At 38.9% G+C, this 57671-nt stretch carries 40 protein-coding genes and 1 pseudogene; 39 read left to right on the top strand and 2 right to left on the bottom strand.

Annotated features, from left to right (window positions below):
- Window positions 1–306: 306 nt before the first annotated feature.
- The 5 genes from DWB64_RS16410 (at window position 307) to DWB64_RS16390 (ending at window position 10046) form a co-directional block, all read left to right on the top strand.
- Window positions 307–2052: an ABC transporter substrate-binding protein gene (locus DWB64_RS16410; RefSeq protein ID WP_129489328.1), complete on the top strand. Its 1746-nt coding sequence runs from the start codon at window positions 307–309 to the stop codon at window positions 2050–2052.
- Between the two features lie 283 nt (window positions 2053–2335).
- On the top strand, window positions 2336–4069 hold the full coding sequence (locus tag DWB64_RS16405; RefSeq protein ID WP_129489327.1) for an ABC transporter substrate-binding protein: 1734 nt from the start codon (window positions 2336–2338) through the stop codon (window positions 4067–4069).
- A gap of 383 nt (window positions 4070–4452) precedes the next feature.
- Window positions 4453–6183 carry an ABC transporter substrate-binding protein gene (locus DWB64_RS16400; RefSeq protein WP_129489326.1) on the top strand — a complete coding sequence of 577 codons (1731 nt, stop codon included), beginning with the start codon at window positions 4453–4455 and terminating at the stop codon, window positions 6181–6183.
- A gap of 419 nt (window positions 6184–6602) precedes the next feature.
- The gene (locus tag DWB64_RS16395) at window positions 6603–8336 is read left to right on the top strand and encodes an ABC transporter substrate-binding protein (RefSeq protein WP_129489325.1); all 1734 of its coding nucleotides are present in this window, start codon (window positions 6603–6605) and stop codon (window positions 8334–8336) included.
- A 93-nt stretch (window positions 8337–8429) separates the two neighbouring features.
- Entirely contained in the window at window positions 8430–10046 is a 1617-nt protein-coding gene (locus DWB64_RS16390; protein WP_129489324.1) for a tetratricopeptide repeat-containing diguanylate cyclase, read from the top strand.
- 353 nt (window positions 10047–10399) lie between these two features.
- Here DWB64_RS16390 and DWB64_RS16385 read toward each other — a convergent pair whose 3' ends face one another.
- Window positions 10400–11641: an MFS transporter gene (locus tag DWB64_RS16385; protein WP_129489323.1), complete on the bottom strand. Its 1242-nt coding sequence runs from the start codon at window positions 11639–11641 to the stop codon at window positions 10400–10402.
- A 184-nt stretch (window positions 11642–11825) separates the two neighbouring features.
- On the opposite strand from DWB64_RS16385, the gene DWB64_RS16380 reads away from it, so the two are divergent.
- The 31 genes and pseudogenes from DWB64_RS16380 (at window position 11826) to DWB64_RS16235 (ending at window position 51050) form a co-directional block, all read left to right on the top strand.
- Entirely contained in the window at window positions 11826–12902 is a 1077-nt protein-coding gene (locus DWB64_RS16380; protein ID WP_129489322.1) for a 4Fe-4S binding protein, read from the top strand.
- A 155-nt stretch (window positions 12903–13057) separates the two neighbouring features.
- Entirely contained in the window at window positions 13058–13936 is an 879-nt protein-coding gene (locus DWB64_RS16375) for an ATP-binding protein (protein WP_129489321.1), read from the top strand.
- A 731-nt stretch (window positions 13937–14667) separates the two neighbouring features.
- The gene (locus DWB64_RS16370; RefSeq protein WP_164980461.1) at window positions 14668–16329 is read left to right on the top strand and encodes a 2-oxoacid:acceptor oxidoreductase subunit alpha; all 1662 of its coding nucleotides are present in this window, start codon (window positions 14668–14670) and stop codon (window positions 16327–16329) included.
- Window positions 16319–17173 (top strand): thiamine pyrophosphate-dependent enzyme, encoded by an 855-nt coding sequence (locus DWB64_RS16365; RefSeq protein ID WP_129489319.1) that lies wholly within the window; start codon window positions 16319–16321, stop codon window positions 17171–17173. The genes DWB64_RS16370 and DWB64_RS16365 overlap by 11 nt, the downstream gene beginning before the upstream one ends.
- Before the next feature lie 449 nt (window positions 17174–17622).
- On the top strand, window positions 17623–20334 hold the full coding sequence (locus DWB64_RS16360) for an S-layer homology domain-containing protein (protein WP_129489318.1): 2712 nt from the start codon (window positions 17623–17625) through the stop codon (window positions 20332–20334).
- A gap of 277 nt (window positions 20335–20611) precedes the next feature.
- Window positions 20612–21706: a TolC family protein gene (locus DWB64_RS16355; protein WP_129489317.1), complete on the top strand. Its 1095-nt coding sequence runs from the start codon at window positions 20612–20614 to the stop codon at window positions 21704–21706.
- 11 nt (window positions 21707–21717) lie between these two features.
- A complete protein-coding gene (locus DWB64_RS16350) occupies window positions 21718–22812 on the top strand; it encodes a TolC family protein (RefSeq protein ID WP_164980460.1) in 1095 nt (364 codons plus the stop codon).
- A 311-nt stretch (window positions 22813–23123) separates the two neighbouring features.
- Entirely contained in the window at window positions 23124–27713 is a 4590-nt protein-coding gene (locus DWB64_RS16345; protein ID WP_129489315.1) for a S8 family serine peptidase, read from the top strand.
- A 1407-nt stretch (window positions 27714–29120) separates the two neighbouring features.
- Window positions 29121–29915, top strand: a complete 795-nt coding sequence (locus DWB64_RS16340; RefSeq protein WP_129489314.1) for an S-layer homology domain-containing protein — start codon at window positions 29121–29123, stop codon at window positions 29913–29915.
- A gap of 91 nt (window positions 29916–30006) precedes the next feature.
- Window positions 30007–31761 carry an O-antigen ligase family protein gene (locus DWB64_RS16335; RefSeq protein WP_129489313.1) on the top strand — a complete coding sequence of 585 codons (1755 nt, stop codon included), beginning with the start codon at window positions 30007–30009 and terminating at the stop codon, window positions 31759–31761.
- A 204-nt stretch (window positions 31762–31965) separates the two neighbouring features.
- Entirely contained in the window at window positions 31966–32451 is a 486-nt protein-coding gene (locus DWB64_RS16330) for a winged helix-turn-helix transcriptional regulator (RefSeq protein ID WP_129489312.1), read from the top strand.
- A 20-nt stretch (window positions 32452–32471) separates the two neighbouring features.
- Window positions 32472–32819, top strand: a pseudogene (gene rhuM, locus DWB64_RS16325) (RhuM family protein); the annotation flags it as partial.
- Between the two features lie 458 nt (window positions 32820–33277).
- Window positions 33278–33736, top strand: a complete 459-nt coding sequence (locus DWB64_RS19550; RefSeq protein ID WP_256369622.1) for a DUF1016 N-terminal domain-containing protein — start codon at window positions 33278–33280, stop codon at window positions 33734–33736.
- A 42-nt stretch (window positions 33737–33778) separates the two neighbouring features.
- Complete coding sequence (locus DWB64_RS19545; RefSeq protein ID WP_256369621.1) at window positions 33779–34204, top strand: PDDEXK nuclease domain-containing protein; 426 nt, start codon at window positions 33779–33781, stop codon at window positions 34202–34204.
- Window positions 34205–34225: 21 nt separating this feature from the next.
- Window positions 34226–34585, top strand: a complete 360-nt coding sequence (locus DWB64_RS19585; protein ID WP_129489311.1) for a type II secretion system protein — start codon at window positions 34226–34228, stop codon at window positions 34583–34585.
- A 592-nt stretch (window positions 34586–35177) separates the two neighbouring features.
- Entirely contained in the window at window positions 35178–35828 is a 651-nt protein-coding gene (locus DWB64_RS16310) for a sugar transferase (RefSeq protein WP_129489310.1), read from the top strand.
- Between the two features lie 45 nt (window positions 35829–35873).
- A complete protein-coding gene (locus tag DWB64_RS16305) occupies window positions 35874–36752 on the top strand; it encodes an NAD-dependent epimerase/dehydratase family protein (RefSeq protein ID WP_207713475.1) in 879 nt (292 codons plus the stop codon).
- Window positions 36752–37885, top strand: a complete 1134-nt coding sequence (locus DWB64_RS16300; RefSeq protein WP_243118993.1) for a glycosyltransferase — start codon at window positions 36752–36754, stop codon at window positions 37883–37885. Before DWB64_RS16305 ends, DWB64_RS16300 begins: the two co-directional genes overlap by 1 nt.
- Window positions 37886–37934: 49 nt before the next feature.
- Window positions 37935–38969 carry a glycosyltransferase gene (locus DWB64_RS16295; protein ID WP_129489309.1) on the top strand — a complete coding sequence of 345 codons (1035 nt, stop codon included), beginning with the start codon at window positions 37935–37937 and terminating at the stop codon, window positions 38967–38969.
- A gap of 35 nt (window positions 38970–39004) precedes the next feature.
- Entirely contained in the window at window positions 39005–39913 is a 909-nt protein-coding gene (locus DWB64_RS16290; RefSeq protein ID WP_129489308.1) for a glycosyltransferase family 2 protein, read from the top strand.
- Complete coding sequence (locus tag DWB64_RS16285; RefSeq protein WP_164980459.1) at window positions 39913–41244, top strand: O-antigen ligase; 1332 nt, start codon at window positions 39913–39915, stop codon at window positions 41242–41244. The genes DWB64_RS16290 and DWB64_RS16285 overlap by 1 nt, the downstream gene beginning before the upstream one ends.
- 14 nt (window positions 41245–41258) lie before the next feature.
- Complete coding sequence (locus DWB64_RS16280) at window positions 41259–42485, top strand: nucleotide sugar dehydrogenase (RefSeq protein ID WP_129489306.1); 1227 nt, start codon at window positions 41259–41261, stop codon at window positions 42483–42485.
- Between the two features lie 17 nt (window positions 42486–42502).
- A complete protein-coding gene (gene wecB / locus DWB64_RS16275) occupies window positions 42503–43600 on the top strand; it encodes a non-hydrolyzing UDP-N-acetylglucosamine 2-epimerase (RefSeq protein WP_129489305.1) in 1098 nt (365 codons plus the stop codon).
- A 10-nt stretch (window positions 43601–43610) separates the two neighbouring features.
- Window positions 43611–44495, top strand: a complete 885-nt coding sequence (rfbA, locus tag DWB64_RS16270) for a glucose-1-phosphate thymidylyltransferase RfbA (RefSeq protein WP_129489304.1) — start codon at window positions 43611–43613, stop codon at window positions 44493–44495.
- A gap of 16 nt (window positions 44496–44511) precedes the next feature.
- Window positions 44512–45063, top strand: a complete 552-nt coding sequence (rfbC, locus tag DWB64_RS16265) for a dTDP-4-dehydrorhamnose 3,5-epimerase (protein WP_129489303.1) — start codon at window positions 44512–44514, stop codon at window positions 45061–45063.
- Window positions 45064–45082: 19 nt separating this feature from the next.
- Window positions 45083–46114 carry a dTDP-glucose 4,6-dehydratase gene (gene rfbB / locus DWB64_RS16260; protein ID WP_129489302.1) on the top strand — a complete coding sequence of 344 codons (1032 nt, stop codon included), beginning with the start codon at window positions 45083–45085 and terminating at the stop codon, window positions 46112–46114.
- Window positions 46114–46935 carry a dTDP-4-dehydrorhamnose reductase gene (gene rfbD / locus DWB64_RS16255; protein WP_129489301.1) on the top strand — a complete coding sequence of 274 codons (822 nt, stop codon included), beginning with the start codon at window positions 46114–46116 and terminating at the stop codon, window positions 46933–46935. The genes rfbB and rfbD overlap by 1 nt, the downstream gene beginning before the upstream one ends.
- A gap of 17 nt (window positions 46936–46952) precedes the next feature.
- Complete coding sequence (locus DWB64_RS16250) at window positions 46953–48401, top strand: flippase (RefSeq protein ID WP_129489300.1); 1449 nt, start codon at window positions 46953–46955, stop codon at window positions 48399–48401.
- 1 nt (window position 48402) lies between these two features.
- Window positions 48403–49665, top strand: coding sequence for a CDP-glycerol glycerophosphotransferase family protein (locus DWB64_RS16245; protein WP_129489299.1), 1263 nt, complete (start codon window positions 48403–48405; stop codon window positions 49663–49665).
- The gene (tagD, locus tag DWB64_RS16240) at window positions 49666–50070 is read left to right on the top strand and encodes a glycerol-3-phosphate cytidylyltransferase (RefSeq protein WP_129489298.1); all 405 of its coding nucleotides are present in this window, start codon (window positions 49666–49668) and stop codon (window positions 50068–50070) included.
- A gap of 209 nt (window positions 50071–50279) precedes the next feature.
- Entirely contained in the window at window positions 50280–51050 is a 771-nt protein-coding gene (locus DWB64_RS16235) for a transposase (protein ID WP_164980458.1), read from the top strand.
- Between the two features lie 424 nt (window positions 51051–51474).
- On the opposite strand, the gene DWB64_RS16230 is transcribed toward DWB64_RS16235, so the two are convergent.
- Entirely contained in the window at window positions 51475–51813 is a 339-nt protein-coding gene (locus DWB64_RS16230; protein WP_206736693.1) for a nucleotidyltransferase domain-containing protein, read from the bottom strand.
- Between the two features lie 375 nt (window positions 51814–52188).
- Here DWB64_RS16230 and DWB64_RS16225 point away from each other — a divergent pair, with 375 nt between their 5' ends.
- From DWB64_RS16225 to DWB64_RS16215, 3 genes are all read left to right on the top strand, one after another.
- A complete protein-coding gene (locus DWB64_RS16225) occupies window positions 52189–54036 on the top strand; it encodes a nucleoside-diphosphate sugar epimerase/dehydratase (protein ID WP_206736692.1) in 1848 nt (615 codons plus the stop codon).
- A gap of 2 nt (window positions 54037–54038) precedes the next feature.
- Window positions 54039–55070 carry a Wzz/FepE/Etk N-terminal domain-containing protein gene (locus tag DWB64_RS16220; protein ID WP_129489296.1) on the top strand — a complete coding sequence of 344 codons (1032 nt, stop codon included), beginning with the start codon at window positions 54039–54041 and terminating at the stop codon, window positions 55068–55070.
- A 114-nt stretch (window positions 55071–55184) separates the two neighbouring features.
- On the top strand, window positions 55185–55874 hold the full coding sequence (locus DWB64_RS16215; RefSeq protein ID WP_129489295.1) for a response regulator transcription factor: 690 nt from the start codon (window positions 55185–55187) through the stop codon (window positions 55872–55874).
- Window positions 55875–57671 lie beyond the last annotated feature (1797 nt).

The raw sequence follows: 57671 nt of genomic DNA, 5'->3' as shown, positions 1-57671 counted from the left end.
TTGTCAAAAACAGTTACAAGACTTGTAAACTTTTGTAAAAAGCCATTTACATAAGGTTGAGCCTTTAAAATAATTTTGACGTTGTTCTCTCAAAGACACTCTTAAAGCTGATAGGAGCCTAATTGTTACAATTATTCAATAAGGGTGACAAAGCTGAAACTGTATTTTCAGAAAATTCTGATAGTATGTAGTTACATTGAAGGAGGGCATACCAAAGCCTTTCTTCAATAGGCACAAACGATGCGTGATGGCGTCGTAGTGCCTCCCTATTGTTGCTACATAAGAGGATTTTAAGGAGGATGCGAAATGAAAAAATTGACGGCGGTTTTTCTAGCGGTAGTCATGCTGATGGCACTCACGCTGACGGCATGCCAAAACCCAAGTTCAGATGCAGGGAATGAAACACCTGTAGTGATCGGCGATGACGGTAAGGATGCCGGTGACGAGGATGATGTAAAACAGGTCAAAACGATCACAGCGAAGGAACTGATGAAAAACGTGAACGCGCGAAAAGCGATCGCCCTTGCTTTTGACAAGACCTATATCGCTGATGTGATTCTTAACAACGGTTCAACTGCGGCCGATTATTTTGTACCGAAAAGCCTAGCCACAGATGAGGACGGGGTCGATTTTAGGGCGAAGTATCCCGATGGGTTCCTAAAGCATGATCCGGATCTGGCGGCGGCTTATTGGCAGACCGCAAAAGACGAGCTTGGATTCGATCAGGTCGAAATTGAATTCCTCACCTATGATACCGAAATGTCAAAAAAAATATCTGAATTCATACAAGGACAACTCAATGAAAACCTTGAAGGTCTGTCTGTAGTTCTTAACCAGCAACCTTTTAAGAACAAGCTGGAGCTGTCCGATGCCGGTGAGTTTGAGTTCGAATACGCGGGTTGGGGACCCGACTATCCAGATCCCATGACATTTTTGGATCTTTTCCTGACAGGATCAGGCCACAATACAGCGGGCTATAGCAGTCAAGTATTTGACGACTACGTCCTCAGTAGCAAGGTCGGCGATCTTGCGGGCAAGCCTGCTGAACGTTGGGAAACGCTTCAAGAGGCCGAACGGATTTTAGTGGAAGAGGATGCGGTCGTCGTACCTATCTTCCAAAGAGGGACTTCAAGTCTTCAGGCTCCTCATGTGACTGGTGTGATCAGCCATGCCTTTGGTGGCGACTTCAGCTACAAATACGCCCAAACCACACTTGAGTCGGACGGTAAGAAGATTATCAGACTACTGGATACTTCGGACATACCAACGATGGATACGAACAAAGCGACGGATGCCGTGTCGTTTGAAGTCATGGCCAACGTACTTGAAGGCCTAGTGATGCTCGGTGAAAACGACGTTCCAGAGCTCGGTGTCGCTACAAGTTATGAAATATCGGAAGACGGACTGGTATACACCTTCAAGCTGCGCGAAGATTCACTATGGTCGAATGGCGATAAAGTCACTGCAAACGATTTTGTCTACTCGTGGAGAAGACTTGCAGATCCGGCTACCGCATCACAATACCAGTCGATGATAGAAACCGCTCAACTTAAGAACTACGCGGCTGTGATGAAGGGTGAGCTTCCTGTAACAGAGCTTGGCGTAGTCGCGCTTGATGACTATACGCTCCAGGCCACGCTTGAAATTCCAGTACCTTTCTTTATCAAGCTGATGACTTTCCCTAACTTTTACCCTGTCAGCGAAGCATTTGTGACAGAAGTGGGAGACGCTTTTGGAACATCGGTGGAAACCACCTTATACAACGGTCCCTTCCAATTGAACGATTGGGAAATCGGATACGGTTACGGATTTGTGAAGAATGACAGCTACCACAGCGCGCAAGATGTAAATATCGATGGTGTGACTTACAGAATCATCAAGGATACCGCGGCCGGAGTCAATCTTTATGATACCGGCGAAGTCGATAGGGCCGGGCTCTCGGGAGAGTTTGTCGAGCAGTATATCGACCATCCCCACTTTGTTGTCGACAGCGATGTAAGCCTGTTTTACCTGATTTTCAACATCAACAATGATGGAATGGATGAGGAATAGGCAAAAGAAGAGGATGCACTCAGTGCATCCTTTTATAAAACAAATGTTTACAATTTTGTAAGGTAACATAAGAATAAACCGTTATTTATGCTGGACGAGCTGTTCCAGTGCCTAGCTAAGTCAAATGCAGATAATCGCTTTTGAAAACCAGAGTGCTGGCGGTAGTGATCATGCGGTGTTTTTTACAAAAAGTAACAATAATGATACTAAATCCTAAAAAGCTTTCGCTATAATACGAGAGTGGTCAAGAGGTCCACAAGAAAATTTAGGGAGGATTTTAACAATGAAAAAACTAATGGCACTACTGTTAGTATTTGTGATGGTGTTCGCGTTAGCGGCATGTGGTAAAACTACCACAGAAGAAAACACGGATGTCGCAGGTACAGACGATCAAGAGCAAGTAGCTACTGACGATCAGAAGAAGGCAGATCCTGTAGAGATTACTGCAAAAGAGCTTATGAAAAACGTAAATGCTCGTAAAGCACTTGCTACTTCATTCGACAAAACGTATATCACAGAAAGTATCCTAGGTAACGGTTCGCAACCAGTTAACTTCTTCGTACCAAAAGGTCTTGCTACAGATGAGAACGGTGAAGACTTTAGAGAAGTATATCCAGATGGATGGTTGGCTTTTGATAAGGAAGCTTCTAAGGCATACTGGGCAGCGGCTAAAGAAGAACTTGGATTTGACAAAGTTACAATCGAGTTCTTGACTTATGACGGAGACAGCTCTAAAAAGATCTCTGAATTCATTCAAGGTCAAATGCAAGAAACACTTGAAGGCTTGACAGTTACTCTTAACCAACAGCCTTTCAAAAATAAGCTGGAACTTGCCGACCAAGGTCAATTCGAATTTGAATATGCCGGTTGGGGTCCTGACTATCCAGACCCGATGACTTTCCTTGACATGTTTGTTTCAGGTGGCGGTCATAACACAGCAGGTTACACAAGCGAGACTTACGACGACAATATCGCTAGAACAAAAACTGGCGACTTGACTTCTGATCTTGCAGCTCGCTGGACTCTACTACAAGAAACAGAAAGAATTCTTGTTGAAGAAGATGCTGTTGTAGTACCTTTATTCCAACGTGGCGGTTCTGGACTTAGAGCTCCACACGTGACAGGTATCGTTAGACACGCATTCGGTGGCGACTTCACTTACAAATATGCAGAAACTACGCTTGATACAGACGGCAAAAAAGTCATCAGACTGCTTGCTTCTTCTGATATCCCATCAATGGACACAAACAAAGCGACTAACTCTGTATCATTCGAAATGATGGCAAACGTACTTGAAGGTCTTGTGATGCTTGGTGAAAACGACGTAGTTGAACCAGGTGTGGCTTCTGACTGGACAATGTCTGACGACGGTCTTGTCTACACATTCAACTTAAGAGACGATTCAGTTTGGTCAAACGGCGAAAAAGTTACAGCTGACGATTTCGTTTACTCATGGAGAAGACTTGCAGACCCAGCAACTGGTTCTCAATACCAATTCATGGTGGAAACCGCTCAACTTAAAAACTATGCTGCGGTAATGGCTGGCGAAATGCCGACATCTGAGCTTGGTGTTGTGGCACTTGACGACAGAACGTTACAAGTAACACTTGAACTACCTGTACCATTCTTCTTAAAACTTATGACATTCTGTAACTTCTACCCTGTAAACGAAGCATTTGTCACTGAACAAGGCGATGCATTCGGTACTTCTATCGAAACTACGCTTTACAACGGCGCTTTCGTTCTATCTCAATGGGATCTGGGTTACGGCTATGCGATGTCTAAAAACCCGGCATATTACGGTGCTGCTGATGTTAAAGTCGACGATATCACTTTCAGAATCATCAAGGACGTTGCAGCTGGCGTAAACCTTTATGAAACCGGCGAAGTTGACCGTTGCGGTCTTTCGGGTGAGTTCGTTGAGCAATACATCGATCACCCACACTTCGTAGTGACAAACGGTACTTCACTTTACTACCTGATCTTCAACATCAACAACGAAGGTATGGCAGAATAACAATCAATCAAGCTAGTCAAAACCACTCGTGTAAACGGGTGGTTTTTTTTGATTCATCACTCAGGCAAAAAGTAAAGGTTATGGTAACAATATAAAAGTAACGACTCTGTAACTTTTGCAAGCGAGGTGTGATTATGTAACCGGTAATTGGATGGATGACGATTTTGAAATCCCCGACAATCGATATATTTCAGGAGCTACAGAACAATGTTTCAGAAATCGAAATATTTCTTTTATGTAACATCAATCGTCATATATTACGATTTGGCGTCATTCGCATTAACATTTCGTAAAGATTACCCTTACATTTTACAAAAACGACATGTATAATCGTAATTGTACTTCGGTAAGGTACAAAAAAAATAATAGGGAGGAATTACCACATGAAAAAGCTTTTAGCTTTACTACTCGTATTCGTAATGGTCTTTGGTATGACTGCTTGCGGCGCGAAAGAAGAACCAGCTCCTGCAGCTTCAGAAACAGAAAATGAAGCTCCAGTAGTAGAAGAAGATGCAAACAAAGAGCCTGTAGAAATTACAGCAAAAGAACTTATGAAATCCGTGAATGCCCGTAAAGCGTTCGCAACTGGTTTTGACAAAGAGTACGTTACAGACGTGATCCTAGGTAACGGTTCACTACCTGTAAACTTCTTCGTACCAGAAGGTCTTGCTACTGACGAAGACGGTAATGACTTTAGAGCGGCTCATCCAGACGGATGGTTGGGATTCAATCCTGAAGCTTCTAAAGAATACTGGGCGGCAGCTAAAGAAGAACTTGGATTCGACACGGTAACAGTAGAATTCTTAACTTATGACTCTGAAGGTTCTAAGAAGATTTCTGAATTTATCCAAGGTCAATTACAAGATAACCTTGAAGGTTTGACAGTAGTACTTAACCAACAACCATTCAAAAACAAATTAGAGCTTTCTGACCAAGGTAAATTCGAATTTGAATTCGCCGGTTGGGGCCCTGACTATCCAGACCCGATGACTTTCCTTGACATGTTCGTCACAGGTGGCGGTCATAACTCTGCTGGATACTCAAGCGCAACTTACGACGAGAACATCGCTAGAACAAAAACTGGCGACTTGACTACAGATCTTGCAGCTCGTTGGACTTTGTTACAAGAAACAGAAAGAATCTTAGTGGAAGAAGACGCGGTTGTCGTTCCTTTATACCAACGTGGCGGTTCTGGACTTAGAGCTCCACACGTAACTGGTATCATCAAACACGCATTTGGTGGCGACTACACTTACAAATATGCTACAACTACACTTGAAACTGATGGCAAGAAAATCATCAGACTTCTTGGTGGATCTGATATTCCTTCAATGGACACTAACAAAGCTACAAATGCCGTATCATTCGAAATGATGGCAAACGTACTTGAAGGTCTTGTAATGCTAGGCGACGGCGATGTAGCTGAGCCAGGCGTTGCTTCTGACTGGACAATGAACGCAGACGGTACAGAGTACATCTTCAACTTAAGAGATGATTCAGTATGGTCAAACGGAACTCCTGTTACAGCTAAAGACTTCGTTTACTCATGGAGAAGACTTGCAGATCCAGCAACTGGTTCTCAATACCAATTCATGGTGGAAACTGCTCAACTTAAAAACTACGCTGCAGTAATGGCTGGCGAAATGCCAACAACTGAGCTTGGTGTTGAAGCACTTGACGATTACACTTTAAAAGTAACTCTTGAACTTCCAGTACCTTACTTTGTAAAACTTATGACTTTCCCTAACTTCTACCCAGTTAACCAAGCATTCGTAGAAGGCTTAGGCGAAGCATTCGGTACTTCAATCGAAACTACTCTTTACAATGGTGCTTTCGTTCTTTCTCAATGGGATATCGGTTATGGCTATGCTATGGCTAAAAACCCAGCTTACTACGGCGCTGACGACGTTCAAATCGACGGCGTTACATTCAGAATCATCAAAGATACTGCAGCTGGCGTAAACCTTTATGAAACTGGCGAAGTTGACCGTTGTGGTCTTTCAGGTGAGTTCGTTGAGCAATACATCGACCACCCACACTTCGTAGTAACAAAAGGAACTGCACTATTCTACCTAATCTTCAACATCAACAACGAAGGTCTGGGAGAGCACTAATAACAACCGGGCCACTCGTGAAAACGAGTGGCTTTTTTATTTTTGTCGTTTTCAGGATCAATGTATTTTTTGACACTATATAATGAAGCGTATATTTTAAGGTGCGAAAACAGTTGATTTGTCCTGATCGGTTTGAAAAGTCAAATTGAAAAAACAGGTTACACTCTTGTCACCAATGACAGAGTTGCTTAAAAAGAAAGACGATTGTCCCAACGCCTTTGAAAACACTGACAAGTTACATAATTCAATATAGTCGGACAATTCAAATAACCACCTATATTTTGCCATATTATGTAAAGTATTTACATAGTTTAAGGTCTTGAGAGAAAAAAAGTTACAAACGTGACACACATTAAATAACAAATCGTTATATAATCAGATTGTGCTCAAGGCACAGTGAAAAAAGGGAGGATTTAAAAATGAAAAAGATTTTAGCTCTTCTCCTAGTGTTCGTTATGGTATTCGCCATGACGGCATGTGGAGCAAAAGAAGACACAACACCTGTAACTGATGAACCAGCTACAGAAGCACCAGCTGATGACACAAAAGATGCAAACGCAAATCCAGTAGATATTTCTGCTAAGGATCTTATGAAAAACGTCAACGCCCGTAAAGCATTCGCAACTGGTTTTGACAAAGAGTACATCACAGATGTTATTCTTGGCAACGGTTCTCAAGCAGTAAACTTCTTCGTTCCAGTAGGTCTTGCTACTGATGAAGAAGGTGTTGACTTCCGTAACGCATACCCAGAAGGCTGGTTGGCTTTCGATGTTGAAGCATCACAAGCATACTGGGCAGCAGCTAAAGAAGAACTTGGTTTTGACACGGTAACAGTAGAATTCTTAACTTACGACTCTGAGAGTTCAAAGAAGATTTCTGAGTTTATCCAAGGTCAATTGCAAGCTAACCTTGAAGGTCTTACACTTACACTTAACCAACAACCATTCAAAAACAAATTGGAACTTGCTGACGAAGGTAAATTCGAGTTTGAATTCGCTGGTTGGGGCCCTGACTATCCAGACCCAATGACTTTCCTTGACATGTTTGTCACAGGTGGCGGTCATAACTCTGCTGGTTACTCAAGCGCTACTTTCGACGAGAACATCGCTAGAACAAAAACTGGCGACTTGACTACAGATCTTGCTGCTCGTTGGACTTTATTACAAGAAACAGAAAGACTTTTAGTTGAAGAAGACGCTGTTGTAGTTCCTTTATACCAACGTGGTGGTTCAAGCCTAGTGGCTCCACACGTATCTGGCGTAATCGATCACGCATTCGGTGGCGACTACACTTACAAATATGCAGAAACTACTCTTGAAACTGACGGTAAGAAAATCATCAGACTTCTTGACACTTCTGATATTCCATCAATGGATACAAACAAAGCGACTAACTCTGTATCATTCGAAGTTATGGCTAACGTACTTGAAGGTCTTGTAATGTTAGGCGAAGACGACGTAGTTGAAATGGGTGTTGCTAAAGACTTTACAGTTAACGCTGAAGGTACAGAATACATCTTCAACTTAAGAGATGATTCAGTATGGTCAAACGGTACTCCTGTTACAGCTGCTGATTTCGTTTACTCATGGAGAAGACTTGCAGACCCAGCAACTGGTTCTCAATACCAATTCATGGTAGAAACTGCTCAACTTAAAAACTACGCTGCAGTAATGGCTGGCGAAATGCCAACAACTGAGCTTGGTGTTGAAGCACTTGACGATTACACTTTAAAAGTAACTCTTGAAATTCCAGTACCTTACTTTGTAAAACTTATGACATTCCCTAACTTCTACCCAGTAAACGAAGCGTTCGTTACAGCTAATGCTGATTCTTTCGGTACTTCTATCGAAACGACACTTTACAACGGCGCGTTCATGCTTACTCAATGGGATATCGGTTACGGTTATGCGTTCATGAAAAACCCTAGCTACCATTCAGCTGACATGGTTAAGATCGACGGCGTTACTTTCCGTCAAATCAAAGACGTTGCAGCTGGCGTAAACCTTTATGAAACTGGCGAAGTTGACCGTTGTGGTCTTTCAGGTGAGTTCGTTGAGCAATACATCGACCACCCACACTTCCAAGTTACACAACAAACTACACTATTCTACCTAATCTTCAACATCAACAACACAGGTATGAGTGCAGAATAATCAATAAATCAAGCCATCCGCTAGCGGATGGCTTTTTTTTATTGATTAGCTGTTTCTAAGCGAGGTATAAACAAGTGTATAGGAGGGCGGCTTATGGACTTGTTATCACTCAAAGATGAACTTAGACCCATCACGTCGATCGCATACGAAAACCCAGAAGAGGCGCTAAGGCAAATCCATGCCATCCAGTCCAAGGTGAAGGAATATGGCGAGCCTACGCTTGACTACGAGGTAAGGATTTCGATAGGTGTCGTCTATACGATATGCAACCGCTATGAAGAAGCTGTGATCCTGCAGCTTGAGAACTACGGCTTATGCAAGGAAATCGGTTACGTGTCAGGTATGAACCGGGCACTCAACCAGCTTGGATATGTCTATTACCGGATGGGGCAGATGGACCGGGCTAAACGCGTGCTGCTTCATTTTGAAAAGAACATGACCCAGGATGCGAGCCTTATTCAAAAGGTCGCACTTTACAACAACCTAGGCGAAGTTTTTCTAAACGATCAGGACTACGGCGCGGCCATGGCCCACTACAATAGGGCTCTTGCGCTTTGCGACCAGCTTGATGTAAAGGATATCAAATCGACGATTCTACTTAATCTGGGCCAGCTCTATTACGAACTGGGCCTTGTAGATGAAGCTGTCGAATACTATTTAAAATCGCTTGAACAGGCAAAAATCATGAATCAGAACTACGTGCTCCTAGACATTTACGGAGCGTTAGGGCAGTGCTACTTCAAGCTTGGAAACCTTGACCAGCTTAAGTCGGTATTCGACAAGGGCAATCTCGTTTCTGAAAAGCTGAGTGACAGCTTCTATTTAAAAAGATACAAGCTGAACCGTGTCATGTACGATCTGATACTAGACGACGTCGACAGGCTGGAGCTCTTTTACAAGCTTGAGGAAGAATCGCTCAAGGACAGGGACATCGAATACCTGAAGATGCTCTATGAATATTGGTCGATACATTATGAAAACAAGGGTGAGTTCCGTGAAGCGCTGAGCTATTTTAAAAAGCATCATATGATCGAAAAGCAGATCGAATCGCAGCTGATGGTCGACAAGCTGAATATCATCCGTCACGAAGTGAAGTACAATCTGAACTTTGACAAGACCGATATCTACGAAGAGGCCACCTTGCAGCAGATCGAAAGCGAAAGAAGACGCAATAAGCAGTTGAAGCTTGAAAACGAGAAACTCTTAAGCAAGGTGAACTATGATGAACTGACCGGTCAGCTGAACAGAAGAGCGCTCAACAAGTACCTGGCCGACTATGGGCAGCAGGATTCAAGTATCAGCCTGTTCTTAATCGATATCGACAAGTTCAAGCTCTTCAACGATACACTGGGACACCTTGCGGGTGATGACTGCCTAGTGCAGATCAGTCACTGCATCAATAAGATCGCCAAGCAGAAGCACGATATTTTTGTGCGCTACGGCGGCGAGGAGTTCATCTACATCAGCAGGGGAAAAACACCCCAGCAGGCCCAGCAGCTAGCGGACGAAATCAGGATCGCAGTCCAGGACATGGACATCCAGTACGACGCACAAGACAAAAGACGCTATGTCACTGTGAGTATCGGCGGAGTATGGGCCATGCCCGGCACCGTAAAAGACGAAAAACAGCTGATCCATCTAGCCGACGTCGAAATGTACAGAGCCAAACAAAGCGGCAGAAACTACAGTTTTGTAAGAATACAGCAATAACAAACGCCACCCAACCTCGCGTAGTAGCTACCCTCGTGGTAGCCCTATCGAACTATAAATCACGGGTAGACATAAAGCCTACCCCTACAACTGCATTGCATTCTACGCCTTTGTACGGGTAGGCTTCATGTCTACCCTCCCTAAAACCCCGCCTCATGCATTCATTCAAATCGTGTCTCAGCGCCCTCAGAAAGCGTAGCGTCTCACAATAGTGGTCATTTAAAATAATGACAAAAGTAAGATGCAATATTAGATATGTGTTTAAAGCCTTGCAATAAAAAATCTCCGTGTGGTTTTATAGAGAAAAATCTCTAAAATCCACACGGAGAACTCAATTATTAATAACGATTCACCTATTGCTGCTTTTCCAGGTACTTTCTTTCCGAGCGCTCCCTCAGGTAAAACGCGAGGCCGCCGATGAATCTGAATCCAGCGGTGATGAAGAGGGCGCCTACGATGCCGAAGCGGTTTAAGAAGAACAGGCCGACAAAGGGCGAGATGGCTAGTGTGATGTTGGTGGCGGTGTTGTAGTAACCCACATAGACGATTCGGTTTTCTGTGGGAGTCACCTCGAGCATGTCGCTAAAGAGCACGGTGATCGTGCCTGCTGTGAAGAATCCTGTAACGGTAGAAACGACAGTCAGTACCAGTAGGTTTGGCGACAGGGCGTATAGGATCGGCGTCAGTGCCATGCCTAAGGTACAAATAGTCGCGATCTTCTCGTTTCCGTAGGTGTCGATCATCTTTGGCCAGATCTTATGGCCCAAGAACATGACAGAGGCGGAACCGATATTGATGATGGCAAGCCAAAGTTCGTCGGCCCCAAGGGTCTTGATCATGTAGATGCTAAAGAGCGGCCATCCCATCTGCCATCCGAAGTGGAAGATCGTAGAAGACAGCACGAATTTTTTAAACCGCTTGTTGCTGAAGACTCGTGTGAAGCTGCCCTTGAATTCATATCGCTTATGGGTTGGCGCCGGGCTGTAGTCGAATTTGTTGAACACATAGACAGCTACAAGACCAAGCACGAAAGCTAGAACGAAGAATATCTGATAGATAATCAGCCGCTGGTCGTCGGTCTTTGGTACGTATTTGAAAATCAAGCCGGAGATCAACGTGAAAACGGTGGTGAAGACGATGGTGTACATGCTCCTTTTCGCAATCACTTGAGCCCTTCTTACAGGGAACAGGTCGCCGGTGAAGTTTTGATAGCTGGCGTTATAGATCGAAGTAGGTATGGTCATCAGCGTCATGATCAAAATGAAAGAAAACGGCCGGATGGCGCCCGGTAAAAAAGGTATGACTACTAGCGACAAGACAAGTATGGTGACGATCAGCACAAAATTTGAAGTGACTTTTTTCTTGTCGTCGTGGCGGTTGATGTAAAAGACGCCCGGAAGCACTGCGAAGATCATAATCAGACCCTTCATGGAATTGAAGAGTGAAATGTCGAACTCGGTGCCTCCGACCCGTTCTAAGAACTTGATCGCAAACGGCATATAAAAGGAATTCATCAGCTCGAAAAGAATTCCGAATGTGATGAAAATCTTGAAGTTGTGCTTAAATCTTGTCTCGTTACTCTTATTAACAGTCATTTCAGTCCCCCTACCTTCAGTGCTATTGTAACGTTTTAAAAAGAAGAGGTCAATCTTTTTCGAGAGTCGAAATAAAATTGACTAAGATCGATTTTCTTGAACTTATTTCATAGAATATCACTCTTTAACCCCTATCCAGGCAGTTTTTGATATAATAGAAAAAAGTCAACTTACTGGAGGATGTATGAATTCGAGAGCGGGAACTGTAAAACAATTGAAAACGGCAGTTTGGATGTACCTAATACTTGGTTTTCTAATCGCTGGACTGAACGTGGGGCTAAAGCCTATGCTCGGTATCCTGCAGGGCGAGAGGATCACCCTGATCTATGAACTGTTCGAAACCATAGGGCGTACAGCCTTTGTACTCTACGGCGGCATCCTCATGTTTAAGCTATATAGCAAAAGACATATCTACAGGCGAAAATCCATTGCTGGCTTTATGGTCATGATGAGTCTTCTTTTCGTGCTTTTACCTGTAATGACAGGCTATTATGAATTTGTGTACGCCTTCATGCCATTCCCGTGGTCGACCTACCCGCTTCAACTTCTTTATGACGGACATTTTTTACATAGCAACGTCGGAGCCGCATTTGGCGGGCGGGGCGCTGAAGTGATGCTTACCGTGTATGTGGCGTTTCAGGTGCTCGTTTACGGTGCTGTCGCAATAAAAGGCAGACGCATCTTTTGCAGCATGATCTGCCCGTATGGCGGATGCCACGCCGAGACTTTTTCTGAAGCCCTGCCTCTCGTTTTGCATTTTGACAAGGGCAGAGACAAGGTCAATCAAACACTAAAGCTATTTCTTTTGACCCTAAAGATGTTTCTGATCACAGCGAACATGCTTTTGATCCTTTTGTGGATCATCGCACTTGCAGGTGCTAGCTTTATCAATGTGGATATACTAAGGACCTTTGAGCTTGTCAAATACCTGAGCCTCGAGCTGATGCTATTTTTGGCGCTTTATCTTTTCTTAAACGGTCGCGGCTACTGCTACTACTGTCCTGCCGGAACCATGCTGTCCTTCTGGGGCCTGCTGTTTGGACACGGCATCGAGACAAACCACTCAGAATGTGTGTCCTGCGCAAGTTGCAACAAGCAGTGTGAGATGAACATCAACATCATGAAGTCCGCCCAAAAAGGGCGTAAGATACAATCAAGCCTTTGTGTGGAGTGCGGTCACTGCATCGACGCTTGTCCTACAAAGACGCTTCAGTTGAAGGGGTATCGCAAAGAGCATGATCAAGTGAAGAATGAGGATTAAAAGATAAATTAGAAGAATTGACAACAAGGCTGGCTAGGGCTGGCTTTTTTGTTGCAATTATGGGGTGTAGCGTATATAATCAAACTCGATAAAATTACTAGGTACAGTCGGGATAGATCGTATTTCTATTCGGGCTTGGTCAGAAAGGCGATAAAATGAACAAACTTCAAGGTAGCGGCTGCGAGCTGCTTATTCCTGAACACGAACTCAGACCCAACGCAGAAATTGAAAGATCCATCATTAAAAAGTTTAGAAAAGACATCTGGCGTAAGTTCATCCTCGCGCTGCAGGATTTCGAACTGATCAAAGAAGGAGACCACGTGGCTGTGGGGGTTTCGGGCGGCAAGGATTCATTGCTGCTTTCAAAACTCTTACAAGAGGTTCAAAAGCACGGTTCAGTCGGCTTTAAGCTTTCCTTTATCGCCATGGACCCTGGTTTTCATGAGATCAATAGGGAGCTGCTGCTAAACAACTGTAAACACATGGAAATTCCCGTTGATATGTACGAGTCACATATCTTCGACGTGGTCGATGACGTTGCATCCGAGTATCCTTGTTATTTGTGCGCAAGGATGCGCCGTGGTTCGCTATACGAGAAGGCCAAATCGCTTGGAGCGAACAAGCTGGCCCTTGGCCATCACTTTGACGATGTGATAGAAACAGTACTGATGAACGTGCTGTACGCAGGTACATACATGACCATGATGCCAAGGCTCAACAGCCAGAACTTTGAAGGCATGGAACTGATCCGTCCCATGTACTATGTCGAAGAAGACAACATCAAACACTGGGCTTCTTATAACGGCATCAACGCGATGAACTGCGGATGCGTGGTTGCTGCTGAGAAAACATCGAGCAAACGCCGAGAAATGAAAGAACTGATCAAAACCTTAAAGGTCGTGCATCCCGATGTGGGCAAGTCGATCCTAAAATCGACACAGAACGTGCATCTTGACGCCATACTGGGCTTTAAAAGAAGAGGACGCGACGTAGCCTTTTCGGAGTACTTCGACAAGGAACATTTTGAGTTATAGTTCAACTGGAAAATATTGCTCGAAACCTTAAATCTATCTTAAATATGACCTTAAACGCTTTGAAAAATGAAGTGGAGAATCTATAATAGAAGCATGATAGACATCAAGTTGATTTCACTTATGTCTACTCTCCTCGACAATTTGCTTTATTTCTCAACCAAGAAAAAAATCCCGCAAGGGCTTTTTTTCGTTTTTGCCACACATGCCCCACCCCGCGTAGTAGCCTTTAGAAGAAACTACGTTCTTTGACCTTGTGGTAGCCCTCTTAAACCGCAAAACACGGGTAGACATAAAGCCTACCCCTACAACTGCACAGCTTTTTACGTCCTTGTACGGGTAGGCTTCATGTCTACCCTCCCTTTATTCCAATCGCAGCAATGGTCCAATTTCATCTGAACATGTACCTTAAGGCGCTTCGCTTTAAATGCAAGTAATGCAGTTTAGGTGAGTTATGTTTGCCTTGCATTTGAAGCGAAGCGCCTTAAAAGAAGGTATGGCTAGTGAGAGAGTAGGCATACTGGGGTGTCGATTTGGTGAATGAAGCCTTGCAATTACATACTCCTTAGTGTGGTTTTACAATAGAACACCCTTTACCATCTCTTAACATCTTTCTTTCCATCCATCTATTGACGTATCAGGCTAATAGGACTACCATATAGGTAACTAATAATGATTATCAATTACACGATTGATAATCTGATGCATAACAATTGAAAAACGAGGTGAATGAAGTGAAAAAGACGGTTATACTGTCGGGGGCAGCGGGGTTAGGCCTTAATACGCTGGCTTACTTTTTTGAAACGACACTCAAGCAAAAAGGCTACCACCTGCTGTCCTATAAGAACTACATGTCACGGATAAGAGGCGGATTCAACTTTACAACAGTGACCTTTTCGGATGAGCCGGTGAACATGATAGAAGAAAAAGCCGATGTGCTTATCGCGCTCGATCAAAACGCATATGGCATTTTAGATCACTTAAAGCCGGACGCTACGATTTTGACGTACGAACGCTTTAAACAAGGACATTCAAACGAAATGGTCATAGATTCTGTATTGCCCCAAGGTGCTGCAATCGACAAAAAATCATTCCCGATGATGGCCTTGGGGGCGCTTTTCAAGATTTTTGGCATCGACGAGTCTTCCATCGACCGGGTCGAAATGAAAAAGTGGGGAGAATCCACAAACCAAAACAATAAAAACGCGGTAAGGATAGGATACACAAACACGACAAACAAATACACACTAGAAAGCTATAAAGACGAACGCACCATGCGCCTTAACGGCAACCAGGCAGTGGCGCTTGGCGCCATGAGCGCCGGGCTTCGGTTCTTTTCGGCATACCCCATGGCGCCTTCCACAGGCATCATGATGACTTTGTCAAAATTCGAAGAAAAGAACAAGATGATCGTCGAGCAGGTGGAGGATGAGATCGCAGGAATCATCGCCGCCCTAGGAGCATCGTCAAACGGCGTAAGGTCCATGACAGCCACAAGCGGCGGCGGATTCTCGCTCATGGTCGAGGGCTTAGGATTCGCGGGTGTCGCAGAGCTTCCTATCGTTATTGCGAATGTTCAAAGACCGGGTCCTGCGACAGGGCTTCCTACTAGAACCGAGCAAGGCGACCTTGAATTTATCAGCAGGGCTTCGCAGGGCGAGTTTCCTAGAATCATACTGGCACCCACGACCATAGAAGCTTGCTTCTACGAATCGCAGCGCGCCTTTAACCTGGCAGACAAGTACCAGTTGCCTGTCGTCATCCTTACAGACCAGTTCCTCGCCGACTCCAACGCGACAATCCCTAAAGTCAACCCCTTTAAAGTCGGGGTTCAAAGGCACATCAACACAGATATTGAGGGTTATAAAAGGTACGACTTCGACAAGGTGCTCAATGGACGCAAATTCCCAGGACTCGACGACACGCTTATCATGAATGATTCGCACGTGCACGACGAGCACGGCCATATGACAGAAGACATCGAAGCGACCATCAAACTCAAACACAGGCTCATGAGCAAACTCGACCTCATGGTCGATGATCTGCACGAACCGACCTACATCGGCGACACAGACGCCAAAGAGGTCTTCATCGGCTGGGGTTCGACAGTACCTGCGCTCATCGATACGGTAAAGAGCCTAAACGATCAAGGTAAAAAGGTCGGGGCGCTGCTGTTCACAGATGTGTTCCCCGTGCCGCAGAAAACGCTTATTAAGATGAAGGCCGAAGAAAAGACCCTGATCAACGTCGAGCAGAACTACAACAACCAGTTCGGAAAGCTGATTTTGGCGGAAACCGGAGTGAAATTCGACAAGTCGATCAACAAATACGACGGAAGACCGCTGACTGCAGAATATATCATCAGAGAATACGAGGTGATCCATCATGACAAATGAATTCAACATAAAGACAGAAGACAATTCCTGGTGCCCGGGTTGCGGCAACTTCATGATACTTAAGGGAATGGAAGAAGTGCTATCAGAAAACGGCTATCAGCCAAAGGACGTGCTCTTTGTCAGCGGAATAGGCCAGGCTGCCAAAATGCCCCACTATATCAACGGCAACGGCTACAACACCCTGCACGGAAGGGCGCTACCGTCAGCCATGGGCGCGCACCTGGCGAACAGCGACCTTTTGACGATCGTGAACACCGGTGACGGCGACAACTACTCAGAAGGCGGCAACCACTTCCTGCACGCCATCAGAAGAAACATGAACATCGTGCACCTCATACACGACAATCAGGTCTACGGCCTGACAAAAGGACAAGGTTCGCCCACAACCCCGAAAGGTCGTGCCACATCAGTCTATGCTGGTGGTGTCAGGATAGACGAGATCAACCCCATAGAATCGGCTATAGCCATCGGCGCGACCTTTGTCGCAAGAACCTTCAGCAACGACCTCGAGCATTTCAAGCAAACCATGAAGGCTGCAATAGAGCACGACGGCTACGCCATCGTCGACATCCTGCAACCCTGCCCTAGCTTTAATAAGGTGAACACCTTCAGCTGGTACAAGGAAAGGGTCTATAAGATAGAAGAAACACACAATCCTTACGACAAAATGGCGGCCTATAAGCTTGCCCAGCAGTTCGGGGACGAAGGCGTACCTATTGGAATCATCTACAAAGACGACAGCAAAGAAAGCTACCTAAAGCGGCTACCACATATAAAAAAGCCCCTGATCCGGTACGAAACCGATTATTCGGTGCTTGATGAAGTCTTCGAAAGCTTCATTTAAGTCATAGGGACGGAGTCAAAAGTATAAAAATAATGCATATTTTCCTTTATAATACGAAGCGAAAGTTACGAAACAAACACTAATTCGCCTAAAACTGGAGAATTTACGCATTTATTTCACAAAATTAACATGCTTGCTTGCCAATAGCGATATTCCGTACTATAATAAAGTAGCTCTAATACGTTGGAAATACAAGTTATACACAATTCCGCTAAGTCGTCTGTGGATAGTATGTTGATTACTCTCATACAGTGTTACACTTGTATTACAACTGGTTATACCCTATTGTTCTGGGTATTGAATGAGTGGTATACTTTCATTAGCATATGAGTGTAGGCTGTCTTGCCACCTCTGCTAGTGCACCTATCTCCTGAAATGGGGGGGAGAGTGGTGGGAAAAACCTACACCCCAAAAACAATCTTATTTTTCAAAGGGAGGAAGTACATACTATGAGAAAGATTCTTTCTTTAGTTCTCGTTTTGGCGATGGTTCTTTCTTCATTCGCGTTCGCAGCTGTTGATGTCAACACTGTTGGACAAGAATTGAAGGACCTAGGCGTTCTCAAAGGAGACAACGCTGGTAACCTAAACCCGGACCAAAACTTAACAAGAGAACAAGCACTTGTTGTTCTAGCTAGACTAATGGGCAAAGAAGATGAAGCTGCTGCTACAACAGTTAAATCTTCATTTGCTGACGTTCCAACTGATTCTTACTATGCACCATATGTTGCATACGCAGAACTTAACGGTTGGACAAACGGTAAAGCTGTAGGCGTATTCGGTTACATGGAAGACGCTACAATGGCTATGATGGCTACTTACCACGTAAGAGCTCTTGGCTACACAGTAACAACTCTTGAAGAGGGTGTTGCTAAAGCTACTGAACTTAAAATCCTTACTGACGTAACTGCTGCTGCTGGTGCTACAATCACTAGAGGCGAAGTTTTCGTAATGATGAACAACACGCTTAACACTCCTAAAATGGGTGAAACACAAGCGCTTGTTTACGCTCTTGGTTTAAAAACAGTTCCAGCTCCAACAGTTGTTGAAGTTAAATCTGTAACTGCTACAAACCTTAAGCAATTAGTTGTTAACTTCACTGGCGTTGTTGAATCTGCTGGCGACGAAGATAACTACACACTAACTACAGACGGTACAGCTGTACTTGACGCTGATTCAGATTTCGCTCTTGCTGAAGATGGTATGTCTGTAACTATCACACTTACAACTGCTGCTGAGCAACAAGATCTTGTTGATCTTGAAATCGAAGGCGTTGTTGAAGATGATACTACAATCGAAGACATCGAGTTCCTTGATATGACAATTCCTACTGCTACTTCTGCTGAAGTTGTTGGTATTGACACAATCAAAGTATTCTTCTCTGAGCCAATGAACGCTGGTATCGAGACTGCTGCTAACTACGTAGTTAAAGATGCTGATGGCGACAAACTTTATGTTAAATCAGTAGTTGCTGGTACTAACAACATGTCTGCAAACGTAGAAATCTTTGCTGATCTTTCTGGCGACGTTACTGTTGAAGTAAGCGGCGTTAAAGATTACCAAGGTTATACTGCTCCAAAAGCTACACTTGCTGTAACAGTTGTTGTTGATGAAACTGCTCCAACAGTAGTTGGATTCAAAGATGCAGAGCCAAACAACGTAACACTTATCTTCGATAACGAAATCGAAGTTGCTGGTTACGATGCTGACGCTGCAGACCCAGATGCAAATGTAGATTTAGAAAACTTCTACCACACTAACACAAGCAACATCGCTTCTGCTGTTGAGTTAGACGGTAACGAGTTAACACTTACATTCTCTGATGATAACAAAATGCCAGTAGGAACTGTATACACTTACGTTGCTGCTGATTCTGTAAACGACCTTTGGGACAATGATAACGACAAAATCGCTACAACTATCACAGTTGTTGTTGATGAAATCGCTCCAGTAGTTGTTGGTGACGTTGACGTTACTGGCCAATCTACTGCAGAAGTCACTTACTCAGAAGATATCGTTAAAGGTGATGACTTTGAACTTACAGTTCTTGAGAACGGTAAAGAGTCAGACGTTACTGCAACTGCTACAATCGATGATGAAGTATTAGAAATCACTTTCTCTGAAGATATCTACGGCGATTTCCAAATCGTAATCGAAGATGTTGAAGACGTTCAAGGTAATGAAGCTGCTAAAGCTACACTTGACTTCACAGTAGAAGATGAAACAGCTCCAGACGAAGAGGACTTCACAGCAACTATCTACGACGCTGATGAGGCTGACCAATTAGTAGTTGTTGACTTCGGCGAAGAAATGAACGCTGATGACATCGCTAACAAAGCACTTTACTTCTTCGGCGATACTACTCTTGATGATGACGATGTAACAATCACAATCATTAACGATGGTGAAGCTGTAGAAATCGAAATCCCTGCATCAGTTGCTGATGTTGACGCTTTAGATATATTAACAATCGGTAGAGTTAGAGATGCTGCTGGCAACAAACTTGAAACATTAACTGCTACTGTAGAGCTTATTGATGGTGATGAGCCAACACTTGACGCAACTGTTGAACAAACTGCGGTTGATACAATCACAGTAACTGTTGATGGCGAAGAATTAGTTGATATCGATGTAAATGCTATCACATTCCAAGCTGCTGGTTCTGATCTTGGTATCGCTAAAGTTAAAACTGGTCTTAACAGCGACGGCGAAACTGTAATCACTTACACACTTTCAGAAGACTTAACTACTGATGTTAAAACAACTTCTGGCGCTGCTGTAGTAACTTACTCTATCGATGTTGACGCTGGTTCAAACAAATACGGTCAAGATTTAGCTACTACTGCTGGTGCTGTTGTTGCTGATGCTTGTGCTCCAGAAGTGGACACAATTCTTTACGATACTGATAGCGAAGGTACTACAATCGTGATCACATTCACTGAAGATTTAGACGCTGCTTACTTTGCAGATGCAGGTAAAAACGGCTTCTCAGTTTCAGGTGGAACTTTAACTTCAGCTCTTCGTACAGGTACTAACGAAGTTACATTAACTGGTGAAGACTTCACAGTTAACACTAACGTATCATACAATGGTACAAGTGGTCTTGTAGACTCAGCTGATAACGATTTAGAAGCTTTCACAATCACGGATGCTTTAGACTAATTATTAGTTTAACTAATCAAATAAAAGAAGAGAGATCTTAGGATCTCTCTTCTTTTATTTTTGAACTATTAATAATTTATTAAATACTGATTAAAGTAATATAAAAAAAACAATAATTGCCAGCATTTTTTTTGCTTTCTGGTATACTATATTTTAGAGGCATATGTCAAACTGACAGGTATGTTTCTATAAAAGGTGTTTTAAGACTCAACCCTTTTACTATACGATTCTCTTCAAAAAGGAGGAAAGTCGAGACAGGGTCTACTCGGCAATAAATATGAAACGATTGTTTATAGGCATAATTTCTTGTGCGTTAATCACATCGCAATTGGCTTTTGCACAACCAATCCTACTGAGTACGGCGATTGATTCCAGTGATAGTTTTGTCGAAAATGAACTGCAGGCAAACCTAGATAAATTCGCGATTCAATCTGCGGTAAGTACACAAAACAATATCGAAAATCTGTTAAGTATGTATAAGAAGTACAATATTAGAATGGATAACAGTGAAGAGTTGAATTTTGTGATTCTTGCAAATACCACGCTTGATAAGACATTGATCGGCAATGAGATTAAAGCGATGGGATACCGTCTTGCAGAAAACGCGACATACTTAGGAGCCAGAAATTTATCATTAGCCGTATTATCCGCTAAACAGAGCACTGACCTAGCTTTACTTAAATTAGAAACCTCAGAGGCTAAATTGGAAGCAGCTCAAAAGAAGTATGAGCTAGGTTTAATTACCAATTTAGACCTTCAAGAAGAAGTCTTGAGCAACCGCATGCTTGTCAATGAGCTTAAAGAAGCACAAACTACATATGCCGATCTAAATGCCAAATTGACAGACTTGGCCGGAGCAGAAGTCATTGTAGTAAGAGAAGAACCTATTTCGGCAGATTTACAACCACTTGAGTACTATTCAAAATTAAGTGAAAATAGATTTGAAATAAAACAGTTACAAAAGACAAATGAACTCCTCGCTTTGGATTTGCCATACTATCAGCTCGAAAACTATCTATACTCAAAAAACGTGAAAGAGGATTATAACGACCTACAAAGAACGATTGAACTGAATCACTTAAAAATTGAATCCTCAGGCTATCAAATTGAAAATGAAATCAGAGATGCATATTTTGATCTTCAGTCATCAAGGAACAGTCTTATCGCATTAAAAGCACAACTCGACTCACTCAGAACAAGATATGCTCAAATGCAAAACAATTATAATCTTGGCTTGATCTCTAGCATCATGCTAAAGGAATTTTCGCAAAATGTTATGCAACTGGAAAACGGATATTATTTAGCGGCATATGACTATAACACGAAACGGTTGCGTCTTAATTATGCTGTTTCTATCGGACCGGCATATTGAGGAGGATGAATATGAAAAACAAGCATATTAGACTAGCTATTATATCGCTGATAGCCATAAGCGCATTGACATTTGGAGATACGATTGCCAAAACATTTAATGAAGTCATCGAAATAGCAAGTAATAACACATTGCAAACAAAAATCGACGAGATAAACATAGAATTGTTAGAAGAAGCAAAGGCTGATGCTGATAAGGATGCAACGATGTACACCTATGTGGGTGATAACAAAGCTGAAATAATGCGAGTCTACAACTTAAATACGGTTCAGCCTTTAATTGCATTAAACGAACTGAATTACGAGAAGCTTACAAAAAAAATGAACGAGGATCAATTGGCAATTGATATCGAACTAGCGATTTGTTCGCTTAAACTTGCAGAAGAAGAATTGATGAACGCTAGATTGAACTTGGCTTATTTTGAACTCGATTATCAAGCAGCTAAGCTAAAAAGAGAACTCGGCTTGATTACACAAATCGAATTGACTGAAAAAGAAAACGCACTCGAAGATCAGCGCCTGGATATCATGAATCTTGAAAACGTAGTTTTCACCGATCAAATGGAACTAAAAAGATTGATGGGTATCGATTACTCAGAAGAAGTTCTTGTCGATTACCAAATGGAGATCAAACCTCAATACGATATTGATTTGCAAAAAAATCTTACAGATTATATCTCAAACCAGTTTGCGGTAACTAAAGCGAAGAACACGTTAGAAATCAAAGAGAACTTGTTTGATCTGGTTAAAGAAAACTTTGCTGAAAATGTGAAGGAATACAAGCAGGCCGAATACGATTATCTTGTAGCTAAAAATGACTATGAGAGCATAGTTGAGACAACTGAAAGTGAAATATACACACTGTATAGTAGTTTGCAAACAAAATATGAGTCATATGTCATTGCACTGGAGTACCAGGAGCTTTATGCCAAAAGACTTGAAGAAGAAACAAAAAAGCTTGAGTTGGGACTTGTCTCCGAGATAGATTTGGCATATGCGAAGATGAATCTTAGGGACAAGGATTTGGCCGTAAAAAAAGCAATGTGTACTTTCAATTCAGCTCACTTGCAGTTCTCGAAAATCATTAAGACATATTCAATAGATTAAAAAGTGCTTTTAAGAGATATCGCTTTTGCGATATCTCTTTTTTATTTATTGAATTTTCACAATTTAAGGTTTAGTTAAGGTTGTTCTAATAAAAAAATGTTATGATTTGTTCAGTCTTATGAAGGGTTTGAAACATTTTCTGCAGCAAATAATGGTTACATAATCCAACATTGACATTTTCAAGTTTTTATTATATTATTTTAACAGCCTGTATAATAATTATTATATGGCGAGGTTAATGTCGATTGGTGACACTTAAGGGGGTCGATTAAGTGTAGACTGATCATTGTCTAGAAAGAAAGGGGATTCATTTGAAACTAAGAAAGCAGTTATCGTTATTTTTAGTTGCGTGTATGATTCTTAGCACATTCAGTTTTAGCTTTGCTAACGTTGGAATTGTAAAAGAAAATAGTACACCATTCGTTGCGAAAGACTTGAACAGTATTTCGTCAGACCCACGACTAGCTGGGTTAAGCGACAATGACACAATTCGTGTTATCGTTCAAATGCAAGAAAATCCTGTAATCGACTACGCTATTGCAAAAGGCGTAAGACTTGAGGATTTGAGCGTGAATGTGATCGAAAAAAAGGTTACAGATTTACAAGTCACACATGATTCTGTTAAAAAAGAAATTAAGACGATTGCTGATAAAGTAGTTTATCACAATGAGTTTTATAACGTGTTTAACGGTTTCAGTGCGACAATGACAGTTGCAGAAGCTAAGATAGCAGAGAAGCTTGCAGGTGTTAAAAGCATAGTTATCGCAGCAGTATATGAAAGACCAGAGCCACTAATGACTTCAAGTTACGAGATGACCAACTCGCACTTAACTTGGGCTTCAGGATTTGACGGTGAAGGCATGGTAGTTGCAGTACTGGACACTGGTGTAGATCCAGACCATAAAGACATGAACAGTCTTGAGAATCCAGAAAATGCAAAAATCCAATCTTTAGACGGATTTGACCTACCTGGTAAATACTTTAACGAAAAAGTGCCTTACGGTTATAACTACATGGACAACAACCAAGAAATCCTAGACCTTGGTCCAGACCCTTCAATGCACGGTATGCACGTAGCTGGTACAGTTGGTGCGAACGGCGATGAAGACGGAATTAAAGGTGTTGCTCCGCAAGCGCAAATACTTGCAATGAAAGTATTTGGTAACGACCCAGAAATTTCTACTACATACAGTGACATTTATGTAAGAGCAATAGAAGACGCGCTTATTCTTGGTGCTGATGCAATCAACATGAGCTTAGGTTCTACAGCTTCCTTCTTAGAAGATGAAGAAAAGGATCCAGCAAGAGTTGCAATCAAAAAAGCAACTGAGAGTGGTGTTATCGTAGCAATTTCTGCTGGTAACTCAGATAGATTCGGTTCGGGATATGGAGATGGACCTTTTGCCAACAATCCAGATGTCGGTGTGGTTGGTTCTCCTTCGCTTAACCCTGAATCTTTATCAGTAGCTTCGATTGAGAACATCAGTGCGATGTCTCCTTACATGGTTGCACCTACTACAACAATAGGAAGCATCGTATACGCAGCTGCAGGTCCAACTGACCCTGTTGACGCATTTGATGGACCTGTAGAATATGTCTATTGTGGTCTTGGTGGATCAGCGGATGACTTCCCTGCAGAAGTAGATGGTAAAATCGCACTAATCAGCCGTGGTAGCTTCACATTTGTCGATAAGATCAACAATGCGGTAGACGCCGGTGCTATTGGAGTTATCGTATTCAATAACGCAGCAGGCAGTTTAGTAAACATGCAGTATCCTGACGGACAAGATGTGCCAGCGGTATTTATCGGTCAAGAACATGGTAATGCGCTAAAAGATCTAGATGGAACAGATGATGCCTTTATCGAATTTACTGGCTTGACAACACAAGCTGCAAATCCAAACTACGGCAAAATGTCTGACTTCACATCGTGGGGTACAACTTCTAGTTTAGACTTTAAACCAGAAATCACAGCTCCAGGTGGTCAAATCTACTCAACACTTCAATATGATAAATATGGAATGATGAGTGGTACTTCTATGGCTTCACCACACGTAGCTGGTGGTGCTGCGCTTGTTCTACAAAGAATTGACCAAGATTTTGGTTTAGTCGGTCAAGAAAGATACCAACTTGCTAAAAACCTAATGATGAGTACTGCAGTACCGCATACGGAAACAGAGTACGCAGGACTACTACCTGTCTATTACATGTCTCCAAGAAGACAAGGTGCTGGCGTGATGGATCTTTATGCAGCAACTACTTCAGGTGCGATTGTGGTAGATCCATCAACAAATATTACTAAAGTTAACTTAAAAGAAATTGGAGATGTTACTACTTTCCAAGTTAAGCTTGATAACTTCGCAGGTGGAACAACAACTTATAATCTTGAAGTACCAGTAGGTACAAACTTCGCTTACGGCGGAGAAATTTGGCAATCGTCTACACCGATTTTGGGCAGTAACTTAGTTTCGATTTCGGTTGACGACCAAGAATTAACAGGTGAAAACAAGCAGATCACAGTAACTACAGGTTCGAGTGTTACGCTTGATATCACAATTGATTTATCTGATGCAACAGACTGGTGGTATGAAGCACCTCTTAAAGCTGTCTTTGAAAACGGTAACTTTGTAGACGGTTTTGTCATCTTCACAGACGTAGAAGACGTTCAACCACAATTGTCTATTCCTTACTCAGGATTCTATGGCGATTGGAACCAAGCACCAATCATCGACACGGATATTTATAACGCCGAGGTAGATGACTTATCGTTCTATGGAGCAGACGATACTACTTCAATGAACTATTATGACGGCGAGTTCAATACACCGCTTGGCTTAACTTCAGAAGGTTACGACAAAGAAGCAATCATGTTCTCACCAGATGGTGATGGAATGGCTGATTACATCTATCCAGAAATCACTTTCTTAAGAAGTGCCAAAGAACTTGAAATCAATATTCTTGATGCAGATAAAAATGTCATCAGAAAATTGACTGCAGATGAATTCATCAGAAAGAATTACTTCGATGGAAGATATGCAAAAGTTACAGTTCAGGAAAACTGGATCTGGGATGGAGAAATTAAAAACGAAATCGCAGATGACGGTGCTTACTTCTACCAAATCAAAGCGAAAATCGATTTTGAAGGCGCGGAGTGGCAAACGGTTGAGTTCCCTGTGACTATCGATACGGTAGATCCGGTAATCGTTTCAGTTGATTATGATGCGGATGCAGACACGATCACTGCAGTAGCTACAGACAACAAAGCGGTTGATGTCATGTACACACTAGTACTTAACGACACAATCGTCGATGAAAACTTCACAGGTATCTTCGATATACCTACAGACAAAGCATACATGGCACAAGTATTTGTCAATGACTATGCGATGAACACAGTCGGTTCTGCAAGCATGGCAGTGAATGCTGACCTTGATGTTAAAGAACCATGGATCCACCTAATTAATCCAGAACCATTTGCACAGCTTTCATCTAGAACAGTTGACTTTGATGGTTATGTTACAGAAGCTACACAGCTTAAAACATTCACTATCGACGGTGTTGAAGTAGAGACTACTTACAATCCAACAACTGAAAACTATGAGTTTGCATTTGACAAAACATACAAACTTGATGGCGTGCAAACAATCAAAGTAGCTGCTACGGACCTTAACGACCAAACGCTTGCGTTTGAACGTACAATCTTTGTAGATGCAACAGCTCCAGTGATCACGATTAAAGAAATGAACAGTAACAACGTGATCCATGTAAGCAGTACTGCTACATCGTATACGATTAAAGGTCTTGTAAAAGATAACTTTACATCACTTATTGTATCGGTAGATGGAGACGAGCTTTATAAGCACGTTGAAGATCCAAAAGCTGGCGATATTAAAGATGCCGCTATCGTTTACAACTTAAATCAGACTGTTAGCTTACCAAACACAACTAATACGTTTGTTGTAAAAGCTACAGACTATGTAGGAAACGAAACTGTGGTAGAATTTATGATTAAGAAGAATTCATCATCAAATTCTAGCTCAACACCAGCAACACCAGCAACACCAGCAACACCAGCAACACCAGCGACACCAGCAACACCAGCGACACCAGCGTCAGATGCAAAAGAAGCTAAAGCTGAAGAAAAAGGCTTTGCTCCTGTAGCTCCTGGACAAGTGAAAAAAGCCGGTGAAAAAGTAGAAGTAGCAGTACCTACTGACGTCGAAGACGCTAGAAAACTTGGCGTATACTTCTACAACGAAGAAACTCAAGCATGGGAATACGTAGGCGGTAAACTTGTTGACGGTAAAATCGTAGCAGATGCTGCTAAAGACGGTGAATTCAGAGTCATGGCATTTGATAAAAAATTCGCTGACGTGAAAGCGGATATCGCTTGGGCTAAAGATGCGGTTGAAGTACTTGCTTCAAGACACATCATCAACGGTAAGTCAGAAGACAACTTTGCTCCAAACAGCAATATCACACGCGAAGAGTTCTCAGCACTACTTGTTAGAGCGCTTAACCTTAAAAAAGGTGAAAAAGACGCGTCGTTTGGCGATGTATCAGGTTGGTCACAAGAAGCTATCGAAACACTTGCATCACTTGGTATCGTAAGTGGATCTAACGGCAAATTCAATCCAAAAGAAAACATCAACAGAGAGCAAATGGCAGTAATGATCGTAAGAGCACTTGAAGCAACAGGCGCTACAGTAGAAACTGGAACAGGCACATCATTCGGTGACGCTGCTACAGTATCGACTTGGGCTACTGATGCGGTTGACTTCGCTTCTAAAGCGGGTATCATCCAAGGTTCGAACGGCAACTTCGCACCACAAGCAAACGCAACAAGAGCTCAAACAGCTGTAATGATTTACAGACTACTTGACCTACTTGGCGATTTCTAAATCGAAATAAGCACGCGTTATTAAAAAATGAAAGGCGGGGAATATTCCCCGCCTTAAGTTTTAGGATTAAGAGCTATCTATAAAACCACACTAAGAAATAATGTATAGCAACACTTTCTGTACATTATCAAGGTTAACCAGTAACCCAAACAGGACTTTTCAAAAAAACATCCCTTTAAGACGCTACGCTCCAAATGCAAGGCAAACCTTTTATCCTATATCTTAGCTTTTCTTGCAGTTAAAGCGCAGCGCCTTAGAAATACATGTACAGATTAAAAGTACCAGCCAGTATCAAATGACCAAAGAACATGTAACAAAAGAGTTGTATAAAAAGAACCCTTAGTGTGGTTTTCCAATATGCACTGCTCCTCAAACTCAAAATCAAAGAGGTAAAGAGAGGATCCATCTATAAAACCACACTAAGAAATAATGTATAGCAACACTTTCTGTACATTATCAAGGTTAACCAGTAACCCAAACAGGACTTTTCAAAAAAACATCCCTTTAAGACGCTACGCTCCAAATGCAAGGCAAACCTTTTATCCTATATCTTAGCTTTTCTTGCAGTTAAAGCGCAGCGCCTTAGAAATACATGTACAGATGAAAAGTACCAGCCAGCACCAAATGATCAAACACCATGTAACAAAAGAGTTGCATAAAAAGAACCCTTAGTGTGGTTTTCCAATATTCACTGCTCCTCAAACTCAACATCAAAGAGGTAAAGAGAGGATCCATCTATAAAACCACACTAAGAAATAATGTATAGCAACACTTTCTGTACATTATCAAGGTTAACCAGTAACCCAAACAGGACTTTTCAAAAAAACATCCCTTTAAGACGCTACGCTCCAAATGCAAGGCAAACCTTTTATCCTATATCTTAGCTTTTCTTGCAGTTAAAGCGCAGCGCCTTAAAAATACATGTACAAATGAAAAGTACCAGCCAGCACCAAATGACCAAAGAACATGTAACAAAAGAGTTGCATAAAAAGAACCCTTAGTGTGGTTTTCCAATATTCACTGCTCCTCAAACTCAAAATCAAAGAGGTAAAGAGAGGATCCATCTATAAAACCACACTAAGAAATAATGTATAGCAACACTTTCTGTACATTATCAAGGTTAACCAGTAACCCAAACAGGACTTTTCAAAAAAACATCCCTTTAAGACGCTACGCTCCAAATGTAAGGCAAACCTTTTATCCTATATCTTAGCTTTTCTTGCAGTTAAAGCGCAGCGCCTTAAAAATACATGTTCAAATGAAAAGTACCAGCCAGCATCAAATGATAAAGGACAATGTAGCAAAAGAGTTGCATAAAAAGAACCCTTAGTGTGGTTTTAATAATATCAACTCTCAAACCAAACCAAACCAAATCAAATCAAATCATATCGAAAAGAGGCTAATAAAATGAAAAGAACGATAAGTCTACTTTTAGTAATCATCATGGTGATCATGAATGTATACGCATCACCAATTGAAAAATTTACAGACATCGATAATCACTGGGCAAAAACTGAAATTGAGTACTTGGTGAGCAACAAAATAATAAGCGGTGTTAGTGAAACAAAGATAGCACCTGATCAAGACTTAAAATATGCAGAATGGCAGATCATGATTGATCGTATGATGCAGTTTAACAAAGAAACGGCTTGGCAAGACAAGATCATTACAAGAGAACAAGCGATGCAAATGCTTTACGAGCAGGCAGAAAATAAGAATATTACATGGACCGATAAAATTGTGTACCGTGATGAAGATAAAATCGACTCCAGTTACGTGACAGCGGTTTACTGGGCTACAGAACTAGGTCTTGTAAAAGGCGGCCTAAACGGCGATTTCATGCCTAAAAAGACACTCACAAGAGCGGAGGGGATGGTGATTATGTATAGACATATCAAAGCATCATTAGTAAACAAAGAAACAACAACAGATCTTTCAAAATTCAAAACCAAACTCGAATCAATAAGCGACAGCGACTACCAAATCACACTAACATGGGGACCGCACTCTACAGGTGGCTATTCGGTCGTGATCAATGACGTAGTTGTGAATAGCGGTGTCATCACACTGAATGTAAGTACCTACTCACCAAAAGCAGACGAGGTTGTCACCCAAGCGATTTCAACGGCAACAGCAAAAATCATAGTATCTAAAGAGGGAATCGATGCGACCAGTCCTATTAACATTAATGTTATAAATTAGTATATTGAGTTGGTATTATAGTCCTCGCATGTTACAATAGATAAGGCTGTAATTCACATTGACTACGACACTTTATTGTGAGGACGATACTATGAGCAAAAAAAAGAACACGACGATCAAAACAAATAAGAAAATGGAAGCCACAAGAGACATCTGGATAAAAATAATTGCGGTCTGGATATTCATTTTACCGCTATTCGTCTTTGGCAAAATAGTAGAAGTACCAAAAGCCATGCAACCTTACTACGGCATTGTCAATGCCGTAGATTTTTTCGCCTACTTCAAAGCCGTATGGCTGCAAATAGGGGCGGTGATTTTCTTTATCGGTGCACTCTACTTTAGACGTAAACACCAAATCGGCTATAAACTAAATTTATTTACCGGCACACTACTAGCTTTTGCAGGTTCAATCATACTGTCGTTTATCTTCTCAGAAAACAAAGACGTAGCGTTAGTTGGGTATCTAGACAGGTACGAAGGTACACTATCGTGGTTGTCGTACTGTATGACATCCTATGCCGTATATACCTTTGCAAGTACAAAAGACCACGCCTACACCCTAATCAAAAGCATGGTGTTAAGTTCTGGAGTAATAGCAGTGATTGGTGTGTTCCAAATGTTCGGTTTTGACTTATATCAAACGGAATTCGGGAAGCAGCTGATATTAGGGTCGAATTACAAAGCGATGGGACAAAGCTTAAGATTTCCTTTTTCAGAACGCACAGTATACAGCACACTATACAATCAAAACTATATTGGTTCGCTAGTTTCTGTGATTATACCATTAATTGCATATTGCATGACCTATACACAAAAGTGGAGCATGCGTGTACTTTTTGTTGTAATAGCAGTGCTTAATCTGCTCGCATTAGTAGGTTCAAAATCTACCGGTGGACTGATCACTATAGCAATCATATTACCACTAACCTTATTATTCGTAACCTTCAAATCAAAAGTACACGTACTGCTAAAAATTGTAGTGCCTGTTATGATGCTGTTAGCTGTGTTAGGTGCGTATCAGCATCCATTTGTACAAACTCAATTAACAGAAGTCATGCAAATATTCAAAGCAGAAACACCAGAAGAAAGTAGATTTGATTCGATCAAAATGCAAAGCAATGCTATGGTCATTACCATGAAAGACGGTACGGTAGTTAAATTGCAACCAGATGGTAAGCAAATTTTAGTGTTTGATTCAAGTGATAATGAAGTGGAAAGCAAAATTGCTAAAAATTACATTTATTATGATATACCAGAAAGCACTACAAAGCTTAGAATAGCACTGTTTATAGAAACCTATAAAGTTCAAGTCATATCCTATAATGAAGATAAAACGACCGCTCAAAGACTTTACTTTGACTACCAATCGGATTATGATCTCTTTACTGTAAATTATGCTGCGATTAACAATAGCGATTTAATGGTTGATAAGTTGGACTTATTTAAAAATGAAAGTTCGTTCACTAAGAGAGGTTTTATTTGGAACAGGACGATACCAATGATTCAAAAAAAATCTTTGCTTGGTTATGGTGCAGACACTTTCGCACTTAACTACCCACAAATTGATCTTTTCGGTAAAACGAACGGTGTAATGGGATATGATACAATCGTCGATAAAGTACACAATACAGGCTTATCTGTACTCATAAACTTTGGACTCTTAGGCCTCATCAGTTTGAGCATCGTGATTATAATTTCAATCATAAAATCACATCCGCTACTAAGCACTGCAATCATTGGCTTTATCATCGTAGGAATCGTAAACGATAGTATCATAGCAATAACAACACTAATAAGCATAATCACAGCACTCCATCACACCCCAAAACAAAAAACGTACGGGTAGGCTTCATGGCAACCCTTACCAAACAGCAAAAAGGTACGGGTAGGTTTTATATCTACCCTCTCTTTATGAACAAAAACAACCCAACATCCATAATTAACCAAAACAATGAAATATCTATGAATTTACCGTTCATTCATTGAACGGCACTCCAAAGAATGGTATGCTAATTAAGGTGTTCAAAACTTGAACAGAAGGAGAACATTCATGGAAGAATACGAAATCAACATGTTACAAGTCATAAGCGACCACGACTACATTTCGCAGCGTGCCATATCAAACGAAGTCGGCATGTCGCTTGGCAATGTAAACATACTAATAAAAAAATTCATCAAAACTGGCATCGTCATGACAGAAAAGCTCGACGGCAACAAAGTCAGATACATGCTTACACCCAAAGGGTTCACCTACCTTTCAAAAAAAACACTAAAATTCATCGCAAGGTCCTATAAAGCGGTACTCAAAATCCAATCGCACATGCTGGATGTGATCACAAGCAATTACACAAAAGACGAGCTTGTCTTGCTAAAAGGCGAACAGGATGAAATCGCTGAAATTCTGGTTCAATTGCTTAAAACAAGCGGTTATAAGTACAAGTGGATCGATCATGAAGCTGATAAGTACCTACAGTGGAACGACCCCGCGGGTAATGGTGTTTTTTTATTGAAAGATATGAGTATACTTTTGGAATAACAAAATTTGCTTTTGAGGGTTGGACAACTGCACCGAATGGTAAAATCCAGAAGTTTGATGTATCCGTTGCTAAGAATTATCTAAATGAATCAGAGATGGCACAACTACAGAGACTAGTTTCTGCTTATCTAGATATTGCAGAGGATATGGCCCTTAGACATATTCCCATGACCATGAGTGACTGGGAAACAAAACTTAACCGTTTCATAGAAGCTACTGATCGTAGTGTTTTACAAGATGCGGGTAAAGTTACCGCTGAAATTGCTAAAGCACACGCAGAGAGTGAATTTGAGAAATATCGAATTGTTCAGGATCAATTATTTAAGAGTGATTTTGATAGACTTGTGGAAAGTATAGAAGAGGATTGATGCAACTGACAAGGATTTCTTGACAGTTTAAAAATGAGAATGCAGGCATAGATGTTGTGGAGGACGAATGTTCAAACATAATGTGCGGCATAGGAATATTCTAAAAAGTGGTAGATGGTGGGCGATAAAAAGGTAAACATTTTATTTGGATGTATATGACGACGTGAGTATGGTGAAAGGACCAAAACCACAAGATGTAGCATAAGTGATGTCTAGAATTAAGTTTGTTATGCAACATATAGATTGAGGCAACTACTCGAAAATTTCGAATAGTTGAAGCTTGATAGTGAGTTATAATGAACATAGAACAAGATGTTCCGAAGAAGTGCTGAAAATGAACAAAATGAAAGAAGGTGAGCAGAATTGGCTAAAGATAATTTAGAAAGAAGCATATATCTCTCTATAAAAGAAATTCTAACCAGTGCTCGCGAGAAAGCCTATAAAGCCGTTAATTTGCCATGGTTGAAGCTTACTGGAATGTAGGTAAGCTGATTGTAGAAGCTCAAGACGGAAATGAACGTGCTGAATATGGTGACTATTTACTTAAAAATTTATCAATAGAACTTACTAAAGAATTTGGTAAAGGATTTACTATTACCAATTTAAAGTATATGCGCCAGTTTTACCTTGCCTTTTCAAAAGGTCACACACTGTGTGACCAATTGTCTTGGTCGCACTACAGACTTTTGTCGAAAATCGATGATGAAAATATTAGATGTTTTTATGTAGATGAATGTGCAGAAGGCAATTGGAGTGTAAGACAGTTAGAACGGCAAATTAACTCGTTCTATTATCAAAGAATTCTTGCAAGCCAGAACAAGCAAAACGTTCGAAATGAAATTAAACAGCTGGAAAAAGGATTACAGGCGGAAGACATCATCAAAGATCCATTTGTGCTTGAATTTATGGGATTGTAGGATAATCGAGATTTTACCGAAATTGAAGTTGAAAAAGCTTTGATGGACAATCTGCAAAAATTTCTTTTAGAACTCGGAAAAGGATTTTCCTTTGTAGCAAGACAAAAAAGAATAACCGCTGAGGGAGATCATTTTTATATCGATTTAGTTTTTTACAATTATATCTTAAAGTGCTTCATTCTTATTGATTTAAAGGTTGGCAAATTGAGTCATCAGGATATAGGTCAAATGGATTTTTATGTGAGGTATTTTGAGAAAGAGATAAAATCCGATTCTGATAATCCAACAATAGGGATTATCTTATCGTCTGAAAGAAATGAAACGGTTGTGAAATATTCTGTGTTAGAGGAAAGCAAGCAACTATTTTCTGCTAAATACCTTCCGTATTTACCTACAGAGGAAGAATTAAAGAAGGAATTGAAGCGGGAGAGGAATTTGATAGAGATTGAGAAAGGGTTGCAAGAGTAGGATTTTATAAGGGTGAAATCAATGGATAAAAAATCTGGTGGGTTTACTTTAATAGAATTGATTGTTGTGATTGCAATCCTAGGAATTCTTGCTGCAGTAGCTGTTCCAAGATTAGCGGGATTTAGAAGCAAGGCTGAAGAAAGTGTATGTGTTGCTAATCAGAAAATTGTAGAAAGAATGTATTCAACTTTTCTGGTTGAAAAGGATATAGATCATGCGGATAGTATCTTTAATCAATTTCTTATTGATAACTTTGATGAGGTGTGTCCAGCTGGTGGAGTCATCAGTTATGAAGATGGAAAAGTAAAGTGTAGCATTCATGGTAGTGGGAGTGAAGGCGAGGAAGAAGAAGGACCGGGGGAGGAAGTGCCTTGGTTGTGATGAAAATATGTAAGGATTATTAAAAAGTGAAATGTAGTCGCATTACAAAGTCAGACTACAGATTAAAGTTAGTGAAATCAAAGGTTTCAGAGTTTTGTAGTCTATGTAGTCTATGTAGTCTGAAAAATCGCAAACTTTTTGATTGTATGTTTTTATCGACGTGAGTATGGTGAAAGGATAACTATATATAGTGGGTCAAAAATATATGACTACAATATGTAGGTTGAGAATTCTCGCAAAAAGTGGTACATAAAAAACTATCGACTACCGCTGAAAGTTAGTAATATCATTGCCTACAGAAAAAGGTGGTAGATGGTGGTCGATAAAAAAGTAAACTTTATGTATTTACCGACCCAATCGACGTGAGTATGGTGAAAGGATAAAGAGGCTGTAATTCAGTAATAGCAAGGGTTTCAGAGGTTGGTGTATAAGGGTGAATGTTACAGAAGCATTACACGTCTAAGCATCCAATCAACTCATATAGTTATGCAAGATATAGTAGTGAAATTCAATGAAAACACTACATATAGAGAAGAAAATAAGGTGTTCTATACACCTCAAAACATACATAACCGATGCAGGAGGAACTATCATGGTTTACTTAAAAATCAAAAGATTAATAGATATCATACTTTCAGGTTTAGGACTAATCATTTTAGCTCCTGTTTTTTTAGTACTTATTATAGCAATTAAAATCGACTCAAAAGGTCCAGTTCTCTTTAAGCAAAAGAGAGTGGGGATTCATAAGAGTCATTTTAATATATTGAAGTTCCGTACAATGCGTATTGACACACCATCAGATATGCCTACTCATCTTTTAGATAATCCGGATCAGTGGATTACAAAGGTTGGTAAATTCTTAAGAAAGACAAGCTTAGATGAACTACCTCAAATCATCAATATCTTTAAAGGTGAGATGAGCATTATCGGTCCAAGGCCAGCGCTCTGGAATCAGTATGATCTGATAGAAGAAAGAGACAAATACGGTGCAAATGACGTGCCGGTTGGCCTTACTGGTTGGGCGCAGATTAATGGTAGAGATGAACTTGAGATTGATGTTAAGGCTAGACTTGATGGAGAGTACGCTGAGAAGATAGGACTTCTCATGGATGTCAGATGCTTCTTTGGGACGATTTTTAGCGTTCTTAGAAGTGATGGTGTTGTTGAAGGTGGGACTGGGGTTAAGGCGAAAGCAACTGAAGCAAACCCTAGTAATTCTAAAGCTGAGAAATCAAAAATCTGAGGTAAGTGTATTTAATGATACAGCCCACTTGATTGAGGTGACGAAATGAAAAATATCAAAAATATTCTAATCACTGGTAAGAGCAGTTACATAGGTACATCTCTAGAGGATTGGCTCATGAGAGAACCTGATAAATATAAAGTAGATACGGTTGACATGAAAGATGGGTCATGGAAAGAGAAGGACTTTAGCCAGTATGATGTAGTGTTTCATGTGGCTGGGATAGCTCATGTGTCTTCTGATCCAAAGATGGAAGATCTCTACTATAAAGTAAATAGAGACTTAACGATTGAAACTGCTGAGAAGGCCAAGGCAGAAGGTGTAAAGCAGTTCATTTTTATGAGCAGCATCATTGTTTATGGCGATAGCAGCAGTAGTAAGAGAATTATTGATAGAAATACAGTTCCTATGCCAAGTAACTTCTATGGTAATAGTAAGCTGCAGGCAGAGGAAGGCATCAAAGATTTAGAATCTGATGACTTCAAAATAGTTGTGCTAAGACCACCTATGATTTATGGGAAAGGGTCTAAAGGAAACTATCCAAGGCTGGCTAATATGGCTAAGAGGATACCAGTATTTCCTGACATCGATAATGAGCGCAGCATGCTTCATATTGATAACCTTTGTGAGTTCATCAAAGTCATGGTTGATTATGAAGAAACAGGGCTTTATTTTCCACAGAACAAAGAGTATGTGAAGACCAGTGAGCTGGTAAGATTGATTGCTGAAGTTCATGGGAAGAAGATCATGATGACTAAGGTTTTTAATCCGGTTCTGAGAATGATGTTTGGGATTGGAGTCGTTAATAAGGTATTCGGCAATTTGGTTTATGAGAAGTCCATGAGTGACTACGATAAGGCGAATTACCGAATAAGAACATTTAGAGAATCTATTGAGTTGACGGAATTGGAGAGTGGAAGGTGATGAAAGCAGTTATAGTTAATTGCTTTGATACTTATGAGAATAGAGTTGATTTAGTTCATGAGTTTTTCAAAGAACAAGGGTATGACGTAACCGTGATTCAATCTGATTTTAGACATTTCAAAAAAGTACATAGAGAAGACACTAAAGAAGAGTTTATTTTTGTTAAGTCAAATCCCTATTATAAGAATTTATCAGTATCAAGACTATCTTCACATTATAAATACGCGGGCGATGCTTTTAAGATTGTTGAAGAGTTAAAGCCAGACCTAGTATATACATTTGTACCACCAAATTCTCTAGCAAAGTTTGCTGCCAGTTATAAGCGAAAGCATAAAGATGTAAAGCTGATACTAGATTTAATAGATTTATGGCCGGAAACGATGCCTATAGGAAAAGCAAAGAAGTTTCCACCATTTACATTTTGGGGTGCTATGAGAGATAAGAGCTTAAAGTACGCTGATCTTGTAATTACTGAGTGTGATTTATATCAGTCAGTTTTAGGTGATGCATTGAAAGGTGTTAAGACAGAAACGGTATATCTTGCCAAAAGAGAGATAGATGTAGTTAGCAACCCTCAGTTAAGTGAAGATGAAATACATTTGGCTTACTTAGGATCAATCAACAATATCATTGATATTCCTAAAATTAAAGAAATTATAGAAATCATCAAGAAGATTAAGCCTGTAACACTTCATATTATTGGTGATGGCGAAAGTAAACAAGAGCTTATTGATGAAGCAAAGGCAGGCGGGGCAACCGTTGAGTATCATGGAAAAATCTATGATCCACAAGAGAAGCAGGATATATTTGATAAATGTCATTTTGGGTTGAATATTATGAAAAGTAGTGTTTGTGTTGGGTTAACAATGAAGTCAATAGATTATTTTCAGCACGGACTTCCAATAATAAATAACATTCCTGCCGATTCTGCAGAGATAGTTGAGAAGTATGGTGTTGGGGTTAATATTAGATATCATAACAAACCATTGACAAATTTTTGTTTTTTAATAGAAGATCTGTTATCGATGAAAAAAAAATCTTTTGACTTGTATATTATGCAATTTTCCAGGAGTGCATTCATTAAACAAATGAATGAGTTATTCAATAATAATTTTATAAAAAAGAAGAGGTAATATTATGAAGATTTGCATATTGAGCACAGTAGATTTATCGAGGATGACCATGTTATCACTATATACAAATTATTTTGAAAAAAATAAGATAAAATATGACATCATATGTGCAAATAAATATGATGATAATTATCTGGAAACAGCGAATAAAATTTATGAGTTCGATGCTAAAAAAACTATTAATTCTAATGTATTTGCTAAACTAGCTCATTTTTGGAAAATGAGGAATTTTGCAAAAAAAATAATTGATAATAATAAATATGATTATATTATTGTATGGAACCAAGTTACCGCATTTATATTTTCTGATATATTAATAAAACAGTATAGGAAGAAATATTGTATAAACGTACGTGATTATCACTATGATGATAATCCGCTTATTAAATATCGAATAACTCCTGCGATAAGAGAGGCTGACTTTAATACTGTTTCATCTGAAGCTTTTAAAAAATTTCTTCCGGATGGTGAATATCTGACAATTCACAGTCTTAATAAAAAAATGCTAAATCAACTTGAACCGCGCAATCATTACCGGAGTGTAAATGAAAAGATCAATATCTTGAATATTGGACAAATTAGATGGCCTGAAAATATCTTTCCAATGATAGAAGAATTAAAGAATGATTCCCGCTATATAATGACTTTCGTTGGACAAGGGTCACATGTAATTGAAGAGTATATAAAAGGAAGGCATATAGAGAATGTAATAGTACATGGTAGATTTGAACCAATTGAGACGATTAAATATCTTAAAGATGCAGACATTTTGTTTAATTTATATGGCACAGGAAACCTTCATGTTGACACAGCTCTTTCAATAAAACTATATTATGCGATATATTTGAACATTCCGATTTTAACTTATAATGGTACTTATATTGGAGAAGTTTCAAATACACTTGGGATTGGATATTGTATATCTAAAAATTCCTTTGAAGGGTTAGCAGATAATTTACACAATTGGTATCATACTAGAGACATTAATTATATTAAAGAAACTTGTTCGAATTTCATTGAGGAGATTGAACAAAGTCATGAAAAACTATATAGAAGGTTAGATGAAATTTTGGCAAAGAGTTGAGATTCATCATAAACCGGAAAGAAGGATGAAGTAATATGGCATTATCTTGTATTATTCTAAATTATAACGATAGCGAAAATACGATAAATCTCTTAAAAAATATAAAAGATTTCAACTCCATCGACAATATTATCATCGTAGATAATTGTTCAACTGATGATTCATACGCTGAATTAATTAAATATAAAAGTGAAAAAGTTCAAATAATTCTATCAGAAAAAAATGGAGGGTATGGTTATGGAAATAATATAGGGATTAAGTATGCAAATGATGTACTTAAATCTGATTTTGTATTAATTTCAAATCCAGATGTATGTTTCGATAAATCATGTGTAGATTCGATGCTTCATGAATTTAGTATTAATAAAGAAATGACGGTACTAGCGCCTGTTCCTTATACAATATTAAATAAACCGCAATATGTTTATGCGTGGCGTATACCCAGTAAATTTTATTTAGTTATATCCGCTAGTGGAATTGCAGGTAGGTTACTATTAAAGCGCCAGAGATATAAAGATATTAATATTGAATTAAAAGCTTTTAAAGTTGAATGTGTTGCGGGTTCATTACTTATGGTGAGAACTAATGAAATGATAGAGCATGGAATGTACGACGAAAATTTATTTTTATATGGGGAAGAAACAGTTTTAGGTCTAAAACTGAAAAAAGCTAATTTAAAAACATTTGTTATGACTGATCTTAAGTATATTCATAAACATTCGGAATCAATTGATAAAACGTATTCTACAGCTATAAGAAAACAAAAAATATTATTGAAAAGCAAAGAGTATATTCTTAAAAATTATTATAGTGTAAATGGAATTCAATTAGTTGTAGCGAGACTGTTTTTTAAATACTCAATTATTGAAACTTATATAACTCAAAACATAAGAAAGATTCAGAAGATGATAAAGGATAAGTCAAGTGCTAATAGGAGGAGATGATGGATATTCAAGTTGCTGAATATACAGAAAAAGAAAATACAAGATTACCTTTAGTATTTCTTATTTTTGTTGCTTTATTCCCAATATTACCCTCGTATTTTAGGATTTTGGGATATTCTTCATATACATTATTAACAGTTGTATGCACGGTATTACTTTTTATTCTAAAACCAATTAAGTTCATGAAAATTAAAGTTCCATATAAATATTTCTTTTTAATTCTTATAATATTTATGTTAAGAACAATACCGATTATAGTACATGGAGAGTTCTCGCGGGTTTTGCTTTTTATTGTTGACGATGTAATACCTATTTTCATCGTTTATATTTTTGTGAATAGTGACAAAAAGTTCCAAAAAGTAACTGCTATTTTACTTGTCGTAGCTTCATTAATTTCGATATCAGGTATAGTAGAATTTATGACTCAATTCAATGTATTTTCATTAATTGAGAATTTTACCTATGACAATCCTAATTTAGGAACGAAATCGTCTTATCGATTAGATATGTTTCGAATTGAGCAGTCTTTTAATAATTCAATCTCATATGCAATATATTTAAGTTTTTGCTTATACTTAGCTTATTATAAAATAATGATTGTTGAAAAAAAATATCGGAAACTACTTGTGTATGCATTGATTTTATTAAATATTAATATTTTTCTAACATTAGCTAGAGGACCGATAATTATTATGATAATTGGACAGCTTTTATTTATGGTTAATTTATTATTGAATTTAAAGACTGCTAAATGGAAAAAAACAGTTGTTGTTTTAATTATAGTATGTGGGGTTGTTATTTCCGCCAATTACCTTTCAATCGGCAAAGTTTTTAACATGATTGCAAGTACGATTGGTCTGAATACTGGAACTAATTATATGGCAGAAGATACAATATCCTATAGAATTGAGCTAATAAGAATTGTATTTGAAGGCATAAAGGAAAACATCGTATTCGGTTTGGGTATATATGGAAAGCGTGATTTTAACTTCTTTTCAACTATTAATAATATTTCTGGCAACTTTTCCTCAGTAGATAATAATTACCTAGGAATGATGTTGAAATATGGGATATTTGGGCTGCTAGGCTTTATTATAACTTATCTTAGTACTATTCTTCATGCAATAAAGAATAGAAACAAAACAAATATACTGGAAAGAGTGAGTTTCAATAAGTTCTATATTATTATAATGACGTTATATTTATTAAATTTATTAAATGTTGCTCAAATGGCAGATGCTAGAATTTCATATATCTTTATAGGTTTATTGCTATCATACAATAGAATTTATAATAATTTAATCAAGAATAGAGTGCCAAATGAATTATGAAAGGGTGAGCGGAAATGAAAAAAATTAATGTTATTGGTTTAGGTTACATCGGACTTCCAACAGCTTTGATGTTCGCTAAGAGTGGTGTAGAGGTAATTGGGACAGATTTGAATGACAAATTAGTAGACTCATTGTCTAAAGGGAAACTTACATTTGAAGAGGATGGGCTGGAAGAGTTATTTAAAGCCGCTATCGAAAGTGGCATTAAATTTACCACTGAGTATCAGAAAACTGATACTTATATAGTAGCTGTTCCGACTCCTTACATTAATTCGAGTAAAAAACTGGATCCCAAATATGTTATCTCAGCTGTTAACGCGATTATAGATGTTTGTGAAAAAGGTGCTGTGATTATTATTGAGTCAACTATTTCACCCGGTTCAATTGATAAATATGTAAGACCTGAAATAGAGAATAGAGGAGTGGCGATTGGTGATGAGATTCATCTAGTTCATGCTCCTGAAAGAATCATTCCGGGAAATATGATTTATGAACTTGAGCACAATTCAAGAACAGTTGGGTCTGATGATCCCCAAGTAGGAGAACTAGTTAAAGAATTATATTCATGTTTTTGCAAATCTGAGATTGTTGTAACAGATATCAGATCCGCAGAGATGTCTAAGGTTGTTGAGAATACTTATCGAGATGTCAATATTGCATTTGCAAATGAACTAGCAAAGATTTGCAGAGAGGACAATATGGATGTCTATGAGATCATAAGAATTGCTAATAAGCACCCGAGAGTAAATATTCTTCAGCCTGGTCCTGGTGTAGGCGGGCATTGCATTTCAGTTGACCCATGGTTCTTAGTTGGAGACTATCCTGATCTTACCAACCTAATTCTAACGGCAAGGAAAATCAATGATTCAATGCCTACCCATGTTCTTGGCAGAATTAGAGACATTATGAGAGAACATAATATTACAGACATCTCTAAGATTGGTATCTATGGGCTATCATATAAGGAAAATGTAGATGATACAAGAGAAAGTCCAACACTACAACTTCTTGAAAGAATGGACGAGCATCTAGCTTTTGGGGTTAAAGTGTATGATCCATTCATTAAAGAAAGAATGGTAAATCATCAGTTTATGAACTTCGAAGACTTCTTAAATGAGATAGAGATTTTGGTCATAATTACCGCGCATGATCACATTAAGAATAACCTTGATTTAGTCAAGGACAAACTGATTCTAGACACTAAGAATATCTGTAACTTTGATGGCGTTTATAAACTATAAGATTGGAATGAATTAAAATGAAAAAAGTAATGGTGGTCTTTGGTACCAGACCTGAAGCAATAAAGATGTGCCCTCTGGTTAAAGAGCTAAAGACAAGAGAAAAACTAAATACAGTTGTTTGTGTAACAGGTCAACATAGGGAAATGCTCGATCAGGTTCTAACTGCATTTGATGTTGTACCTGACTACGATCTATCTATAATGAAGGCGAAACAGACTTTGTTTGACGTTACGATCAATATTCTTGAGAAAATGAAGGCAGTCCTTGAAGAGGTTAAGCCAGATGTTGTTTTGGTCCATGGAGATACATCGACAACCTTTGTAACGGCATTAGCTTGCTTTTACCTTCAGATTCCTGTAGGGCATGTAGAAGCGGGATTAAGAACTTACAATATCTACTCTCCGTATCCAGAGGAGTTCAATAGACAAGCTGTTGGCATTGTATCAAATTTCAATTTTGCACCAACAGAGATGTCAAAAGAAAATCTACTTAAAGAAGGTAAGAAGCCTTCTACAATCTATGTGACTGGAAACACGGCTATTGATGCTCTTAAGACTACAGTTCGTGATGATTACAATCATGAGCATTTAGAGTGGGCTGCAGATAGTAGATTAGTAATGATAACAGCTCATAGAAGAGAGAATCTTGGAGAACCAATGAGAAATATGTTTAGAGCCATTAAACGAATTATTGATGAAGAGTCAGATATTAAGGCGATTTATCCTATTCACATGAATCCTGTTGTAAGAGAGGCTGCCCAAGAAATACTTGGTGATACAGATAGAATTCGAATTATTGAACCGCTTGAAGTATTAGATTTCCACAACTTCTTATCTAGGTCTCATTTAATTTTAACTGATAGTGGTGGAATTCAAGAAGAAGCTCCTAGTTTAGGGAAGCCGGTTCTTGTTATGAGAGATACTACAGAAAGGCCAGAAGGTATTGATGCAGGAACACTTAAGCTGGTAGGAACTGATGAAGAGGTAATCTACAGGACCTTTAAGCAATTAATAGAAGATCAAAACGAATACGACAAAATGAGTAAAGCGAGCAATCCATATGGAGATGGTTTTGCAAGTAAGAGGATTGCAGATATATTAGAAAAATTATATTGAGGTGATGATATTGAAAGGAATTATTTTAGCTGGAGGGTCAGGAACTAGACTATATCCATTAACTATGGTGACAAGCAAACAGTTGTTGCCTGTCTATGACAAACCAATGATTTATTATCCGTTGTCAGTGCTTATGTTAGCGGGTATAAAAGAAATTTTAATTATATCAACCCCTCAGGATTTGCCCAATTTTGAGAGATTGTTAGGTGATGGAAGTCAATTTGGTATTAGTCTTGAATACGCAGAGCAGCCTTCTCCTGACGGGTTGGCACAGGCATTTATTATCGGTGAAAATTTTATAGGTGATGATAATGTAGCCATGGTGTTAGGAGATAATATTTACTACGGAAATGGATTTACACCTATCCTAAAAGAAGCTGCTGAGAATGCTAAAAATGGGAAAGCAACTATATTTGGATATTATGTTCATGATCCAGAAAGATTTGGAATTGTGGAATTTGATGATAGTGGAAAGGTTCTCTCAGTTGAAGAAAAACCTAAGAATCCAAAATCCAATTACTGTATTACGGGTCTTTATTTCTATGATAATAGAGTTGTAGACTTAGCAAAAAAAGTTAAGCCTTCGCACAGAGGAGAACTTGAGATCACTGACTTAAACAGAATGTACTTAGAAGATGAAACATTAAACGTGAAACTTTTAGGTAGAGGATTTGCCTGGTTAGATACCGGAACCATGGATAGCTTGGTTGAAGCTGCGGAGTTCGTTCAGATGATTGAAAAAAGACAAAGTATCAAAATTTCTGCACTTGAAGAAATTGCATTTCACAACGAATGGATTGATAGAGAAACTCTTTTATCGTCAGCAGAGAAATATGGTAAATCACCCTATGGAGAACATTTGAAGAAAGTTGCTGAAGGTAAAATTCATTATTAGAAAAGAGGTAAGATAAATGAATATTATAAAGACTGATATTGAAGATGTACTTATTATCGAGCCAAGAGTCTTTGGTGATCATAGAGGATGGTTTACAGAAACATACTCTAAAGAGAAGTTTAGAGAGTTTGGCATTGATATTGACTTTATTCAGGATAATCATTCTCTTTCAGCACAGAAAGGGACATTAAGAGGACTTCATTTTCAACTAAACCCTAAGGCACAGACAAAACTTGTCAGATGCACTAAAGGGAAAATTTTAGATGTAGCTGTAGACATTAGAGATGGATCACCTACATACAAGAAATGGGTTGCTGTGGAATTAACAGAAGATAATAAAAAACAGCTATTAATCCCCAAAGGATTTGCACATGGATTCTTAACACTTACAGATGATGTTGAAGTTCAATATAAAGTAGATGAGTACTATTCACCTGAAAATGATAGAAGTATAAGATATGATGATCCGGAAATTGGAGTAGCTTGGGGAATTGAAGCCCCGATACTTTCAGAAAAAGATCTAAATGCACCATTGTTAGAAGATTGCAGCATAAATTTCAAGTATTAGTGAAAGCGAGGGAAATCAGATGAATGTATTAGTAACAGGTGGAGCTGGATTTATAGGTAGTAATTTTGTGTTTCATATGCTGAATGAACATCCAACGTATAGAATTGTATGTTTAGACGCATTAACATATGCAGGAAATTTATCTACACTAGAGCCAGTAATTGAGAACAGTAATTTTAAATTTATCAAAGGGGACATTACAGATCGAGAATTAGTAGAAAAGCTTTTTGAAGAAGAAAAATTCGATTTTGTAGTTAATTTTGCTGCAGAATCTCATGTAGATAGATCAATTGAAGATCCAGGTATTTTTTTGAAAACTAATATTTTAGGTACTCAAGTGTTAATGGATGCTTCCAGAAAGTATGGAGTTAATAGATTCCATCAGGTTTCAACAGATGAAGTATATGGGGATTTACCACTTGATAGACCTGATTTATTCTTCACAGAAGAAACACCAATTCATACGTCTTCTCCATATTCGGCATCGAAAGCATCAGCAGACTTATTGGTACAGGCTTATCACAGAACGTTTGGTTTACCAATTACAATATCTAGGTGTTCAAATAACTATGGCCCATATCATTTCCCTGAGAAGTTGATCCCCCTTATGATATCTAGAGCACTAAATGATGAAAGCCTACCTGTATATGGTAAAGGTGAAAATGTTCGTGATTGGCTTTATGTGGGGGATCATTGCACTGCTATAGACCTTATACTCCATAAAGGAAAAGTGGGAGAAGTATATAATATTGGCGGACACAATGAAAAAACTAATTTAGATGTCGTTAAAGCAATTCTTAATGAGTTAGGGAAGCCGGAATCACTTATAACTTATGTAAAAGACAGAGCTGGGCATGATATGCGCTATGCAATTGATCCTTCAAAGACAAGAAGAGAATTAGGGTGGGAACCTACAACTTTATTTGATGAAGGGATTAAAGAAACAATTAAGTGGTACTTGAATAATCGTTCATGGTGGGAAAATATCATCTCAGGTGATTACAAAGATTACTATGTGAAGATGTACGGTGACAGAGAAGGTGAAGAATAATGAAGGTTCTAGTTACTGGCGCTAATGGACAATTAGGATATGATGTAATAAAACGGTTAGATTCTGAAGGTATAGATTACCTAGGTACTGATAGGGAATCTTTAGACATTACAAATAAAGAGCAAGTGACAAAGGTTATAAATGATTATAGCCCTGACGCTGTCATTCATTGTGCAGCATATACAGCTGTAGACAAAGCTGAAGATGAAAAAGATTTATGTTATTCAGTCAATGTTCTTGGCGCAAAATATGTGGCTGAAGCGTGTAAGCAAATCGATGCAAAGATGGTTTATATTAGCACTGATTATGTTTTTGATGGTGAAGGGGACGAGCCATTTGGGGTGACAGATAAACCAAACCCTATTAATTATTACGGACAGACAAAGTATGAAGGTGAAGTAGAAGTTCAGAAGATATTAGACAAATATTTTGTTGTGAGAATTTCTTGGGTCTTCGGGAGCAATGGCAACAATTTTGTTAAGACAATGCTAAGATTAGGAAAAGAAAAAGATGAAATTTCTGTAGTGGCAGATCAAATTGGATCTCCTACTTATACGTACGATTTAGCTAAACTTTTAATTGAAATAATAAGAACAGATAAGTTTGGAGTTTACCATGCCACAAACGAAGGATACTGTAGTTGGTACGAGTTTGCATGTGAGATCTTTAAGCAAGCTGGAGTAACCGTTAAAGTCAATCCAATAAAGACAGAGGACTATCCGACAAAGGCTAGAAGACCAAAAAATTCGAGATTGTATAAATCACCATTAATTGAATTAGAAAATTGGGAAGATGCTTTAAAACATTATATAAATACATGAAATGAGATTGATTGCGAATGAGTGGACTTTATAAAAAAGCTGGCGGTACTTTCATATTAAAATTTTTTGGTCTTGGTATCGCTTTTATTTTTCAAATAGTATTAGGACGGATTCTAAATCCAGAATTGTATGGAGAATACACGATGTATTTAACATACTCTACAGTATTCTCCATCATAACAATTTTGGGTATGGACAGAAATTTGATTAAAGAAGTTGCTCGTTTTGAAGGAGACGTAACTAAAGAGAAGTCCCTTTTGAGATTTTCAACACAGACATCTTTATTAATCACAATAGCGGTAGCTGGTATATTGTTTTTACTTCGACGTTTTATTGGCTTCTCAAATTATGGATTATTACTATTAATTTCAATGATAGTAATAAGATCAATGATAGCAATTTTAGATGGATACTTACAGGGAAAAGGGAATGTCGTCCAAGTAACATTACTGAATTCTGTTATCAACAACATTCTAAAGATGATTTTCTTTGTGATATTAATACTACTCAATGTAGATAGCCTGAGAGCTGCTTTATTTAGTTTTGTGCTTAGTGAAATTATAACGATTTTCTTAAGAACAGCTCAAATATCAAATAGGCTCCAAATCAAAGCTAACTCAAAACTTAATTTAAGTTTAGAAGAAAAAAGAGCATTTATAAAATACTCTTTAACTGTTGCTTTGATTTCTGGCATCGGTTTGATGCTCCAAAATATCGATAAAATAATGATTTCTACTTTCTTGGATTTGAATAGAGTCGGTATATATAAAGTTGCGCAAAATTATGTAAATTTAATTAGTGTATTTGTTACTCCGTTCATTGCGTTTTGGCCTGTGATTTCCAAGCTATACAACGAGAACAATATCGGACAGATAGAAACTGAAATGAAGAGAATTGTTCGTATTGTAACCTATTTAGTAGTTCCTATGTTTTTTATATTTTTATTTTTAGGCAATGATTTGTTAGCGATATTCGGAGAAGCCTATGTTACAAAAGAAGCTAAATTGGCACTAATTATACTGGCATTTTCATTTTTAATTGATGCAATTTCAGGACCTATTGGTTCTATACTGACAATGACAAAATATGCAAAATTAGCATTATATAACAACATTGCATCGCTATTAATCAACATAACACTGAACTTTATATTAATAAGTCGCTTTGGAATTGTCGGAGTTGCTATTGCTACGGGAATAAGCATTATTGTGAATAATCTGATCTCTATCATCCAGGTTAAGTTGCTTTTGGGAATATTTTCGTATGATTATAGAAATTTGATTCAAATTTTGTCAATGGGAGTAGTCAATTATTTGCTGGGTATGATTTTAATAGATGCTATAACATTTGAAAATATATATATTCAAATAATAATTTTTGGAATAGCAATGTACTCGCTGAATCTGTTTGCATTAGCAGTAAATCATCGAAAAAACATCCGTAATATTTTGGATAGGAGAACATAGTATGCAAATTATAATAAAGAGTAGTAAGAAATTAATGCTGTTTTTGATTAACGTGTTGGTATTGACAATTTCTTTTTCAATTCCAAAGTCAAATAAAATAGTGATTGTAGGAGGATGGTTTGGAAAAAGATTTGCAGATAACTCTAAACATTTCTATTTGTATTTGAATGCTAACTTAAATGATCTTGGGTTTGACAAAGTTGTGTGGATTACAAGATCAAAGGAAATAAGAGATGAACTAATGAAACAAGGATATCAAGTATATTCTACATGGAGCTTACCATCAATTTGGTATCATTTAAGAGCTAAATATCATTTGATTGATCAGGCTCCCACAGATATTAATGCTTTTTTCTCAGTACGAAGTAAACGAGTTAATCTTTGGCATGGATTTCCACTGAAAAAAATCGGTTCTTATATGGGAAATTATAAATCTACAAGAAAAACTGCAATACAAAACATGGTTGGTAAATGGACAGTCAGAGGATGCTGGTCTGATCATTTCATACTTGCTACTTCTGATTTTTCAGCTGAAATTTTAGGAAAAGCCTTCGGAGTTGATGAGAGGAAGGTAATCATTTCGGGATATCCAAGAAACTATGAACCAATATGTGATAAACCAATCAAATATGTCCCTCAACATGAAAAAAGCAGTTATGAGAATATTGAAGAGTACATAAAAGACGGGTACAAAATCATTGGTTATTTTCCAACATTCAGAGATAAAAGAGAAACCTTAATATTTGGAACTGAAAGCATGGATGAGATAAACCAATTCTTAGATTACTGCGAGAGTGTAAAGATTAAGTTTGTAGGTAAATTTCATTTTGCTGGTAAGAATGATAAATTTGGAGACATTGAAAACCATAAGGCATTTATAAATTTGCCTTCAGAAGCCGATGTTTACACATTTTTGGATCAAATAGATATATTAATGACGGATTATTCATCAATATATTTTGACTTTTTACTTTGGAATCGACCAATCCTATTTTTTCCTTATGATTTAGAATATTATAGAGATGAAGACAGAGGATTAATATTCGATTACGAGGAATTTACACCTGGACCTAAAGCACATAGTATTGAAGAATTACAGACATTTTTCTCACAAAATATTGACGTTATTAATGAAAAATATGAAGCGGAATATAGACAGAAAGCAGATCTTTTGAAGACAAAAATATTCGGTGATTACAATAATATGGGCATTGAACACTTAATAAATCAAATAAGAAATATTGGCCTTGAGGAGGAGAAATAATTGAGAAAAGTAATAACCTATGGAACATTTGACCTACTGCACTATGGGCACATTAATATATTGAAACGTGCTAAAGAACAAGGTGACTATCTTATAGTTGCTCTTTCTACGAATGAGTTTAACGATATAAAGGGTAAGAAATGCTACTTCTCTTATGAGGAAAGAAAAAAATTAGTACAAGCAATAAGATACGTTGACTTGGTAATCCCCGAAAACAACTGGGAGCAAAAGATCGAAGATGTAAAAGAATACAAGGTCGATGTGTTTGTGATGGGTGATGATTGGAAAGGTAAATTTGATTTTCTAAAAGAACATTGTGAAGTGGTTTACCTTGAAAGAACTCCTGAGATTTCAACTACAAAGATTAAAAATGAACTAGGACTTAATGGGAAAACTAAGGAGTAATTTCTACAACACCTTGCTACTTTAAAAGATCTATTCTCTTTGCGACCCCCGTGCCGCTCACTGAGAGGCTGTATGTAGGTGCCGAGCAAGGTTGTTAACACTTATGCTTGTAGCATTCCATATTATGTATAATGCAGGCAGCAGACTTGTTTTGCTCTTTTCATGGTCTTTTTTGCTATAATCAAAGCAAAGGTCATGGAGGTGATGATATGGGTAGAATGTTACGTATTGATTTCAATGGTGCTACACATCATGTAATGTGTAGGGGCAATAACGGTGCTTATATTTTAAGTGATGATCTGTGTAAAGCCAAGTATTTAGAACTAGTGTGCAAGTATAAAGAAAGGTATGACGTTTCATTATTAGCTTATTGTATGATGGATAATCATGTTCATTTGCTGATTCGGTCTGGAGATGTGCATATGGGTCATTTTATGAAGTGTGTTCAGACGGCTTATTCGAAGTGGTATCACAAACAGAATAAAACGTATGGTAGGGTATTTGCTGGGCGGTTTAAAAGTTGCCTTTGCAGTTCAACCGGTTACTATTATAACCTGCTTCGATATATTCATATTAATCCTATTGATGCTGGACTTACGAGCCATTTTGATTACAGATGGAGCTCCTATGCAGAGTACTTGAGTGGCAATGGTTTTTGTGATTTAGATACTGCGTATCAAATGTTGGCCGAGTCGAAAGATGATGGTATAGAGCAATTCAAATGGATATTAGGCCGGACTGATGAAGTCGATATCGCAGAGGCGATTTCTCTTGTAAAGGGACGAGTACATTGTAAGATTCAGGACCTGATGGACAGTTTGGATTATGACCATGGTGTCATGCAAGGGCATTTGCTTGCAGAATACTACCAATCGCTTAGAAAAGTGATTATTCGTGAGGCTAGGCTGCATTTAAAGCTACGACCAAAGGAACTAGCTAGATATTTTGATGTTTCTGAGAGGTATGTGTCTAAACTTTGATGAAAGTTGGAGTCGTATGCCATATTCATAAAGATTTCATACTTTTCTAATGTGGTTTTTATGCATTGTAATCTATAATAGATGGAACCTCATCGTGCCGCTCACCGAGGGGCGGTATGGGGGTGTCTAAGGTGTTTGTTTGGTACTGAGAGGCTGTATGTCGGTGCCTGGTTCTCTGATGCCGAATGACAGTGCCAGCTTTGTAATACATAAGTAAGCGTCAAATGTAGCATATGGCGGTTTTTGTTTGTCTCAACTATTCCCTAAACACAACTTTTAGGAAGAAAATTAAAGGATTGCCTTTAAAGCAATCCTAAAAGTAAGCATTTATAAAATTATAAAGTACTAAAGCGTTGTCAATTGCTTCTATAGCATCTTGTTCAGTTCGATCTTCATCAAAATCATTTGGGTATCTTGAGGCCATTTAATTGGTGAGGTTGAGTCTGCCATATAAAACCTCACTTTCATCAATGATAGCGTGAGTAAAACTGTTTTCATCAGAATATGCTTTAGTTAGTTCATCTTGCGTACAAGTGATAATATCAATTGGAAAATTTACTAGACCAATAGACTTTCTTAACAGTTGTCTTCGTTTTGAATGAGATAAATGTGAGTTTTCATCCCAAACTACAAGTAAGTCAATATCAGAGTCATCATTTACTTGTCCATTAACTAATGAACCGAAGAGTAGAATTGTATCCGGTGTTATAGTTTGTAATAAATTTTGGATGATTTGCTGTACATCATTAAGTGTAGGTTTCACAAGATTGCCTCCATATCTAATTCGATTATATCATTGTGATAAAGGTAGGTAAAGGTATAATCGGCGCTAATGAACCCCTACCCTTCCCTGGTGAATTTTGATTGATGCTCTGTGTAAAGCCAAGTATTTAGAACTAGTGTGCAAGTATAAAGAAAGGCGTGAAGTGTGTTCAGACGGCTTATTCGAAGTGGTGGAATCACAAACAGAATAAATCGTATGGCAGGGTATTTGCTTGGCGGTTTGAACAGAAAAAAGATTGGCCGTCATTTTTAACCTTTTATTACGTTTTCTCATTTAGACTGATATTTTGTTGACTTTTTTTAGAAGTTTACGTTAAGATAGTCTTGATGGCTATATTACTTGGGGGGTATTAGTGTGAAAAAGCAAATTAGACAGTTTATGTTGCTGCTGTGGGACTTGTTGGTGATTCAGCTTTCATTTGTGCTGGCGTTTTATATCAGGTTTGAAAAAATCTTGTTTATCGATTCAGAGATGAAGGTCTATTTGACCACTTTTTTGATGGTGATTATCACGGTAACCTTGATTAAGATCATTGTACTGTATTTAATGAAAATGTACAGTTCGCTTTGGCGGTATGCGTCTGTTGAAGAGCTGTTTCAGATTATCTTCGCATCTATTTTTGCGACAAGCGGCTTTATGGGATACATGCTTATTATGGGGCATGCCTTCCCAAGAAGTATTTATATTTTGACCTTTATCTTTGATACGCTTTTGTTTGGTCTTGGACGACTTAGCTACAGAGTGGCAAGGGTATATAAAGAAAGAAAACGATTTGGCCATAGTGGATTTAAAAAAGTGCTGATTGTCGGTGCTGGACAAGCTGGTGCTGTGGTCATCAAAGAGCTTAAAAATCATTCTGAGCTTAACAGCAGGCCGGTTGCGGTAATTGATGACGATATGACTAAAATAGGCAAATCGATTAATGGCGTGCCGATTGTGGGCACACGACTGAGCATTAGGGAATGTGTTGTTAAAGAAGATATCGATCAGATTATCATTGCGATACCATCTGCTGATAAATCTACGATTAAAGAGATTGTTAACGAAGCGAGTCAAACGAGCTGTGAACTTAAGATTGTGCCAGGTATGTTTGAGTTAATCGATGGCAACTTTGATATCAGCAAGCTAAGAAATGTTGAAATCAGTGATCTGCTAGGAAGAAAAGAAATTGTGCTTAAAACAGAGGCGATGAAGTCGTATGTTGCGGGTAAAGTGATTATGGTGACTGGTGGTGGAGGATCGATAGGGTCTGAGCTATGTAGGCAGATTGCCAAGTATGATCCTGAGAAGCTTATTATTTTAGATAATTATGAGAACAATGCGTTTTCACTAGAGCATGAACTTAAAAAGAAGCACCCTAACTTAGGACTTGAAGTTGTCATTGCTTCTGTAAGAGATAGGGATCGTATTTTTTCGGTGGTTGGCAATCATAAGCCCTATGTTATCTTTCATGCGGCTGCGCACAAGCATGTGCCTTTGATGGAAGCCAACCCTAGTGAGGCGATTAAGAATAATGTGTTTGGATCCTTGAATGTGATTGAGGCTGCCAAGGAGCATTTGGTGGACCGGTTTGTTTTAATAAGTACTGATAAAGCAGTGAACCCGACCAATGTGATGGGCGCGACCAAGCGTATTACAGAACTGCTGGTTCAGTCACAAAGAGAGTGTAAAACTACAAAGTTTGTTGCGGTTAGGTTTGGCAATGTGCTTGGGTCGAACGGATCGGTCATACCGATTTTTAAAAAGCAGATTGAAGAAGGCGGACCGATTACGGTGACCCACCCTGATATTGAACGCTACTTTATGACGATACCTGAAGCTGCGAGGCTTGTGATACAGGCAAGTTCTTTTGGCAGAAACAGTGAGATATTCGTGCTTGATATGGGTGAACCGGTCAAGATCACATCGCTTGCTGAAAACTTAATCAGGTTGTCCGGGCTAAGGGTGAACGAGGATATAAAAATTGAGTTCACTGGACTGCGTCCGGGTGAAAAGATGTTTGAAGAACTGATTTTAAATGAAGACAACATGAACACGACGGCTTTTGAAAAGATTTTTATTGAAAAGTCAGAAGTTGTCACTGAAACGTCAGTAAAGAAGATGTTAACCGAACTACGCGATGCAAGCACTGTAAGTGATGCTGCTATACGAAAGACACTAAAGACCTATATACCGACATTCACCTACAATGAAAGGGACTAATTATGGAACAGCAAGAGTATGATGAAATCAGCTTAAAAGAATTGATTATGGCGCTTTGGAAGGAACGTAGGATTGTCATAGGATTTACAATCACTATGTTTTTACTGGCAGCTATCTATTCGTATTTTATTGCATCGCCTAGCTATGAAACAAAAAGCGTATTGATGATTAAGGCGCCAACGGAAGAAGGCACCAGGTACGGTACCTACCAGTTTCCTTCACGGAATGCTTCTGATTACCTTCAGTACTTTTATAATAATGATTTGCTAGAAAAAGTGATTAAGGAAAATGAGCTGGAAACAACACCTGAAAGTTTTAAAAATAGTATTGTTTTAGAGCAAGAAGAGGAGTCGAATCGTTTTTCTGTGGTAGTCACAAATGAAGATCCTGCTATGGGGCAGAAGATCAATCAGGATTTGATTAATCGTTTTATCATTGATCAGCGTATTCTTTATAAGAAAAATGCGATCAATTCCTTTATCTTAAATTATGAAATCAGTATTGACAATTTGAAGAATTCGATTGATACACAAGAATCTCTTGCTAAGTCAACTAAAGAGCTCCTAGATACTTTAGAGCCGATCTATACTCTGCAAAAGTCATTGTTTAATGACCCTGAAGCTGCTGCCGCATATGCTAAAAACAATAATTTAGATTTGTCCACTTTGTATCAAAACCTGATGACAGAAGAGTACTCGAACGGCAATTATTTAAAAATAGAAACTCAGCACTTGGATATTCAGACTACCTTGATTTCGCTACGCGAAAGTTTGGATAATAAGCTTGAGTTTTATGATGAGCTGATTGCTGAGAGGGAACTTTTAGCAATCAGTGTAGGTACTGAAAATGAGCAAAGCATTTTAAACAACAGGCTTGATGTGTTCAACGACAAGATTTTTGTAATATCTGAAGCCTATTTACCTGAAAAGCCTGTCGGACCGAGAAAAGCGCTAAATATGGCAATTGGATTAGTTTTGGGTGTGATGCTTGGTGTATTTGCAGGTTTGTTTAAGAACTACTGGAAAACAACTTAATAAGATTGATGAAGCTGCCTTTACGGCAGCTTTTTTATTTGCAAATTTAAGATATTTTTAAGGTTATTTGCTATATAATAAGCTTATAAACTATTTTAGAAAGGTGTGCTGTTGATGAAGAAGGTCATGTTGGTTGAAGATGATTTGAGTCTTGCCGAGGTTATTACGGATTATTTGCACTTTGAGGGTTACTGGCCTGAGCATTTTGTGAGCGGGGATGATGCGCTTGCTAATTTTAAAAAGGTGGAACCTCATTTGATCATTCTTGATGTGATGCTGCCTGGCATGTCGGGATTTGATGTGATGCAGAAGATCAGGAAGGAATCAGCTGTTCCTATTGTGATGGTGAGCGCCAAGTCGGATGATTACAATATGATGAAGGGCTACGATTTAGGTGCTGACGATTATATGAGCAAACCTTTTAGGCCTAAGATTTTGATGGCGAAGGTGAATGCGCTGATTAGCCGTTGTTATCCAGACCAGATCACATCACAGCAGATTAAGATTCACGAGCTGACCTTTAACGATTCGCAGGTGAAAACCTTGTTCAACGAAGTGGATTTACTGCTGACACCAAAGGAATATGAGCTTTTCAGGTTATTGGCGCTTAACGAAGGTCATATCTTCACCTATGAGAACCTGATCAACCAGATAGATGACGGCGAAAGCCAACTGACACAAAACGCTATTTCGGCGCATGTGAAAAACATTAGAAAAAAGCTGAAAAAGTTCGAAGCCAACTACGAAAGCATACGCACGATCTGGGGTGTAGGCTACCGATTCGACTGGAGCGCAAAAGGTTAATGATTAATCGCCATGATATTTTACTGTGGCGGTTTTTGTTGTTTTTGAGAGTTGAATAGGTGAGAGAAGTTTACTTTGGGTTTGGAGGGCAATGCATATTTGGAAAACCACACTAAGGGTTCTTTTTATACAACTCTTTAGCTAGCTAGTATTCGATCATTTGATGCTAGCTGACATTTTTCATTTGTACATGTACTTTTAAGGCGCTACGCTTGAAATGCAAGGAAGGATTTTAGGTGAATGAATGTTTGCCTTGCAGTTGGAGCGGAGCGTTTTAAAGAAAATATCGGAGTCTTTGCGAGCAAGTGAATGGTGGGTAGTTGATTGGGTGAATAAAGTGTTGCTAGTACCAAACCTTAGTGTGGTTTTATAGATAGCACTTCTCTTTTATCCTCTGATTTTGAGTTTTAGAGAGCAATGCTTATTTTAAAAACCACACTAAGGGTTCTTTTTATACAACTCTTCAGTCAGCTAGCGGTTGATCATTTGAAACCAACTGACATTTTTCATTTGAACATGTATTTTTAAGGCGCTTCGCTTGAAATGCAAGGAGGGATTTTAGGTGAATGAAGGTTTGCCTTGCTTTTGAAGCGTAGCGTCTTAGAGAAAATGTGGGGAGTGGTTGTGAGCAAGTGAATGGTGGTTAGTTGATTGGGTGAATAAAGCGTTGCTAGTACCAAACCTTAGTGTGGTTTTATAGATTGCACTTCTCTTTATTCTCTTTGAAGAGGTTAGAGGGCAATGCTTATTTGGAAAACCACACTAAGGTTTCTTTTTATGCAACTCTTTTGCTACCTTGCGTTTGATCATTTGATGCCAACTGACACTTTTCATTTGAACATGTATTTTTAAGGCGCTGCGCTTGAAATGCAAGGAATGATTTTAGGTGAATGAAGGTTTGCCTTGCTTTTGAAGCGTAGCGGCTTAGAAAGGACGTGGGAGTGAGTGAAATATGGTGAACAGTAGATAGTTGATTGGGTGAAAAAAGAGTTGCAAGTAACAACCCTTAGTGTGGTTTTATAGATTGCACTTCTCTTTATTCTCTTTGAAGAGGTTAGAGGGCAATGCTTATTTGGAAAACCACACTAAGGTTTCTTTTTATGCAACTCTTTTGCTACCTAGCGGTTGTTCGTTTGGTGCCAACTGGCATTTTTCAATTGGACATGTATTTTTAAGGCGCTTCGCTTTAAATGCAAGGAAAGATAGGTAGGTGAGGAATGTTTGCCTTGCTTTTGGAGCGGAGCGTCTTAGAAAGTGCGAGGGAAGATGGGATTTACTGATTGGCGGTTAGTTGATTGGGTGAATGAAGAGTTGTTATGACCAACCCTTAGTGTGGTTTTATAGATGGCACTTCTCTTTATACTCTGATGAAGTGGTTGGAGGGCAATGTGTATTTTGAAAACCACACTAAGGGTTCTTTTCATACAACTCTTTTACTACCTAGCGGTTGTTCGTTTGGTGCCAACTGGCATTTTCCAATTGGACATGTATTTTTAAGGCGCTGCGTTTGAAATACAAGGAAAGATAGGTAGGTGAGGAATGTTTGCCTTGCTTTTGGAGCGGAGCGTCTTAGAAAGTGCGAGGGAAGATGGGATTTACTGATTGGCGGTTAGTTGATTGGGTGAATGAAGAGTTGTTATGACCAACCCTTAGTGTGGTTTTATAGATGGCACTTCTCTTTATACTCTGATGAAGTGGTTGGAGGGCAATGTGTATTTTGAAAACCACACTAAGGGTTCTTTTCATACAACTCTTTTACTACCTAGCGGTTGTTCGTTTGGTGCCAACTGGCATTTT

Source organism: Fusibacter sp. A1 (assembly GCF_004125825.1).
Lineage (GTDB): Bacteria > Bacillota > Clostridia > Peptostreptococcales > Acidaminobacteraceae > QQWI01.
This window is presented reverse-complemented; position numbering and strand designations above follow the sequence as displayed.

Bases quoted from the DNA above. Each gene is read 5' to 3' on its own strand.
- DWB64_RS16410 (WP_129489328.1), top strand. From the start codon at position 307: ATGAAAAAATTGACGGCGGTTTTTCTAGCGGTAGTCATGCTGATGGCA.
- DWB64_RS16405 (WP_129489327.1), top strand. From the start codon at position 2,336: ATGAAAAAACTAATGGCACTACTGTTAGTATTTGTGATGGTGTTCGCG.
- DWB64_RS16400 (WP_129489326.1), top strand. From the start codon at position 4,453: ATGAAAAAGCTTTTAGCTTTACTACTCGTATTCGTAATGGTCTTTGGT.
- DWB64_RS16395 (WP_129489325.1), top strand. From the start codon at position 6,603: ATGAAAAAGATTTTAGCTCTTCTCCTAGTGTTCGTTATGGTATTCGCC.
- DWB64_RS16390 (WP_129489324.1), top strand. From the start codon at position 8,430: ATGGACTTGTTATCACTCAAAGATGAACTTAGACCCATCACGTCGATC.
- DWB64_RS16385 (WP_129489323.1), bottom strand. From the start codon at position 11,641: ATGACTGTTAATAAGAGTAACGAGACAAGATTTAAGCACAACTTCAAG.
- DWB64_RS16380 (WP_129489322.1), top strand. From the start codon at position 11,826: ATGAATTCGAGAGCGGGAACTGTAAAACAATTGAAAACGGCAGTTTGG.
- DWB64_RS16375 (WP_129489321.1), top strand. From the start codon at position 13,058: ATGAACAAACTTCAAGGTAGCGGCTGCGAGCTGCTTATTCCTGAACAC.
- DWB64_RS16365 (WP_129489319.1), top strand. From the start codon at position 16,319: ATGACAAATGAATTCAACATAAAGACAGAAGACAATTCCTGGTGCCCG.
- DWB64_RS16360 (WP_129489318.1), top strand. From the start codon at position 17,623: ATGAGAAAGATTCTTTCTTTAGTTCTCGTTTTGGCGATGGTTCTTTCT.
- DWB64_RS16355 (WP_129489317.1), top strand. From the start codon at position 20,612: ATGAAACGATTGTTTATAGGCATAATTTCTTGTGCGTTAATCACATCG.
- DWB64_RS16350 (WP_164980460.1), top strand. From the start codon at position 21,718: ATGAAAAACAAGCATATTAGACTAGCTATTATATCGCTGATAGCCATA.
- DWB64_RS16340 (WP_129489314.1), top strand. From the start codon at position 29,121: ATGAAAAGAACGATAAGTCTACTTTTAGTAATCATCATGGTGATCATG.
- DWB64_RS16335 (WP_129489313.1), top strand. From the start codon at position 30,007: ATGAGCAAAAAAAAGAACACGACGATCAAAACAAATAAGAAAATGGAA.
- DWB64_RS16330 (WP_129489312.1), top strand. From the start codon at position 31,966: ATGGAAGAATACGAAATCAACATGTTACAAGTCATAAGCGACCACGAC.
- DWB64_RS19550 (WP_256369622.1), top strand. From the start codon at position 33,278: ATGGTTGAAGCTTACTGGAATGTAGGTAAGCTGATTGTAGAAGCTCAA.
- DWB64_RS19545 (WP_256369621.1), top strand. From the start codon at position 33,779: ATGGACAATCTGCAAAAATTTCTTTTAGAACTCGGAAAAGGATTTTCC.
- DWB64_RS19585 (WP_129489311.1), top strand. From the start codon at position 34,226: ATGGATAAAAAATCTGGTGGGTTTACTTTAATAGAATTGATTGTTGTG.
- DWB64_RS16310 (WP_129489310.1), top strand. From the start codon at position 35,178: ATGGTTTACTTAAAAATCAAAAGATTAATAGATATCATACTTTCAGGT.
- DWB64_RS16305 (WP_207713475.1), top strand. From the start codon at position 35,874: ATGAAAAATATCAAAAATATTCTAATCACTGGTAAGAGCAGTTACATA.
- DWB64_RS16300 (WP_243118993.1), top strand. From the start codon at position 36,752: ATGAAAGCAGTTATAGTTAATTGCTTTGATACTTATGAGAATAGAGTT.
- DWB64_RS16295 (WP_129489309.1), top strand. From the start codon at position 37,935: ATGTTATCACTATATACAAATTATTTTGAAAAAAATAAGATAAAATAT.
- DWB64_RS16290 (WP_129489308.1), top strand. From the start codon at position 39,005: ATGGCATTATCTTGTATTATTCTAAATTATAACGATAGCGAAAATACG.
- DWB64_RS16285 (WP_164980459.1), top strand. From the start codon at position 39,913: ATGGATATTCAAGTTGCTGAATATACAGAAAAAGAAAATACAAGATTA.
- DWB64_RS16280 (WP_129489306.1), top strand. From the start codon at position 41,259: ATGAAAAAAATTAATGTTATTGGTTTAGGTTACATCGGACTTCCAACA.
- wecB (WP_129489305.1), top strand. From the start codon at position 42,503: ATGAAAAAAGTAATGGTGGTCTTTGGTACCAGACCTGAAGCAATAAAG.
- rfbC (WP_129489303.1), top strand. From the start codon at position 44,512: ATGAATATTATAAAGACTGATATTGAAGATGTACTTATTATCGAGCCA.
- rfbB (WP_129489302.1), top strand. From the start codon at position 45,083: ATGAATGTATTAGTAACAGGTGGAGCTGGATTTATAGGTAGTAATTTT.
- rfbD (WP_129489301.1), top strand. From the start codon at position 46,114: ATGAAGGTTCTAGTTACTGGCGCTAATGGACAATTAGGATATGATGTA.
- DWB64_RS16250 (WP_129489300.1), top strand. From the start codon at position 46,953: ATGAGTGGACTTTATAAAAAAGCTGGCGGTACTTTCATATTAAAATTT.
- DWB64_RS16245 (WP_129489299.1), top strand. From the start codon at position 48,403: ATGCAAATTATAATAAAGAGTAGTAAGAAATTAATGCTGTTTTTGATT.
- DWB64_RS16235 (WP_164980458.1), top strand. From the start codon at position 50,280: ATGGGTAGAATGTTACGTATTGATTTCAATGGTGCTACACATCATGTA.
- DWB64_RS16220 (WP_129489296.1), top strand. From the start codon at position 54,039: ATGGAACAGCAAGAGTATGATGAAATCAGCTTAAAAGAATTGATTATG.
- DWB64_RS16215 (WP_129489295.1), top strand. From the start codon at position 55,185: ATGAAGAAGGTCATGTTGGTTGAAGATGATTTGAGTCTTGCCGAGGTT.